Genomic DNA, 57,425 nt, shown 5'->3' on the forward strand with positions numbered 1-57,425 from the left:
CCGTCTGGTGGATTTCGATACCGCCAGCGGCAAAGTCGTCCCCAGCCTGGCCGACAGCTGGGAAGTGTCGGCCGATGGCCTGACTTACATCTTCAAGCTGCATCCACAGGTGAAGTTCCACCACACCGAGTACTTCACCCCTACCCGCGATCTGAACGCCGAAGACGTGAAATTCAGCTTCGAGCGCATGCTCGACCCCGCCCACCCTTGGCACAAAGTCGCCCAGAGTGGCTTCCCTCACGCTCAATCGATGCAATTGCCTGCGCTGATCAAGAAAATCGACGCGCTGGACCCGCTGACCGTGCGCTTTACCCTGGACCACCCCGACTCGACCTTCCTTGTCACCCTGAGCATGGGGTTTGCCTCGATCTACCCGGCTGAGTATGCCGACCAGTTGCTCAAGGCCGGCACGCCCGAGAAACTCAACAGCCAGCCAATCGGCAGCGGCCCGTTCATCTTCGGGCGCTTCCAGAAAGATGCGTCGATTCGCTACAAGGCCAACCGCGACTACTTTGCCGGCAAACCGGCCGTGGACAGCCTGGTGTTCGCCATCACCCCGGACGCCAACGTGCGCTTGCAAAAACTGCGGCGCAACGAGTGCCAGATCGCCCTGTCGCCCAAACCGCTGGACGTGCAGGCCGCAGCCCAGGACCCGACCCTGAAGATCGAGAGCACGCCGGCGTTCATGACCGCGTTCGTGGCCATCAACAGTCAGCATCCGCCGCTGGATAAACCCGAAGTCCGCCAGGCGATCAACCTCGCCTTCGACAAGGCCAACTACCTCAAGGCCGTTTTCGAGGACACCGCGCAAGCCGCCAACGGTCCGTACCCGCCCAACACCTGGAGCTACGCCAAGGACTTGCCGGGCTATCCGAAAGACATCGCCAAGGCACGCGCACTGCTGGCCAAGGTCGGGCTCAAGGAGGGTTTTCAAACCACGATCTGGACCCGCCCTTCCGGCAGCCTGCTCAACCCGAACCCAAGCCTTGGCGCCCAGCTGTTGCAGGCGGACCTGGCTGAAGTCGGGATCCAGGCGGAAATCCGGGTGATTGAATGGGGCGAGCTGATTCGCCGCGCCAAGGCCGGCGAACACGACCTGCTGTTCATGGGCTGGTCCGGCGACAACGGTGACCCGGATAACTTCCTCACGCCACAGTTCTCCTGCGCAGCGGTCCAGTCCGGGACCAACTTCGCCCGCTACTGCGACCCTGGCCTGGACAAAGTCATCAGCGCCGGCAAGACCACGACCGAACAGGGTGTGCGCAGCAAGCTTTACGAACAGGCCCAGACGCAGATCCAGCAACAGGCGCTGTGGCTGCCACTGGCGCACCCGACCGCCTACGCATTGACGCGCAAGGACGTTCAGGGCTACCAGGTCAGCCCGTTTGGCCGTCAGGACTATTCCAAAGTCAGCCTCAAGTAATAGCGTCACCGCAAAACCTGTGGGAGCGAGCTTGCTCCGGGCGGCGATCCGACGATGACGGACTTTCAGCCAACATCATTGTTGAATGTTAAACCGCTATCGCGAGCAAGCTCGCTCCCACATGGATTTACCTGGCTGCGCTACCCCGCTCACATCCACCCGTACTCGGCCATCGACAGCGGATCGCCGTCGCCGACGATGAAATGGTCGAGTACCCGCACATCGATCAGGTCCAGCGCCTCTTGCAGGCGCTTGGTCAGCGCTCGATCCGCCTGACTCGGCTCGGCACTCCCTGACGGATGGTTGTGGCACAGGATCAACGCCGCAGCGTTGTGCGCCAGTGCACGCTTGACCACCTGACGCGGGTAAACGCTGGCACTGTCGATCGAGCCGCGAAACAGTATCTCGAACGCCAGCACCCGATGCCGGGAGTCCAGAAACAGGCAGCCAAACACCTCATGCGGCTCATGGCGCAACATCGCCTTCAGGTAATTGCGCACTTCGATCGGGCTCTTGAGCACCGAGTCGCGACGCAAGCGTTCTGCCAAATGCCGCCGCGCCATCTCCAGTACTGCCTGCAATTGGGCAAACTTTGCCGGCCCCAGCCCAAGCTGACTGCCGAATGTCTGCTGATCGGCCTCCAGCAACGTGCGCAGGCTGCCGAATTGATGCAACAGGTGTCGCGCCAGATCGACCGCGCTTTTACCGGCCACTCCAGTTCGTAGAAAGATGGCCAGTAACTCGGCATCCGAAAGGCTCGCCGAACCCTGCTCCAAAAGCTTCTCCCGCGGGCGCTCTGCCGCCGGCCAATCGCGAATGCTCATAGCACCTCCATGTGTGTGGGCGCCGCTGTTCCGTTGCGGTCGCTGTGATATCGTAGTCCATCTTTTTTGCGGGCGATTTCACCCTGGGGAGGGGTTTCGCCACGTAGTCATCAATGAATTGAAAGGCAGGCCTATGCAGCGGCTGTATCGGAAACGCATCGTTCTCGGCGTCGGCGGCGGCATTGCCGCCTACAAGAGCGCTGAGCTGGTTCGCCGACTCATTGACCAGGGCGCCGAAGTGCGCGTGGTCATGACCCGTGGCGGCAGCGAGTTCATCACCCCGCTGACCATGCAGGCACTCTCCGGGCACCCGGTCCACCTGGACCTGCTGGACCCGGCGGCCGAAGCTGCGATGGGCCACATCGAGCTGGCCAAATGGGCTGATCTGGTGCTGATCGCGCCGGCCACCGCCGACCTGATCGCACGCCTGGCCCAAGGCATCGCCAATGACCTGCTGACCACCCTGGTACTGGCCACCGACGCCACCGTCGCGCTGGCGCCGGCGATGAACCAGGCCATGTGGCGCGACCCGGCCACCCAGGCCAACACCCAATTGCTCGAAAGCCGTGGCTTCAAGGTCTTCGGCCCGGCGTCCGGCAGCCAGGCCTGTGGCGACGTCGGCATGGGCCGCATGCTCGAAGCCGACGATCTGGCGCAGTGCGCCGCCGATTGCTTCCAGCGTCAGGCGCTGACCGGCAAACACGTGCTGATCACGGCCGGTCCGACCCAGGAAAACATCGACCCGGTGCGCTACATCACCAACCACAGCTCCGGGAAAATGGGCTTTGCCCTGGCCGAAGCCGCGGTTGAAGCCGGCGCACGGGTGACCTTGATCACCGGCCCCGTGCACCTGCCGACCCCGGATCGCGTCACACGGATCGACGTGGTCAGCGCCCGTGACATGCTCGCCGCCTGTGAAGCCGCGATCCCTTGCGACCTGTTCATCGCGTCTGCTGCGGTCGCGGACTATCGCCCGGAAGTGGTCGCCCCACAAAAACTCAAGAAAGACCCTACGAACGGCGACGGCTTGTTGCTACAAATGGTCCGCAACCCAGACATTCTGGCGACCATTGCCACACGCCCCGACCGTCCGTTCAGTGTCGGTTTCGCCGCCGAAACCGAACACCTGCTCGACTACGCTGCACGCAAGCTGAAAGACAAGAACCTCGACCTGATCGTCGCCAACGACGTGGCCAACCCGAGCATTGGCTTCAATAGCGAGGAAAACGCTTGCAGCGTGATCGACCGGGAGTTGCACGCAACACTCTTCGCCCAGACCAGCAAGGGCAAAATCGCCCGCCAGCTGATCACTTTTATCGCCGAACGTCTGAACCAGGTTTAATTCGCATGCACGCTTTACAAGCCAAGATCCTCGACCCACGCATTGGCCGCGAATTCCCGCTGCCGCAGTACGCCACGCCCGGCTCCGCCGGCCTCGACCTGCGGGCGATGCTGGAACAGGACACCGTCATCAAGCCGGGTGAAACCCTGCTGATCCCGACCGGCCTGTCGGTGTACATCGGCGATCCAGGCCTCGCCGCACTGATCCTGCCACGCTCGGGCCTTGGCCATAAGCACGGCATCGTGCTGGGCAACCTGGTCGGGCTGATCGACTCCGATTACCAGGGCCCGTTGATGGTCTCCTGCTGGAACCGCGGCCAGACCGACTTCAACATCGTGGTGGGTGAACGTCTTGCCCAACTGGTGCTGGTGCCGGTGGTTCAGGCGCATTTCGAGATGGTGGAAGAGTTCGTCGAGACCCAGCGCGGCACCGGTGGCTTCGGTCATTCCGGCAGCCACTGATACAACAAGGCCCCATGTGGCGAGGGAGCTCGCTCCCGCTGGGCTGCGCAGCAGACCCCAAAATTTCGTGGGCGCTACGCACCCAAGCGGGAGCTAGCTCCCTCGCCACAATGTTTATGCAGTCTCACTTGCAAGGTTCACCGCGAAAATCAAGGCATGAGCCGGCTTTCATGAGTGTCATGGCCCTTTCGCACCACGAACTCTCTGTGGAAAACGCCGTCATATCCTTCAGTTTGAGCCTGTCGACACGTTGTTCGCAGGCAGGTTCCGCCACTTTCGAAATGGAGCATTCCCACAGATGAGCAACGCAGCCCGAGTCGCACCCACGTTCCCCGACAGCATTTTTCGCGCCTATGACATTCGTGGCGTCGTCCCGGAAACCCTGACCGCTGAAACCGCTTATTGGATCGGTCGTGCCATTGGTTCCGAAACGCTGGCCAAGAACGAGCCGAACATCTCCGTGGGTCGTGACGGTCGCCTGTCTGGCCCGGAATTGGTCGAGCAATTGATTCAGGGCCTGTACGACAGCGGTTGCCACGTCAGCGACGTCGGCCTGGTGCCAACCCCGGCGCTCTATTACGCGGCCAACGTGCTGGCCGGCAAGTCCGGTGTGATGCTCACCGGCAGCCACAACCCGTCGAACTACAACGGCTTCAAAATCGTCATCGCCGGCGACACCCTGGCCAACGAACAGATCCAGGCCCTGCATGACCGCCTGAAAACCAACAACCTGAGCAGCGGCAAGGGCAGCATCACCAAAGTCGAGATCCTCGACCGCTACACCACCGAAATCGTCCAGGACATCAAACTGGCCCGGCGCCTGAAAGTGGTGGTCGACTGCGGCAACGGTGCCGCCGGCGTTATCGCGCCTCAGTTGATCGAAGCACTGAACTGCGAAGTGATCCCGCTATTCTGCGATGTCGACGGCAACTTCCCGAACCATCACCCGGACCCGGGTAAGCCTGAAAACCTGGTGGACCTGATCGCCAAGGTCAAGGAAACCAAGGCCGACCTGGGCCTGGCTTTCGACGGTGACGGCGACCGCGTCGGCGTGGTGACCAATACCGGCGACATCGTCTTCCCGGACCGCCTGCTGATGCTGTTCGCCAAGGATGTGGTTGCACGCAACCCGGGCGCCGAGATCATCTTCGACGTCAAATGCACCCGTCGCCTGACCCCGCTGATTAAGGAATACGGTGGCCGTCCGCTCATGTGGAAAACCGGTCATTCGCTGATCAAGAAGAAGATGAAACAAACCGGCGCCCTGCTCGCAGGCGAAATGAGCGGGCACATCTTCTTCAAAGAGCGCTGGTTCGGTTTCGACGACGGCATTTACAGCGCCGCGCGGCTGCTGGAGATCCTCAGCAAGGAAAAATCCAGCGCGCAGGCGCTGTTCGAGACCTTCCCGAACGATATTTCTACGCCAGAAATCAATATCCATGTGACCGAAGAGAGCAAATTCAGCATCATTGATGCACTGCACGATGCCCGTTGGGGCGAAGGCGCCGAACTGACCACCATCGACGGTGTGCGAGTCGACTACGCCAAAGGCTGGGGCCTGGTTCGCGCGTCCAACACCACACCGGTGCTGGTCCTGCGTTTCGAGGCCGATAACGACGCCGAACTGCAGCGCATCAAGGACGTGTTCCACACCCAACTGAAACGTGTTGCACCTGACCTCCAACTACCATTTTGATTTTTTGAAGCGCCTTTTATTGAAGTGCCGGAGCCCCGAATGACCATCGAACGCGAAGCCGCCGCCAACACCGCCAAGGTCCTGTCCGAAGCGCTGCCTTACATTCGCCGCTATGTCGGCAAGACCCTGGTGATCAAATACGGCGGCAACGCGATGGAAAGCGAGGAGCTGAAAACCGGCTTCGCCCGCGACATCGTGCTGATGAAAGCCGTGGGCATCAACCCGGTGGTGGTTCACGGTGGCGGCCCGCAAATCGGCGACCTGCTCAAGCGCCTGTCGATCGAGAGCCACTTCATCGATGGCATGCGCGTCACTGACGCACAGACCATGGACGTGGTGGAAATGGTCCTCGGCGGCCAGGTGAACAAGGACATCGTCAACCTGATCAACCGTCATGGCGGCAGCGCCATCGGCCTGACCGGCAAAGACGCCGAGCTGATTCGTGCGAAGAAGCTCACCGTGACCCGTCAGACGCCTGAGATGACCCAACCGGAAATCATCGACATCGGCCAGGTGGGCGAAGTGGTCGGGATCAACACCGACCTGCTGAACCTGCTGGTCAAAGGCGACTTCATCCCGGTGATCGCACCGATCGGTGTCGGCGCCAACGGCGAGTCGTACAACATCAACGCCGACCTGGTGGCCGGCAAGGTTGCTGAAGCACTGAAAGCTGAAAAGCTGATGCTGCTGACCAACATCGCTGGCCTGATGGACAAATCCGGCACGGTCCTCACCGGCCTGAGCACCCAGCAGGTTGACGAACTGATCGCCGACGGCACCATCTACGGCGGCATGCTGCCGAAGATCCGTTGCGCGCTGGAAGCCGTACAGGGCGGCGTCGGCAGCTCGCTGATCATCGATGGCCGGGTGCCGAATGCGATTCTGCTGGAAATCTTCACCGACACCGGTGTGGGCACCCTGATCAGCAATCGCAAGCGTCCATAAGCAACACACACAAAAAGACCCCGCTCAGCCTGACTGAGCGGGGTCTTTTTTTTTGCCTGAATTCCCTGTGGGAGCGAGCTTGCTCGCGATAGCGGTCTTTCAGTCACATCAATATTGAATTTGAAGGCCTCATCGCGAGCAAGCTCGCTCCCACAGGTGACGTGTGGTTATACGCCGAACTGTGCGCGGTAGGCTTCAACCGCAGGCAAATGCTGCTTGAGCTGTGGATCGTCAGCGAGGAATTCCAGCACCTGATTCAGCGAAACGATGCTGATCACCGGAATACCGAAGTCACGTTCCACTTCCTGGATTGCCGACAATTCACCGTTGCCACGCTCCTGACGGTTCAGCGCGATCAGCACGCCGGCCGCCTTGGCGCCGTCCTGGGAAGCGATGATCTGCATCACTTCACGGATGGCGGTACCGGCAGTGATCACGTCGTCGATGATCAGCACGTCGCCGGTCAATGGCGCGCCGACCAGGCTGCCGCCTTCGCCGTGAGCCTTGGCTTCCTTGCGGTTGAAGCACCATGGCAGATCGCGGTCATGGTGCTCAGCCAGTGCCACGGCGGTGGTCGCCGCCAAAGGAATGCCTTTGTACGCAGGGCCAAACAGTACGTCGAACGCGATGCCGCTCTCGACGATGGCTGCCGCGTAGAAACGACCCAGCTGCGCCAGCGCAGAACCCGAGTTGAAAAGGCCGGCATTGAAGAAGTAAGGACTGGTACGCCCGGACTTCAGGGTGAACTCACCGAAGCGCAAAACGCCGCGATCGATGGCAAAACGAATGAAGTCGCGCTGATACGCTTGCATGAAAAAAACCCCAAATACCACGGATTTAGCTAATTAGGTAGACGCCGTGTATCATACACGCACGCGATTTTTGGGGCCATTTATGCGGATCATCAGTGTGAACGTCAATGGTATTCAGGCTGCAGTCGAGCGTGGTTTGCTCAGTTGGCTGCAGGCACAGAATGCCGACGTCATCTGCCTGCAGGACACCCGCGCCTCCGCCTTTGAACTGGACGATCCAGCCTTCCAACTGGATGGCTACTTCCTTTATGCCTGCGATGCCGAAGTCCCCGCCCAAGGTGGCGTGGCTTTGTACTCGCGGTTGCAACCGAAGGCTGTCATCAGCGGTCTCGGTTTCGAGACGGCCGACCGCTACGGGCGCTACCTGCAAGCCGATTTCGACAAGGTCAGCATCGCGACCTTGCTGCTCCCTTCGGGGCAGAACGGCGATGAAGACTTGAACCAGAAGTTCAAGCTAATGGACGATTTCGCCCGTTATCTGGATAAACAGCGACGCAAACGTCGCGAGTACATTTATTGTGGCTCGCTGTACGTGGCGCAACAGAAGCTGGATATCAAGAACTGGCGCGATAGCCAACAATCCCCGGGCTTCCTGGCGCCAGAGCGTGCCTGGATGGACGAGATTGTCGGCAACATGGGGTATGTCGATGCCCTGCGCGAAGTCAGCCGTGAAGGCGATCAGTACAGCTGGTGGCCAGACAACGAACAGGCTGAGATGCTCAACCTGGGCTGGCGTTTCGACTACCAGCTGCTGACCCCGGGCCTGCGCCGCTTTGTCCGCAGCGCTCGCTTGCCACGTCAGCCGCGGTTCTCGCAGCACGCGCCGCTGATCGTGGACTACGACTGGACGCTGACGATCTAAGCGTCTTTTCGCAGCCGCAAAAAAGCCGACAGAGATGTCGGCTTTTTTGTGTCCACTGATTTTCTAGTGTGGGAGCGAGCTTGCTCGCGATGAGGCAATCACATTCAACACATGCGTTGCCTGTCAGACCGCTATCGCGAGCAAGCTCGCTTCCACAAAGGAATCCTCACCGACCATTACTTGATCGGCCGCCAGGTGAAGGGGTAACGGTAAGCCACGCCCTCATTGGCCTTGACGCCGCCAATGATGGTCAGCACCACCGCCGCGATCACCAGCAAGCCAAACAGCGGGATGCCGATCAATACGAACATCAGCGGGATACAGATCGTGGCCGCCACCGCCACGGTGATCTGGAAATTCAGCGCTTCCTTGCCCTGCGCGTCGATGAACGGGTCCTGCTCGCGCTTCATCTGCCACAGGATCAGCGGCCCGATCAGGCTGCCGAACGGAAACCAGTAGCCGAGAAACGCCGACAAATGACAGAACATCGCCCATTGCCTGACTTCCTGGCTCGGTGCGGGTGCGGGTAGCTGGTCGTCATTCATGGCGCTCTCCTTATCCTGGAATGAGTTCGAATAGTCAGTCGGCCAACGCAGCGTTCTGCAGATCGAAAATATCGTTCATGCCTTTCTTCGCCAGCTCCAGCATCGCGTTCAGCTCTTCAGGCTGGAACGGCGCGCCTTCAGCGGTGCCCTGCACTTCGATGAAACCACCGGTGCTGGTCATCACCACGTTCAGGTCGGTCTCGGCAGCCGAGTCTTCCAGGTAGTCCAGATCCAGCACTGGCTCGCCCTGGTACATGCCCACCGAAACGGCAGCAATCATCTGCTTGAGCGGGTCACCGCCTTTCAGGCCGCCGCGTTTCTTGATCACTTTCAAGGCGTCGACCAGCGCAACCATGGCGCCGGTGATCGAGGCAGTACGCGTACCGCCGTCGGCCTGGATTACGTCGCAGTCGACGTACAAGGTCACGTCGCCCAGCTTGGACATGTCCAGCGCAGCGCGCAGGGAACGACCGATCAGACGCTGGATCTCCAGCGTACGGCCGCCTTGCTTGCCTCGGCTCGCTTCACGCTGGTTACGCTCGCCAGTGGCGCGCGGCAGCATGCCGTATTCGGCGGTCAGCCAGCCTTGGCCCTGCCCCTTGAGGAAGCGCGGCACGCCGTTTTCGACGCTGACGGTGCAGATCACCTTGGTATCACCGAACTCGACCAGTACAGATCCCTCGGCGTGTTTGGTGTAGTTGCGGGTAATGCGGATCGAGCGGAGCTGATCGGCAGCGCGACCACTTGGACGTTTCATAGAGGAACACCTGTACGGAGGACGGAAATCTGCCGAGCATTATAGGGCGAGCGGGCGCGCCTGGGCACTTCTAAAAAACCCGGGCGACGAGCGAGGGCTCTGAACCGCGCCTTGCGACGACCTGCTGCGCTTTGTCACACGCGCCATTTGGGAGCATCCGCCGCACTGCGCTACAATCCTGCGCCTTTGCAGCCTGTGGGCTTTAATTCATCTAATCAGGTCCGTTGAGCCCGCAGGGTTCGGCGCCGGCCTGAATCGCGAGGTACCTCCATGGTGCACAGCATGACCGCCTTCGCCCGCGTCGAAAAAGCCGGCAGCCAGGGCACCCTGAGCTGGGAGCTGCGCTCGGTCAACAGCCGCTACCTGGAACCGCACCTGCGCTTGCCAGAGTCCTTTCGTGACCTCGAAGGCAACGTGCGCGAAGCACTGCGTCAGGGCCTGTCACGCGGCAAGCTCGAATGCACACTGCGCTTCACCGAAGAAACCGCTGGAAAACCGCTGCAAGTCGACCGCGAGCGCGCCGCGCAACTGGTCGCTGCCGCCGAGACCGTCGCCAGCCTGATCAAGAATCCTTCAGCCCTCAACCCGCTGGAAGTGCTGGCCTGGCCTGGCGTGCTGGTCGCTGACGCAAGCGACCCGCAAGCGCTCAACGCCGAGGCGCTGACCCTGTTCAATGAAGGCCTCAAGGAACTCAAGGCTGGCCGCGAGCGCGAAGGTGCGGAGCTGGCCCGACTGATCAACGAACGCCTGACGTCCATTGAAGAAGACGTGGTGATCCTGCGCGAACTGGTTCCGCAGATGCTCGCCACCCAGCGTCAGAAGGTGCTCGACCGCTTTGCCGACATGAAGGCCGAGCTCGACCCGCAGCGCCTGGAACAGGAAATGGTCATGCTCGCGCAAAAAAGCGACGTCGCCGAAGAACTGGACCGCCTGAGCACCCACATTATTGAAGTTCGCCGCGTGCTCAAGTCCGGCGGCGCTGCCGGCCGGCGCCTCGACTTCCTGATGCAGGAGCTCAACCGCGAAGCCAATACACTGGGCTCCAAAGCCTTCGACCCGCGCAGCACCCAGGCTGCGGTCAACCTCAAAGTGTTGATCGAGCAGATGCGCGAACAAGTGCAGAACATTGAGTAAGGCAACAGACATGACCCACAGCACCGGCACCCTGTACATCATTTCCGCCCCATCGGGTGCGGGCAAGAGCAGCCTGGTCAAGGCGTTGACTGACGCCAACCCGGAGATCCGCGTATCGATTTCCCACACCACTCGCGCCATGCGCCCGGGTGAAGTGGACGGCGTGAACTATCACTTCGTGACCCGCGAAGAGTTCGTGAAGATGGGCGAGCACGGCGACTTCCTCGAGCGCGCCGAAGTCTTCGGCAACTTCTATGGCACCTCACAAAGCCGCCTGCAGCAAACTCTGGATGAAGGTCACGACCTGATTCTGGAAATCGACTGGCAAGGCGCCGAGCAAGTGCGCAAGCTGATGCCGCAAGCCCGTTCGATCTTCATCCTGCCGCCGTCGCTGCAAGCATTGCATCAGCGCCTGACCAACCGCGGCCAGGACAGCGACGAGATCATTGCCGGCCGGATGCGCGAAGCCGTCAGTGAAATGAGCCACTACGTCGAGTACGACTACCTGATCATCAACGACGATTTCGCCCACGCGCTGGACGATCTGAAGGCGATTTTCCGCGCCAATCAGCTGCAACAGAAACGCCAACAGGTGCGTTTCGGCAAATTGCTGGCTGAACTGCTCGGTTAAACAGCTCTTCCCAAAACCGCCGCAAGGGCTTTACATTGGCACTTGCAGCGCGTTGAAGAGCTTGGTTAAAAAATCAGCGCTTCCCTAATCGCTGGTGATTTTTTAAACTGTTGAGTCCGCTCGCCCAACCGGGCAGCGCGCATATTGCATTCGCTCCGAGGAATACCATGGCCCGCGTAACCGTTGAAGACTGCCTAGAACACGTGGAAAACCGCTTTGAGCTGGTCATGCTCTCTACCAAGCGTGCCCGTCAACTGGCCACCGGCGGCAAAGAGCCTCTGGTCCAGTGGGAAAACGACAAACCTACCGTTGTGGCCCTGCGTGAAATCGCTGAAGGCCTGATGAGCTACGAGTTCATCGCCAATGCTGAAATCGTCGAAGACGAACCGCTGTTCGCAGCGTTCGAGGACGAGTCCAACGAGGCCGTCTAAGTCCATGCCTGGTCGACGTAGCACGGCGCGGGGTCACAGCCATCGGCAGGAGTCATCATGCCGAGCATAGACGCCCTCGCCGAACGCTTATCGACCTACCTCGGCAACGACCAGGTCAACCTGGTCCGCCGAGCGTACTTCTACGCCGAACAAGCCCACGACGGCCAGCGCCGCCGCAGCGGCGAGGCGTACGTCACGCACCCGTTAGCGGTCGCGAACATTCTTGCCGACATGCACATGGACCATCAGAGTTTGATGGCCGCGATGCTGCATGACGTGATCGAAGACACCGGCATTGCCAAGGAAGCGCTCTCTGCGCAGTTTGGCGAAACCGTGGCCGAACTGGTCGACGGGGTCAGCAAACTGACCCAGATGAACTTCGAGACCAAAGCCGAAGCCCAAGCCGAAAACTTCCAGAAAATGGCCATGGCCATGGCGCGCGACATTCGCGTGATCCTGGTGAAACTGGCCGACCGCCTGCACAACATGCGCACGCTGGAAGTCCTGTCCGGTGAAAAACGCCGGCGGATCGCCAAGGAAACCCTGGAAATCTATGCGCCCATCGCCAACCGGCTGGGCATGCACGCCATCCGCGTAGAATTCGAAGACCTCGGCTTCAAGGCCATGCACCCGATGCGTTCCGCGCGGATCTACCAGGCGGTCAAACGCGCCCGGGGCAACCGCAAGGAAATCGTCAACAAGATCGAAGAATCCCTCAGCCACTGCCTGGCCATCGACGGCATTCAGGGCGAGGTCAGCGGTCGCCAGAAACACCTCTACGGCATCTACACGAAAATGCGCGGCAAGCGCCGGGCCTTCAACGAGATCATGGACGTCTACGCGTTCCGGATCATCGTCGACAAGGTCGATACCTGCTACCGCGTGCTGGGTGCTGTGCATAATTTGTACAAACCGTTGCCGGGCCGCTTCAAGGATTACATCGCGATTCCCAAGGCCAACGGCTATCAGTCGCTGCACACCACGCTCTTCGGCATGCACGGCGTACCGATCGAGATCCAGATCCGCACCCGTGAAATGGAAGAGATGGCCAACAACGGCATCGCCGCCCATTGGCTGTACAAATCCAGCGGCGACGAGCAGCCAAAAGGCACTCACGCCCGCGCCCGCCAATGGGTCAAGGGCGTGCTGGAAATGCAGCAACGCGCCGGCAACTCGCTGGAATTCATTGAAAGCGTGAAGATCGACCTGTTCCCGGACGAGGTCTACGTGTTCACGCCAAAAGGCCGGATCATGGAGCTGCCAAAAGGCTCCACGGCGGTCGACTTCGCTTACGCGGTACACACCGACGTCGGCAACAGCTGCATCGCCTGTCGGATCAACCGTCGCCTGGCGCCGCTGTCCGAACCGCTGCAAAGCGGCTCGACGGTCGAGATCGTCAGCGCTCCGGGCGCACGGCCGAACCCGGCCTGGCTCAACTTCGTGGTCACCGGCAAGGCCCGCACGCATATTCGTCACGCGCTGAAACTACAGCGCCGCTCCGAGTCCATCAGCCTCGGCGAACGCCTGCTGAACAAGGTGCTCAATGGCTTCGACAGCTCGCTGGAAAAAGTCCCGGCCGAGCGCATCAAGGCGATGCTCAACGAATACCGCCTCGAACTGATCGAAGACCTGCTTGAAGACATCGGCCTGGGCAATCGCATGGCCTACGTCGTCGCCCGCCGCCTGCTCGGCGAAGGCGAACAGTTGCCAAGCCCGGAAGGTCCGCTGGCGATTCGCGGCACCGAAGGCCTGGTACTCAGTTACGCCAAGTGCTGCACGCCGATCCCGGGCGACCCGATTGTCGGCCACCTGTCCGCTGGCAAAGGCATGGTCGTGCACCTGGACAACTGCCGCAATATCAGCGAAATCCGCCACAACCCGGAAAAATGCATCCAGCTCTCGTGGGCCAAGGATGTCACCGGCGAATTCAATGTCGAACTGCGCGTCGAGCTGGAACACCAGCGCGGCCTGATTGCCCTGCTGGCCAGCAGCGTCAACGCCGCGGACGGCAACATCGAAAAAATCAGCATGGACGAACGCGACGGTCGTATCAGCGTGGTCCAACTGGTGGTCAGCGTGCACGACCGTGTACACCTGGCCCGCGTGATCAAGAAACTGCGCGCCTTGACCGGGGTGATTCGCATCACCCGCATGCGTGCCTAGCTCGTCCATACAGCCCCCCAATTACAAGGAGTCATACATGACCAAGACTGTTATCACCAGCGACAAGGCCCCGGCCGCCATCGGTACTTACTCCCAGGCGATCAAGGCTGGCAACACCGTCTACATGTCCGGCCAGATCCCGCTCGATCCAAAAACCATGGAACTGGTCGAAGGCTTCGAAGCCCAGACCGTCCAGGTGTTCGAGAACCTCAAAGCCGTGGCTGAAGCCGCTGGCGGTTCGTTCAAGGACATCGTCAAACTGAACATCTTCCTCACCGACCTGAGCCACTTCGCCAAGGTCAACGAGATCATGGGCAAATACTTCGACCAGCCTTACCCGGCGCGCGCCGCCATCGGCGTGGCGGCCCTGCCAAAGGGTTCGCAGGTTGAAATGGATGCCATCCTGGTCATCGAGTAATACGCACGGCGCAGCCTCTCGGGCTGCGCCGACTTCGTTCTGTAAGGATCTCCTCATGCGCAAAGCGCTAGCTCTCTCGTTGCTCGCGGTGTTTCTCGGTGGCTGTGCCAGCAACCCTGCCGACCGCGACATCAGTGGCACCTGGATCAACCAGTCGGCAATCGATGCGGCGGCCAAGGGCGGCCCGCTGCGCGAAGCACTGCAAGCCTATGGCCCGAACCTGGAGTGGGACGTCAACACCAAGGCCGGCCAGGCGCGATACACAAACGGCTTCGAGAACGTCGAAGGCAAAATGCTCGGCGGGAAATCCGATGCCTGGAAAGTCGAGTTTTATGGCAGCGCTGCCACCGAATTGAAGCGCGACGGCAAACACCTGCAGCAAGTGGCCAACGACAACGAGCCCGAGCAACTGTTTGACCGCGCCAAAGACATCGCCCCCGAAGGCGCGCCGATTGGTGCCAGCTTCGAGCGTGCGCTGTACTCAGCCTACCTGGGCGGTAGCTGGAAGATCGTCAACGGTCCTGGCGAAGGCAGCACCGTGCAGTTCCAGGCCGATGGTGCCGTTCAAGGCCTGCCCGGTGCTGACCGTTACGCGCTGTGCCTGGCGGGCGACTGCGCCTCCATGAGCGGCGGCCACGACACCGTCTGGCTGCAACTGAGCGGCCAAGGCAACCCGTGGATCTTCACCCGCAATGGCAAACAGATGGAGATCTTCCAGGCAGTCAATGGCGCCCAGGCGGACGAAGTCCCTTCGTTCACCCCTGGCAATCGCCAATGGACACTGGAAAAACAGTGATCCTGCTCTAGGGTCACCAAAGAACCAATGTGGGAGCGAGCTTGCTCGCGATAGCGGTGTAACAGCCAACATAGATGTTGGATGTTATGGCCTCATCGCGAGCAAGCTCGCTCCCACAGTTGTTTTGTGGTGTTTGAAAGTCAGCTGCGGCCTTCAAGAATCGCTGCATAGCCTTCGCGAAAACTCGGATAGCGCGGCGTCCAGCCCAGCGCTTTAGCGCGGGCGTTGCTGCAACGCTTGCTGCCCGTACGGCGCACGCTGGCATCCTCCGACCATTCGGTCACCCCAAGGTACTCGCGCAACCAACCCACCACATCGGCCAACGGCGCGGGCGCGTCGTCGACACCGATATAGCAATCATCCAGCGCCTCGTCGCGTTCGGCACGCAGCAACAGGAACGCCAACAACCCGGCCGCGTCATCCACATGAATCCGGTTGGCGTACAGCGGCGGATCAACCGCGACGCGATAGCCCTGCCGCACCTGACTCAACAGCCACTCACGGCCCGGGCCGTAAATGCCGGTCAGGCGCACCAGACTCGCAGGAATGCCGCTGTTTAACGCGATCTGCTCGGCCTCCAGCATCACTCGCCCGGAATAGCCGGCCGCTTGAGTAGGCGATGTTTCATCGATCCACTCACCATTCTGCTGCCCGTACACACTGCTGCTGGAGACAAACAGCAAGCGCTTCGGGGCCTGACCGTAGTCGTTCAGCCATTCCAGCACATGCTGCAAGCCCTGGACATAAGCGGCGCGGTAACCGGCTTCATCGTGATCGGTGGCGGCCGCGCAATACACCAGGTAATCCACCGCACCGATGGGCCAGGTCGCCGGGCAGTCTTCATTGAACAAGTTGCCGGCAACGCCAATAACGCCCTCGGGCAGGCGCGAGATGTCACGCCGCAAGCCATGAACCTCCCACCCCGAGGCCAACAGTTGAGTGGCCAGACGGCCGCCGACATCGCCACAACCGGCGATCAAAACAGAAGGCGCGGACATCAAAAATCTCCCATCAGAAAGGTACAGGCTAGCCTTGGTATCGGATACGTAGCTAGCAATCAAAGAAAAAAAGAGACTCTATTGCTTTTGTTAACAAGAATTACTTGCAATAATGCCCGCCACTTTTGTTCTCGGCCCACGAGGCCTGGAAGGACATTAAACCCTCTTTTCTCTCAGGTCCGGCCAGCATGACACGTAATCCACTCTCCGCTTCGCCAACCACACTTGCTCGTCCCACTCGCGCCCTGAGCGCGGTCGCCGCGCTGCTGTTCAGCCTGCTGCTGGCCCCGACCGCTGCGTTCGCCGATGAGCCGGCTACCGCCACCGCACCGGCTGCAACAGCCTCCGTGCCAGCCGTTCATGCAAACGCTGACCATGCTGCCCCGGTCGTGACACCCGTCGCCACCGAAGACGCTGCCGCTGACGCACCTGAAGTCCTCGAAGCCGACAATTCCCTGGGCATGGCTCACGACCTGTCGCCGTGGGGCATGTACCAGAACGCCGATATCATCGTGAAAATCGTGATGATCGGCCTGGCCATCGCCTCGATCATCACCTGGACTATCTGGATCGCCAAGGGCCTTGAGTTGCTGGGCGCCAAGCGTCGTCTGCGCGGTGAAATCGCCAGCCTGAAAAAAGCCACCACCCTTAAAGAAGCCAGCGCCAGCGCGGCCAAGGAAGGCACCCTCGCCAACCTGCTGGTCCACGATGCACTGGAAGAAATGCGCCTGTCGGCCAACAGCCGTGAAAAAGAAGGCATCAAGGAACGCGTCAGCTTCCGTCTCGAGCGTCTGGTGGCCGCCTGCGGCCGCAACATGAGCAGCGGCACCGGCGTGCTGGCCACCATCGGTTCCACCGCGCCGTTCGTGGGTCTGTTCGGCACTGTGTGGGGCATCATGAACAGCTTCATCGGTATCGCCAAAACCCAGACCACCAACCTCGCCGTCGTCGCCCCCGGCATCGCCGAAGCCCTGCTGGCTACTGCGCTGGGCCTGGTAGCCGCGATTCCTGCGGTGGTCATCTACAACGTCTTCGCCCGCTCCATCGCCGGTTACAAGGCCCAGGTGTCCGATGCTTCAGCGCAAGTCCTGCTGCTGGTCAGCCGCGACCTCGATCACCTGCCGCCCGAGCGCATCCCTTCGCAACCGCACATGGTCAAAGTAGGGTAATCCGCCATGGGCTTGCATTTAAAGGAAGGCGCGGACGACGATCTCGCCGAGAACCACGAAATCAACGTCACGCCGTTCATCGACGTGATGCTGGTGCTGCTGATCATCTTCATGGTCGCCGCCCCGCTGGCCACCGTGGACATCAAGGTTGACCTCCCCGCCTCGACCGCCAAACCGGCGCCGCGGCCAGAGAAGCCGGTGTTCCTCAGCGTCAAGGCTGACCAGCGCCTGTACCTGGGCGAAGACGAAGTCAAAGCCGAAACCCTCGGCGCGACCCTCGATGCGCGAACCCACGGCAAGAAGGACACGACCATCTTCTTCCAGGCCGATAAAGGCGTGGACTACGGCGACCTGATGCACGTGATGGACACCCTGCGGGCCGCCGGCTACCTGAAAGTCGGCCTGGTCGGACTTGAGACGGCAGCCAAGAAATGATCACGACGCGCCAAAAGCTGACGCGTTACGGCGGTAGCCTGGTCGTGGTGCTGGGCGTCCATGCGGTCGCGATTCTGCTCGCGCTCAACTGGAAGTCTTCACCGCCCGTCGAGCTGCCGCCGATGGCGATGATGGTCGAGTTGGCGCCGCTTCCGGCACCACCGCCACCGGCACCGCCCAAGGTCGTGACGCCGCCGCAGCCACCGACCCCGGTCGAAGAGCTGCCGTTGCCGAAACTTGCGGAAGCGCCAAAACCGACGATCTCGGTGCCCAAGCCGGTCAAACCCAAGCCCAAGCCTCAACCGCCCAAGCCGGTGGAGAAAAAGCCCGAGCCGCCTAAGGAAAAACCGGCCGAGGAAAAACCCAGCGACACACCGCCGACCAACACTCCGACGGAGAAATCCGCGCAACCTGCCCCAGGCCCATCGCCAGCGCAGACTGCGGCCAAGGAAAGTTGGCAAGGCACACTGCTGGCGCACCTGGCCAAGTACAAGAAGTACCCGCCAGCGGCCCAATCGCGTGGCAAGGAAGGCCTGAACCGTCTGCGCTTCGTGGTCGACGCTGAAGGCAACGTGCTGTCTTACGAGTTGGTCGGTCGCTCCGGCAACGCCGATCTGGACCGGGCCACCCTGGAAATGATCCGCCGCGCCCAGCCACTGCCCAAGCCACCGGCTGGCATGCTGAACAACGGCTCGATCGAAATCGTCGCACCGTTCGTGTACTCGCTGGAAAAACGCCGCCGCTAAGACACCACTGATCCCCTGTGGGAGCGAGCTTGCTCGCGATGAGTCCATAACATTCAACATCTTCGTTGACTGTTACACCGCTATCGCGAGCAAGCTCGCTCCCACAAGGTTATGCAGCAGCCAGAAAGGCACCGAAAGGTGCCTTTTGCATATCCGCCAGCGCCAAACATGCATTGCCCAGTGTCGCGCGCAGCCCTCAGTCTGATAACGTACGTCTATCGATTGCAGCCGTTATGCTTGGCCGCATCATCATGGACGCCCGCTATGACCCTCACAGAATTACGCTACATCGTTACCCTCGCCCAAGAGCAGCATTTCGGCCATGCGGCCGAGCGTTGCCACGTCAGCCAGCCGACCTTGTCGGTGGGCGTGAAAAAACTTGAAGACGAACTCGGTGTGCTGATTTTCGAGCGCAGCAAAAGCGCGGTGCGCCTGACCCCGGTTGGCGAAGGCATCGTCGCCCAGGCCCAGAAAGTCCTTGAACAGGCCCAAGGCATTCGCGAACTGGCCCAGGCCGGCAAAAACCAGCTGACCGCCCCGCTGAAAGTCGGCGCGATCTACACCGTCGGCCCGTACCTGTTCCCGCACCTGATTCCACAACTGCACCGGGTCGCCCCGCAGATGCCGTTGTACATCGAAGAAAACTTCACCCACGTGCTGCGCGACAAACTGCGCAACGGCGAGCTCGACGCGATCATCATCGCCCTGCCGTTCAACGAAGCCGACGTGCTGACCCTGCAACTCTACGACGAACCGTTCTACGTCCTGATGCCGGCCCAGCACCCGTGGACCGAAAAAGAATCCATCGACGCCAGCCTGCTCAACGACAAGAGCCTGCTGCTGCTCGGCGAAGGTCACTGCTTCCGCGACCAAGTGCTCGAAGCCTGCCCGACTTTGGCCAAGGGCAACGACGGCGCCAAGCACACCACCGTCGAATCCAGCTCGCTGGAAACCATTCGGCACATGGTCGCCTCCGGCCTGGGCATCTCGATCCTGCCGCTCTCGGCCGTCGACAGTCACCACTACTCGCCCGGCGTGCTCGAAGTGCGTCCACTGTCGCCGCCAGTGCCGTTCCGCACCGTGGCCATCGCTTGGCGCGCCAGCTTCCCGCGGCCGAAAGCAATTGAAATCCTCGCTGACTCGATCCGCCTGTGCTCGGTGGCCAAGCAGCCAGCGGTTGCGGGTTAAGCGTTAGCAATGGCTGAGCTGTCGCAAGTCTCGGTCACGGCACTCAAGGGTGTCGGCGAAGCCATGGCCGAAAAACTCGCCAAGGTCGGCCTGGAAAACCTTCAGGACGTACTGTTCCACCTGCCGCTGCGTTATCAGGATCGCACCCGCGTGGTGCCGATCGGCCACTTGCGACCGGGTCAGGACGCGGTGATCGAAGGCACCGTCAGCGGCGCCGACGTGGTCATGGGCCGGCGCCGCAGCCTGGTCGTGCGCCTGCAGGACGGCACCGGCGGGCTCAGCCTGCGCTTCTACCATTTCAGCAACGCGCAAAAGGAAGGCCTGAAACGCGGTACCCGCGTGCGTTGCTACGGCGAGGCCCGGCCCGGCGCATCGGGGCTGGAAATCTACCACCCGGAATACCGCGCCATCACCGGCGACGAACCGCCGCCGGTGGATGAAACCCTGACGCCGGTCTACCCGCTCACCGAAGGCCTGACCCAACAGCGTCTGCGCCAACTGTGCATGCAAACCCTGACCTTGCTCGGCCCCAGCAGCCTGCCCGACTGGCTGCCGCAAGAACTGGCGCGGGACTACCAACTGGCGCCGCTGGCCGACGCGATCCGCTATTTGCATCACCCGCCAGCGGACGCGGATGTCGACGAACTCGCCCTCGGCCATCACTGGGCGCAGCACCGTCTGGCCTTCGAAGAACTGCTGACCCATCAGCTGTCGCAGCAACGCCTGCGCGAAAGCATGCGCGCACTGCGGGCGCCGGCCATGCCCAAAGCCACCCGGCTGCCGGCCCAGTACCTCGCCAACCTCGGCTTCCCGCCGACCGGCGCGCAGCAACGGGTGGGCAATGAAATCGCCTACGACATGAGCCAGCACGAGCCGATGTTGCGGCTGATTCAGGGCGACGTCGGCGCCGGTAAAACCGTGGTCGCCGCCCTCGCGGCCTTGCAAGCACTGGAAGCCGGTTATCAAGTGGCGCTGATGGCGCCCACCGAAATCCTCGCCGAACAGCACTTCATCACCTTCAAGCGCTGGCTCGAACCGCTGGGCCTGGAAGTCGCCTGGCTGGCCGGCAAGCTCAAGGGCAAGAACCGCGTTGCCGCACTGGAACAAATCGCCAGCGGCACGCCGATGGTGGTCGGCACTCACGCCTTGTTCCAGGACGAAGTGCAGTTCAAGAACCTCGCGCTGGTGATCATCGACGAACAGCACCGCTTCGGCGTCCAGCAGCGCTTGGCGCTGCGGCAGAAAGGCGTTGGCGGGCGGATGTGTCCGCACCAGTTGATCATGACCGCCACGCCGATTCCGCGCACGTTGGCGATGAGCGCCTACGCCGACCTCGACACCTCGATCCTCGACGAACTGCCGCCCGGCCGAACTCCGGTGAACACCGTGCTGGTCACCGACACGCGCCGGGTTGAAGTCATCGAACGGGTGCGCGCCGCGTGCGCCGAAGGGCGTCAGGCGTATTGGGTGTGCACGCTGATCGAAGAATCGGAAGAGCTCACCTGCCAGGCCGCCGAAACCACCTATGAAGACCTCACCGCCGCCCTCGGCGAGCTGAAGGTCGGCCTGATCCACGGCCGCATGAAGCCTGCCGAAAAAGCCGAAGTCATGGCTCAATTCAAGGCCGGTGCATTGCAGTTGCTGGTGGCGACCACGGTGATCGAAGTTGGTGTCGACGTGCCCAACGCCAGCCTGATGATCATCGAAAACCCCGAACGCCTGGGCCTGGCGCAACTGCACCAGTTACGCGGTCGCGTGGGCCGGGGCAGCGCCGCCAGTCACTGCGTGCTGCTCTACCATCCGCCGCTGTCGCAGATCGGCCGTCAACGCCTCGGCATCATGCGTGAAACCAACGACGGCTTCGTGATCGCCGAGAAAGACCTCGAACTGCGCGGCCCCGGCGAGATGCTCGGCACCCGCCAGACCGGCCTGCTGCAATTCAAGGTCGCCGACCTGATGCGCGACGCCGACCTACTGCCGGCGGTGCGCGACGCGGCCCAGGCATTGCTGGAGCGTTGGCCGCATCACGTCAGCCCGTTGCTCGACCGCTGGCTACGCCATGGGCAGCAATACGGCCAAGTGTGAGCAGTGTCTCAGTTTCTGAGCGATGGTTTTAAACAAGCTGGTTATACTCCTGCAATTGTTTGAAAACGGACACACACCATGACCGAAGTTGCCCTCGCACCCGAAGCCCCGCACGCCCCGTCTGTTATCCGGATGCTGCTCGGCAAGCTGGGCATCAGCTACGCCGAAGTGCTCGATCGCCCGGGCCTCAACCCCGCCCGCAAGGTGCAAGCGGTGTTGGTTGATGACGCTGTCGGCGCGCTCATGGTGCTGTTCCCGCAGAGCCAGTTGCTGGACCTCAACCGCCTCGCCGAACTTACCGGTCGCCGGCTCACTGCCGTGCCGACCGAACGCCTGGAGCGCATGCTCGGCAAACACAACCTGAGCTTTTTGCCCGGCCTGCCGGCGCTCACCAGTTCGCCGTGCCTGTACGACGAAAGCCTGCTGCGCGAACCGCAGTTGCTGATCAACTCGGGCGAGCCGGGCGTGCTGCTGGAAATCACCAGCGAAGACTTCAAGAGCATGCTGACCAAGGCCAGCGCCGCGAACTTCGGCGAAGCCCTGAGCCGCATCCGCCCGAACCTCGACCGCCCTGATGATGACCGCGAGGAAATCACCCAAGCGGTGCAGGCCTTCACGGCGCGACGCATCCAGCAACGCCTGGAAGCGACCATCGAGATTCCGCCGCTGGCCGAAACTGCACAAAAAATCATCAAGCTGCGGGTCGACCCCAACGCCACCATCGACGACATCACCGGCGTCGTCGAAACCGACCCGGCGCTGGCCGCGCAAGTGGTGAGCTGGGCCGCGTCGCCGTACTACGCGTCGCCGGGCAAGATTCGTTCAGTGGAAGACGCGATCGTCCGCGTGCTGGGCTTTGATCTGGTGATCAACCTGGCGCTGGGCCTGGCCCTGGGCAAAACCCTAAGCCTGCCCAAGGACCACCCGCAACACACCACGCCGTACTGGCAGCAATCGATCTACACCGCTGCGGTGATTGAAGGCCTGACCCGCGCCATGCCGCGCGCCCAGCGCCCGGAAGCCGGCCTGACCTACCTCGCCGGCCTGCTGCACAACTTTGGCTACCTGCTGCTGGCCCACGTCTTCCCGCCGCACTTCTCGCTGATCTGCCGCCACCTGGAGGTCAACCCGCACCTGTGCCACAGCTTTGTCGAGCAGCACCTGCTGGGCATCAGCCGCGAACAGATCGGCGCGTGGCTGATGCGCTACTGGGACATGCCGGATGAACTGGCCACCGCGCTGCGCTTCCAGCACGACCCGAGCTACGACGGCGACTACGCCGAGTACCCGAACCTCGTCTGCCTGGCCGTGCGCCTGCTGCGCAGCCGTGGCATCGGCTCCGGCCCCGACGAAGAAATCCCCGACGCCCTGCTCGACCGCGTCGGCCTGACCCGCGACAAAGCCAACGACGTCGTCAGCAAAGTCCTCGAAGCCGAAGTCCTGCTCCGCGAACTCGCCTCGCAGTTCACCCAACCCTAAAAGCATTCGCAAGCAAGCCCGCCCCCACAGGATTGAGATGATCCCTGTGGGAGCGAGCTTGCTCGCGATGAATCCACCTCGGTCCACCTGACCGTACGCCGCCCAGCCCCTGATCGTTCCCACGCTCTGCGTGGGAATGCATCCCGTGACGCTCCGCGTCACAGCACCCACCCCAAACCGCCAACCTCACGCCTTAGGCTTAGCCTTCCTAGGCTTCAAATACTTGGTCAACCCCTGGAACCACATCACCAGCGCCGGGTTGCCCTTGATCTGAATCGACTTGTCCTGAATCCCGGTCATGAACGCCAACTGCTTGTTCTTCGCCTGCATCGTGGCAAAGCCATAAGCCGCATCTTTAAAGGCAATCGCAAACGCCGGCTCGGCATACACCCCGGACTTGCTGCTAATGCGCTGATCCTTCACCACAAAGTGCCGCGCCACCTTGCCGTCCAGCGTCTGCAACTGAAACACCAACTCTTTATCACCCAACTGCTGCTGAAACGCCGGATTGGTCCGACTGGCCTTGCGCATCAGCAAGCCCATCATCCACAGAAGAAAACGAAATTTCATGCTCAAGCCCCACAGGAAAAAATGAACGCTGGCGCAGTGTAGCGGCTTAAACCCAGAACGCCACCGTTGCGCAGCGTTAGAAGAAGATGAAGCGCTTTTTCAGCACGATGACCACCAAGTCACGTTTCTCAAAGACCACCACTTCCCCCTGTAGCAGCTGCCGAAGGCGGCGTTCGGCCGCGCAGCGGTCGTAAAACCAGACAACTCAATCTCGGCTCTATCCCAGCCCCATTGGCCTCGGACATTTCCTTCAAGTTGTAGCGGTGTTCGGTAACTATCCCGGCCTGCGAGTCAGGGCTAGTCTCACCCTGTCACCAAAAAACGGTGACACGGACGTGCAAGTCCGAGTAAAAAACAACCTTTCAAAACCACTAGCCATGCAACGAACAATTTGTGTTCGCTGTTTATGCTTTATGGCAGCTGTGTGCGGGAGACCTTAGGGTCTGCCGAGGTTTTCTGGGATTGGGTTACTCGGTCTTGCACCCCGCACATGGCTGCCACCCTCTATTCGCGTGCAAGCGAACCGGGTCAGCCTCCATAAATAAAGAGGAACCCGATCATGTTCAAGCCAACACCAAATCCACCAGAAGACCCAGCAACTTCCCCCTACGAATCCCTCGATTCCAAAAAACTCCACGAAGCCGCCGAACGCGCCCTCGACCACCACCTGGGCACACCCCCACCCAAAATCCACCTGGCCGACGCCCGCAAAGGCCAACTCTTCATCGTCGCCCCAGACGTCGACACCGACAGCCTCCTGGCCAACGCCTCCGAAGACATCGCCTCCATCAAAGCCATCGCCGGCGACCTCGCCTTCGAAATCGAAGGCTCCCGCCGCAACGTCGCCCTCGCCATCTACCGCATGGCCGAAGGCGCCCAACTGCTGATCGACCGCGCCATGGACAACCTCGATTCACCGAATCCGGTGGAGTATCGGGTTAAGGTGTAATCCAACCAAAGAGCGCGCCGATATCGGCGCGCTTCTTGACGATGGCTTACGTTCGCTCAGGTGTCCCCGAATGGGTATCACGCAGACCCTACGCTCCGTTGCTGCGCTCACCCACTCGCGTGGGAATCTTCGACGCTTTGCCCGCGCCAGACATCAGCGAGACATACTGCTTGTAAGCCTCCGCCGCCAACTCTTTATCGTTCGCCCCCCAATAGCTGTCCGCGAGATTCAAATAGGCAACGACTCTGCCGGGGTTATTCGCAACAACCGCTTTTAGCAGCTCAATGGACTCTGCGTAGTAACCCGCTTCACCCAGCAGAAAACCCAGATCATTAGACCAACCGGGCATTTGAGCGAAGTAGTACTTTCTCACGATGTAGCTTTGCGGATCACAGCGGTCACTCTCTCCCCCCATAAGGAAATACCCCATCACCTCGTTGAATGCGCGAGTATCCCCTTTGCGATACAGCGCCAACGCCTGATCGAGTTGTGTCGCTGTATCAATCATCATCAGCTTTTTGTACCCATCACTGGGCGTCCCGGCGTGGACTCCATGTAATTGCTCAAAAACCTTAAGCCCATCGAAAGACTCCAAAGAGACTTCGCCGACCATTTCTTTGGGTAATTCTTCAACACTGAGAATCGAGCGGTCACAGGAAGCGCTATTTGTCACCTGCAACACATTTTTCAACTCAAACTTTTTTGAGCTTTTGCTGTAGCGAAACAGCAGATTGAAATTATAAATACCATTATCTTCTTCGTTAGTCACCAGAGCAATGTAGTCTCCTGCTTCGCCGGAAGACTGCTTAACCGATACTGGCTCCGCTTGTTGATCTATAACCTTAAGCGTTCCCGACTGGCAATTAATAACACTGACGCTGAAGCCATCATTAACGGCTGACGAATACTGAGTCTTTATCGACGGTAACGCCTTGGACGTATCCAAAATAATTTGATCGCCAGTCTGTTGCTCAGGAGCGATCAGCAATCGGTGATAAGCCGCATCAGATTCCGTTGTCAGCACAAACACATTTTGACGCGATGCGTCGCCCAACAAATTGGCCGATATCTTTTTGATGAGCGTTGGCTCACTGGACCTGGACCTGTTCTCCGATGTCTTTTCCAGATTAAGCACGGGTTGATTCTTCGAGAGCTGCCTACAATTGGAGTAACAAACCATCTTGGCCAAATCAGGCTCGTCACTTTCCATAAACAAATACGTGGCGCCCCCCCTTCGTTGCCTGTCAACGTAAACGGGCACACTGACCGCCAACGTGTCAGCGGCCAAAGGAGTGGGTATGTCGTTCGCAACCGTTACCACGTTAGCTTCGACGTCGCCGCAAAGGGACTCAATCGCTGCCTCACCAAAGGCAAGATTCGCTCGGGCAGTCAGCTCAGCGGAATCCGGATGACACTCATAGCCATGCCAACGAGGCCCAGACGGCATAAAAATGTCTAATGAAAAGATATAAATTCGATTCAAAACTATTCTTTTATCGTCATAACTAAACGCTACCCAGCGACGCGTTTTGGATGAAGAATAGTTTTGATTTTCAAGAATGTACTGACTGCCGTACCGATAGAGCTCATTTGAACTCAGCACCCCCATGGGCTCCGGCTTATCGAAAAGCTTCTTCCCTGAATGGGCATCTACAATATAGCCATCTTTATCCAAGATAACTGAGCAACTGCTGATGGCCTTGCTGTCGTCTCCGCATGACTTTACTTGTGGGAAAACCAATTCAGCGGCAACGACCCCTGAAAAATGAAACACCAACAATAAAATCAAATATCTCAACTTATAAAACCTGAATAATTTCACCACTGGCAACCCGTTTCAGGAGAGGACTCAACGTACAGGGCATGATCAAAAGAGTAGCGTTTTTTGCTTTTATAGTTTGTATATGACATTACATTAACAAGCGCGCCTTGAGTCGCCATTACATATTCACCGGTCACCGCACCCTCAGAGACCTCGACCCACGTTGTTGTGAATTCAGAAGGCCCACCTTCGGCCATGTCTTTCGCCTGAATGTCTTTGCGCACCAGCGCGATTGACTCCTTGGATGCCCCATACTTGACACCGGCAGCAACCCAATTGGCTGCCGGATCATAGTAGGTTCTAAATTCGAATTTGATGCTTTTCCCTTCCGTGGAGCGGAAACAGTAAATCTGTGACTCCACTTCACTGTGAGCAATCGATGGGCACATCAACACCATTAGCAAAAACAACTTCTTCAAAACAGCTCCCTTGTTTCTTCAGTTAAAGATCAGGCGCAATCTTGCCCAGATAGTCCGTGCGTTCCAGACTCATTCTTGCAATGCAATTGTTCACCGTCGTCACATAGGCGGGCAGGCCCGTCTCAATCTCAAAAGCTTCGAGCGGACAATCCGTATCGCGTAACTTGATCCAGATGCGCTGTGATTCCTTGACCTTCGTCTTGAATACCTTCCCCGCATCGGGCTGGGCTCGATACTGGGAGTCGAGCCGCGCCATCAGCTTCTGGTAACTGGTATTGAGCCGGGAATCGGCAGCCTTCTTCGCGATGTCTGCACACGTCTCAATCTGCTGACTTGCAGCCATTTCGTTGCAATCCACCCCAGCAAACGCGAGTGATATCGGCAGAAATACATCGCCCGCCAGAGTGTAAACAAGTACCACCATAAAACGCTTCAAGGCTTTCATGCGCTCACCTGCTTCTGCAAAGGCAGCCGAATGAACAGGCCACACAGCAATCCCGCCAACAGCATCGTGAGATTACGGCTGCCCATAGGTGATCCTTTTCTCAGCAGGACTCTGCTCCCGTAGCGCCTGTGCAGTAACGCCGTAAGCCTTGATCAGTTCGCGGCGAGAGCCCTTCGAACCGAACGAGCGAACAGTATTGCTGTAGGAGTAACTGACCAGCTCTCCCGACATCGAGTAATAACCAAACCATTCAGGACAAGCACCGCACCCACCGTATCCACCGATGAATACCAGGCTGCCCTTTGTCCCTTTCATACAGGCCATGGCCACCACAACGTTTGCCAACATCTGCGTGCTTTTCCCGTCAGTGGTCAGTTGTGACACCCGGCCCACATCACGTCGCAGCACTTTGCCGTTGATGTTGATCGTCTGGTCGGAGCAGACCGGCAGGGGTTGAGCTTCGCCCTCTTCAACCGCAACAGATCGACAAGAAGACACCAACTCCACATCGACGCCGCCACACTGCAGAACATCATGCTGGGTATAGGCATCACTGGCAGCCAAGGCCCAGAACGAGACCATCGCCAATACACCGCCCACGAGAAAGCGCTTCACCATCAACCGCCGCCTCTTGGAATCCACGCGTCCACAGAAATCATTGCTCATCTGCATCACTAACCTTGGCCAAGCACTGCGCATACCCCTTCGCGAATCCAGTATCAAAGGTCAACGCTACTGGCTCCTCAAGCTCCGCAGAGGTATTGCGCAGTACATGCTTGGAGACGTCGTACTCAACCCAACCAATGATTCCCGTGCCATCCGTCTCATAGAAAAGCTGAGCCCGGACCTTTTCACCGTCATCTTCATCGATCAGCAGATTGACCTTATTCTTGGTGACGTAGCGAAATGGGAAATTACTGCTGCGGACCATCTCGGTGAGATAGCCGTAACAACCATCGTCAGTCGCAGACGCTACGGGCACAAACAACAGAATCCCTGCCATCGTTGCCATGAAAAGCCTGATGAAGCTGCCCATCCATATCATCCTTGTTCAACGTCCGAATACCTTGAATCCCTAAGTCGCCAACGATCAGGAATCCTCGACCTTCAACAAACGAAAGTCGTTGTTCGTAAACTCGTAATAGCGGACTCGATCACCGCTGAGTAGCGGTTCCCCGCTCAAATCCACTTCAGCGTCAGCGGTAACCCCAGAAACCTTAATCAGGTTGCTGTCGGGCTTGAAGGTCATATGGAAATAGCCGCCCTCTTCTCCAGCCATGTAGTAGGCATTCGGCAAGCTCGCGACCACCGCGCCTGTGCGAGCATCCAGCACCTCACCGCAGACAGTCCCGCCGCCACAACCCATGGTGTGCACGATGTAGTGCCCGGCAAAATTGACCTTGCGCGTGATGGCCTGCGCCCGATACTCATCCCAAAGCGGGCTGCTGTTTTCAACCGGCAACAACGCATGGTTCTGCCCGGTAAACACCTCGGCAACCTTGAAGTCCTCAAACTTAAAGTCGGCGGCGAAACACATTGATGTTGAGATGGCGAGGAAGCTGCCAAATAACGCTGAGAGTCCTTTCACTCTGATACTCCTGGGTTTCAACAGCCTTAAAAAAAAAAGCAGAATGACCACGGCCTCATTGAAAACCTATGGCTGATACGGTTTTCTTGATCCCTTCAAACACCTCCGCGCTAAGCCGTAACGGCGCGGAATCGTTCTCTGCTGTCCCGATCAGAACCTGGTCGTCATGCACAAGACAGAAGTTGATGCGCTTAAAGTTGTGCCTGGACGTGTCGGCGTAACCAATGATGAAGCCACGCCAGTTCGCACCGTTTATTGCCTCAAACACGTAGTCCTCTGACCTTCCGGCGCTCGGCGCCGCCACCCAGCCGTTATCGGTCAAGGTCCCGGGGCATTTGAGGTCGTTACTCTCTCGGATTAACTGCAGCTGCGGGCTGACCTCTACTTGCTGAACAGTGGCCTCAGGCGTGAGCCGCGAAAAGTTCGCGGTGCTTTCACAGATCAAGCCAAACCATTTATCTGCCAAACTGCCGCGTTTGCGAAAACCCCACTCATAACCTGCCGACATTTCGGCCTGCCAGAGGTAAGGCAGGGTCTTTTCCGTCGGTGCGGTAATCGACTCGATAAACAGCACATCCGGGCTGTTGAACTGAAGATACTGGTGCTTCAACAAGCCGAATGAAAAATGACAGTTGTCCAAGGACACCTGGGTATGAACCGGGCCTTGGACAAACTGCGCGTTACCCAACGCATTACCCACAACGACGGTGTTATTGAAGGTTGGGGCCACTGAAGATGCCCATGCCAACGAAGGCAACATCACGATCCCTGTCAGTACGCGTCTCACGTAACACCTCCTTGTGCCCATTGCCATTGAGGATGGAAATCAGGGACAGACTGCGATTCTTCAGCCAATATCGTGGTCTGCCCCAAATACTTCCAACTCTAGACTCTCAAAATTTAACATCGTTAAGCGCATTACTGCGTATCGCAGATCGGCCCACTGAGCGCTTCACCTTCAACCTTAAATTTACATACCTCTGTAATGTCTGCACCCTGCGTTAGAGGTATAAGCGTTAGAGTGAGCAAAAGTTCGTTATTAGAAAACTCTCCCTTTTCCAGAACAACCTCGGAGAAATCAGCATTGAAGCTTTTTCCAGAAATACCGCAAAGCTCCGTTGAATTACTGGCAGTACCTTTGCCGCCTGATTTCAGGACCTCAACCTTTATGCATGGACTGCCAAGCAACTGGTAATAGCGAATCAACTTACCAGAAATAACAGCCGTATCAGCTTTATATACATTTACGACTGAATTCTTTTCATCCATGGCCAAGGCACAGCAGGAAAAAACCATACCTACCAACAACATTAAGCTTTTCATTTCTCACCCTAAAAAAATCAAGGGACAGACCACAATTCCTCTTAAGCCAATATCGTGATCTGCCCCTGACACACTTACTCACGCCCGCTCAGCAATCATTTCTTTTGACCATCTATTGAACTAAGCAACCCTTTCAACGCGAATATATCACCTTCAAAAAAACTATTACACTGAGAAACAACCACATAACCTTCGTTTATTTCCCTCTCGAGGGTACTACACACTACTCCCGCGCCCTCGTTACCACCTTGCCCTTCGTATGCAACATCTTTCATACTGATCAACTTCCAATTATCCTGCGTCATCTTTAACTTCGCCACAGTTGGCGCATCGGAATAACTCAAAATCGCATTAGGATATGGTAATTTAATTAAATTATTATAAGGCAGCGAGGCACCATTCCCCACCACTTTCAAAATAGCGTCTAAATCCTTCCCCGCAACAATAAATGTTGGAAGACCCTCAAGATCTGTCTCATAAGAAGGCTGATCACGAGGGGCTAACTTCAGTATATTTACATTTCCTTCCCGGCTACAATCAGCAACTTTAAGCTTTGATTGCGACATATCAAATGTGCATTGCCTTTCTTCAGCAGGTACCAACACTGAAAAAGAAACAGAGCAAATAAAACTCAATACAGAAAAAGCAAATTTATACTTTATCACTCAACACATCCCATTTTCGCCGACCTATTCCAGATCGAGACCAGGTGCAATCTTGTCCAGACAATCCGAGCGCTCGGACAAAGCGGATAGATCTTTTTATCAAGGCAACCCGACACACCTTTCAAATAAATCCGTCCTTTTTAGCCACTTAACATCACATGCAATATCTAATGTCAACACCCACCCACATTTTCGCAAAGGACCCAACCGCGTATTTCTTTTTTCTTCGTTGTTGTATAAAGAATAGAGATCCACCCGGCTGAAACAGCCTCCTGCTTTACCTTGTCACCCTTTACCAAATACATCTTTGTATCAGTTGCCATGGACTTCAACGAATATATTGACGTCTTTTTATTAACATTTAGATCAGGTAGCTTACCGCTCGCCCAGCCACGGTAATTTTTGGACGCCAGTTGAGAAACAACAGCATCGCGGATTTTGAAAGGATAGGTATAAATCGGCTGATCGTCATTGTCATTTGAAGAGAGGACGTCAGCACCACTTCCGAAGTAGTCCGTTAACTTTTCATCAGGGGTGAATTCCCCCTCGATTTTGTGAAATGCCATTACGCTGAAATAGTCGCTTCCGTAGCTTATCCCGGTATAGGAACGAATAGGTGCGTTATGAATGACAAATAGCTCCTTATCACTATTCACTACATTTGCTGTGAAAACGTCTCGTACTTCGCCGGGATCTGCAACATAAGGTAACCGTGAAATGAATTTTGTGATACCAGTAGAGCAATCAAGAAAGCTGACGCCAAGCCCCATTTCCGGGTTTGGCTTGCCCTCATCCTCAAGTACGGCGATTGAGCTGAAAACAATCATCCCCCCCTCCACCGCTAACGGTGGATAAGGTGCGTCCTTAGGTGCTTCACATGCAAAAGTATAGGAAGCACCAAAAAAGATCACCAAAACCAATAAACGCATAAATCCCTGGAAAAAAACCATCCCGCCCTCAAAAAATTAGATACAAGGGACAGAGCACGATTCTTTTTCAACCAATATCGTGATCTGTCACTGATATAAAACACTAAGTTAACGTTTATATTTTTTAATGTACGCCTTTATTGAGGCAGCATCCTTATATGCAAATGTTTGTCTTTCGCCCTCTTGACATCCATCAATGCCGCTCAAATACTTGTCAAAGCGAATCAATTTATTGGCAACCAAGTTGCTATTTGCACCTTGCTCGTAACCATAGACTTGATAAAGAGCCCCATAAGTACCAACACCTCTACTCGTGAGCTCCCAAGAAACCAATACAAGTACATTCTTCTTCCCCCTGACAGGATAAAAAAATATCGACTCTATCTTCGGAGCTGATCCAGCAACATCATACTTATCTACCAGCGTTCTTACAGAACTGCCACCACTTCTCATCACATCCAACACTAGCGATACAGGAAACTCCACTTCACCTGTTTCTAAAAATGATAGTTCGCCACCCTCTACAACTGTAGTTTTGTATGGCCCTTGAACTACTTTGCCCTGTAAATACTTCCCATCGTCTTGAGCGACGGCTACCCCCGTCAACACAAACAAGAAAACGAACGCGAAAAACCTGAGCATTACAGATAGCCTCTTAATCAGAGATTCACTAACGTCGCTAGAGCTTGGTATCTGCTATTCCTATCTGTGATAGCCCATGGGGGCAGGCCGCGATTTCTCTTCTATCGAAATCGCGGCCTGCCCTTGATGTACTTTCCTCTCAATTAAAAATAGAGAATAATTCCGCCAAAATATCTGCTAACATCCGTCCGTATCGACACATTGGACCCATCCCCGAATCTCTTTTCCTTTTGATGTTTTAAACATAACTTCGATCCACCCTGCCTCCACCGACTCCTGCAAGACCGAATCTCCCTTTATTAAATACATTTTCGTCACATCAAACAAATTTGCAGAGCTATAAATCGATGTCTTCTTACTAATAGTAAGCTTGACCGCTTCCTTATCAGCCCATTTTTTATATGCTGCAGAGTTAATTTTCGCGACAACTTCATCAGCAGTCTTATATGGATACCTGTATGCCAAAACTGACTCATCGGCATCGGATGCGATATCCCCACCCACCCCAAAATAATTTGATAGCCGCTCATCCCTTACATAGCCAGATGGCGTATTAGAATAGACATGAACAGTGTAATAGCCCCCTAGATACTTTACACCCGTATCTGCTCTAATCTCGACACTATGAATGACAAACAGTTTAGGTTTAGCATCGACTTTGTCATCTGCCAAGAAGGCGGCCTTAACATTTCCCGTCGCCGCTAGAAATGGAAGCCCCCCTATACGCTTTTTTACACCGTCAGCACAGTTTACAAAGTCAATCTCGATAGCAATATCGTCGGAGTCTTGACCCTCTTCACCCGCCAAAGGCGCATTATTAAAAACTACAAACCCTTCGTCTGTTTTAACAGCTGGAAACGCATCACTTTTTGGTGACTCACAAGCCAGAGAATTTATTGCGTAAAAGGCAAACAGAAACACAAAGAACTTAAACAGCTTAATAGTTTTCATGCCGAACAGGCTCCGTACAGCTCTTCAAAAATATTAGCAATATCTTTCGTAAACTCAAACCTTTCAACGAGCCCCTTTAGGCCTGAGTTAATCACTCTAGTTACCGCCTTGATTTTTTGATCCATTGGCAAACCGCTGTCATCTGCAATAGGACCGATGCTATTCGACTTCCAGAACCAAAGTCCGGTTTCAATAATAACTTCGTATCGCTTTCCACCAACCCTGGGTTTGCATCAATCGCTACACCAATAGCTTGAGCACAAATCAAAGGGGACAGATTTATTTATGAGTACCCCCCAGAGAAGCCATCAAATAAATCTGTCCCCTTTTCTCTCCCATCATCCTAAACCAACAACAAACCCACTCACTTTTCTTGCTTGTTCATTCAGTGCTTATTCTTATCTGGCGCCTTAGCCAATTGACGTGCTCGCTCAATAGTCGTCCGTATTAAACAGTCATTGGAATACTCTCCGAAAAACGTTTTATACGATTTAGCATCTGATTGGCATTCCGCATCTCGAAACTTCATCCAAGCCCGTTGCCCTTCTCTCAAGCCCTTCTGCGCGTTATCGTCGAGACGAGTCAATCGATCCCGATACACGGCGTTGAGCAATGCATCTGCATCGACAAGCGCTACATCAAGCGCAGCGTTGGAAGAGGCCGGCCATTCTACGTCAGCCAATGCCTGCTTTGCCTCATTATTCCAATTGTAGAAACCGTTTTCTTCGACCTTAAGTAAAGCAGATCGTCCGTAATGATTCGTCGGATCGCTCTTACTAATTTCCGAGCGATAAGCAATTTCCAGATATATAGGATCGGTTGCGCGCTGAGGTTCATTCAAGAGGGTTTGCCGGACAATAGCCCTCTGCTTTTTATTTTCGGTAATCTCTATCGAAAAACAAGGGTCTGGGCCAGGGCGTTCAGGTGCCTTGACTCTTTCCTGGCAGAGAGTACGGGATGCCATAGGTATTGAGTCAGACCCACCCCCTATATCTGTAACCCTTACAAGCAACCGAATTTCCGGATCTTGAGAAAAATCGGCCTGTAGCACAGTCGCCACCATCGTGCCTTCTGCTTTAACAACAGTCGACAGTAACGCTAGAAAAATAGCGACGCAAAATCTTGAAACCTGCATTCCTTGCACCTTAACAATATGACGATAGCAATAAATTAGTAACGGGGAAAATCAAGGGTAGATCACGATTTTTGTTCAACCAATATCATGATCTGCCCCTGATATACTTCGCCTGAATACTTAGCTTGAGATCTTCCTGAAGGACTAAGCAGCTATTACTTATGAGCTTCCGAACACTTCAACTCTTTGATAGCAGTCCCTTCGACAGGTATAGTACATGCCCTTCGTTCTTCACCCGTCATCCGAAGAGGCGTAATACTAAGTATCAAATGAACACCATCATCCTTTACGGATATTTCTTCGAAGCCAGCGTCGGTAAAATCCGAGTCAAATGACTTTCCTTCGAAAGTGCAAAAATTTGAGGTGGACAATACTTTCCAATTACTGTCCGGGCTAATAACCTGAACCTCAAGACAGCTATTGCTAAACGTTTTTACGTATCGAACCACATTAGCTCCGACACGACCAAATCCAACTTCAGAAACGGCGCCAATATCTGCTGTTGCCGCTGTAGCACTGCCTAGAAAAAAAACACAAAAAACAGGAAATAGTTTCGAAAACTTCATAAATCACCTCAGATAATCAACACGACTATTAAATCGTTGTTCAGGAACATTCCCCCATTTCGACTGATCACTTATCACACTTGAGAATGCAGACAAATTATTGTCTGTCATGTGCCTTTGGATAAGAGCCCTCGCGTCCCCTGTATAATCCCCTCTATAGATCAAGTCTATAGCCATATCCTGAATCTTAGGGTCAGTCGCATCCCAGTTCAAATGACCATATAAGCCAACAACCGTAGGCTTATCCGAAATCCGTATGACCTCACTCTTCATATAGTCATAAATCGGCACAAATAACTGATGCTGTTGCTTCCTTGTTATAAATATCTTTCTAATCTCCGGGCTCGCACTATTGAGATAGTCCCTAGCAGCAGTGCCACTTAAGCCTTTTGAGCCTATAAGCCAACTAAGCAAAGGTTCAGCGATACCCACTGCGGCAAGATCACTTTCAGGGTTTGGCCTTTGACCCAAGTCATATCCTCTCCCAATTGTTACCCCAGAAGCTCCTCCAGGCCAATGCACTTTCCGACTGAAGTACATATGCAATGGATTCGCCGCATCTTCCAGATCATTCCCTTCTACATCGAAGGTTAGCTGCCCTCTTTCAACTTTCAGCCATTTCAAATCATTATCACCATCCAAAGCAAGAAAATTATCAATAAAGCCAACTGGATGAAAATGATAAATCAAGCTTGAGTTAATAGCTGCCGCCCCAGACAGCTCCTCCCAAAAAACATATTTATCTATTCTTTCTTTTTCATGTTTAAGCGTCTTCGGAGTCGACTCAAGCAACTGGTTCAACTTACTCCACTTCGCCGAATCCGCTTTATCTTTCCACTCAGTCGGATGACGAGCAATAAGCTTAGCCCACTGGTCTCGCGTATCAGCATTCTTCAATGCGTCGGCGAGTTCGCCCGGATCAACGTCACCATCGTGATTTGTATCAATTTTTGCAAAGAGGTCTTTGAAGAACTGCGGCATGTCTTCAGGGTCGAGGAATCCATCCGCTGTCGCGTTGCTCTCTTCAACGATATGGAAACCCAATTTCTCCCAGTCGTGTTGCGTGATGATTTCCGCACCGGCTTTTTTCATCAGTCCAACAACCGGCTGACCATCATCGACAACACTAACTTCATACCAATCTTCGGTACCTACTTTAATAATCGGAGCCTTGCTCAAGTCAACCGCATGCTCCGTCTTGAGCGGGGGGGTGCTGCCAGTGGCAGGCGCTTTTTTCTTGAGTTCGGCTCCGACTGGTAGATGCAGATACTGCTTGCCTATCTTCAAACCGGCGAGGTTTTTGAGGAAATCTATGACGTCGGCTTCAGCAGTAAATATCTCGATGTGAACCTGGAGCTTACTGTCTGTCCCGCCCTGTTCACTGGTGAGGTTTTCAGTTTGACCCATATAACCAATCGGATCACCGGCCTTGATGCCGATGCTAGTCGACACCACCTCAAATTCTGTAGGCGTGAGCGACTCCCACTGCACGTACTGACTATCCGGTTCGCTTTCGATAATGGCCCAGAAATTTGCTGGTACGCTTCCCGTGCCCGTCCAAATGCTAGCGTCCACCGGTGTACATGGGGCCATTCGCCGCAATCTGTTGTCGAGCACCAGGTTCACAACATCCTTGCTGTTGAACTCAATGGTGCTATTGACCGTTAGCTCTAGATTCCCACCTACACGTGCACCTGCAGGTTGCCCATTCGTTGGGTTCGCTGGTGCAGCATACATCGCCAAGCGTTGGCACGTTTTAGCCTTTACCTTCCCTTGCCAATACCTGGGTTTGGCACGCTCCGGTATGTCGTCCGCCAACCAAATGCGTTTCGGTACGGAGTTTTGATAAGGTGCGCCATCCTTCAAATAGGCGAACCAGACCTCACTTCCAGCTTCACGAACTTTTTGTGCCCCATGCTTCACACTGCCGGAAAGGATTTTACCTTTGGCATAGGTGACGTTACCGACGTTTCTTTCCTCCAGCACCTCAAGCTTGGTGCCTGTGGCCAGTTTCCCCGGGTACGGTCCACCGCTTGTTTCGGGAAGGTCGTCGTACGCCTTAAAGTCGTTTACCTGCATGGTCACTTTGGGTTTCGGTGTCTCATCCGGGGATAACGGATAACGCTTATAGGGCAGCAAATGCATGTACAGACTGTAGAAATTCAGCTTGTTTTGCTTACCTTTGTTTGGCCCTTCTTCCGGGTTGGGCGCTGATTTGTACTCGTGCCGCACCAAGCAGAAAGAGCTGGAGTAATTCAGTTTTTTCGCCGCGTCCCCCTCACCAAATGTTGACTGCAGATAATCCTCATTAAGGCGATATGCGACGACTTCACCATCGGCCATGCAGCGTATCGGCTCATTCAGTATGCATTGCGGAGAACTTGCATCACTGATATGAATGCCGCCATGCCAGAACTTATTGCTGCCCAGCAGGTAATGCCCTGACCGTTCATTTTCGAGTACTTGGTAAACCTCTTCTGCATCGATGAACTGTTTACCGTCAGCCTTTCGGAACGGATATTGGAAGTTCATCAACGGCGTAGGGCCTGCCGGCGTAGGGGCCGGAGCAGCTGCAGGCGCTGGCGCTGGTTGCGCCCCGGTTCTGTATTGGGGCTTCGGACGCAAAAACTTTTCTGGCATAGGCCAGAAGCCACTACCTTCGCCATAAAGTGTGGATTTCGGGCCGGTCGAAGATTGCGAGCCGAAAAAGTGCCCTTTGGTCCGGTCTGGGTTAATAGTCTCGATTACCCCTGTATGCCCGTGGAAAACGATCCACAGTGCGATATCACCGGGTTCGACGCTCGCAAGCGGAATTACGTCGAAATGGGTCAAGTCCGTATTTAGCTGTGACGTTGTCAGGTACGGGATTGTATATCCCGCATCCTTTAGCATTCGGTACAAAAGACCCGAGCAGTCGATTTCTTTCTTACCGTTGTTATCATGGTCGGTGTAGCCCTTGTAGGGGCCGTATTCATATTGGCTGCGATATTGATCCCGCTGCTCAAGTAGTCCGGTACTCATCAGAAGCTTCCTGCTTTAAGACATTGAATTGAGCTATCAGCAACGACACCTTGTACCGCCAAGCGGTCAACAGCGCGCGTACCGGACTCAAGACCAGATTTTTTAGCCTCTTGGTAACACGCCATTGCCCGAGGTAGATCGACAGGTACGACATTGCCGACTTCGTACACTTCGCCCAGTAGAAGAAGTGCGTTGGTTGAGCCTCGGCGCGCAGCGTTTTCCAATGTAGCTATCGACTTTTGTGGATTGATACAGACGCGTCTATCGTCGTACTCACCCTCATCGCAGTAAAAATCTGCGAGCGTCAAACCTGCATCTGGAATGCTGTTAAATGCCGTGATCAAAAGATCCAGAATCTTGGCATTCTCCAGCCGCGGTGCTTGTCCAGAAAGACTGATTCCAGCCGCAGCGTATGCGGCTTGTGCCGACCCCTGTTGCGCACCAGCTAAATAACTATCCAGAGCGGCGGCATACAAATAAACACCGGATTCGGGGGAGGCCAGATTAACCAACCTGTCGAACATCGCGCCTTTTTTCAGCTCTCGTTCACCGGGTGATAGCTTCTCCGTTCGAGCTACTGCATCCATTACCGCCTCAAGCGACCAATCCTCCACACGGTGAAGGCTCCAGCAATCACCATGCTTGAAGATGAAAATTTTCAAAAATTCGCCCGCCTGATCACGGACAATCAGCTTGTTCGGCAACTTTATCTGAATGGTGAGTTTCGACTCAGCAGCATTTTCTGGAACGAGTACCTTCAACCCAGCGGGGTCCAATGTCTTGAGACTGCGCTCGACAACCTTCGGTTTTTCCCCATCAGCCGTTACTTGAAGTTCTTGCACGGGTGACGTGGTAAAGGACTTCTGTACCTCTGGCTCAGATGAGAAAACTTTGACGAACCCTGCAAAGTTGTCGCTTGGGCATTGAAGGTCACTAGACGAAGAGGCAAAGGCACCAGAACACACGCCCAACGTCAGCAATGCGATGGAGACCCACTTCAATTGCCTAATGTGTTTATTTTTTGTCATCACAAAACTCATCACTCAGAAAACACAAAAAAAGCCTTCGGTTTAACCTTCTCAGGCGGCGCATTCCCCAACGCCTGATCCATCAAACTCCCCGCCTTATCCTTATCCGCCGCCCCCGGCAGCACCGGTGGCTTAATCCCAATCCCCGTCCCACTCCCCGCCGAACCTCCAGCATTAATCTTCACCACCGGCCCAACCACCGTCACGCCACCCGCATCCAGCTTGATAAAGCTGCCACCGCCCTTGATTGTCAGTTCCGATCCCGCCTCGATGACCATTTTGTCGCCGGCCTTGAGGTGGATTTCTCTTCCGGCGCTGGTGAGTTGGGCGGTGCCGAGTTTGATGTGTTGGTTCTGGCCGATGGTCAGGTGGTCGTCCATCCGCGTTTCGACTTTTCGGTCGGCAATGGTGGTGCGGTGTTCTTCAGCCTTGAGTTCGGTGTAGGTGTTCTTGATCACCGTGTCGTGGCGTTCGTTGCCGACGCGGATTTTCTGGTCGTGTTCGATGTTTTCATCCCAGTCGCGCTGGGCGTGGATGAAGATTTGTTCGGCGCCTTTTTTGTCTTCGATGCGCAGTTCGTTGAAGCCGCCGCCACCGGGGGAGCTGAGGGTTTTGAAGACGCTGCGGGTTTTGTTCGCCGGCAAGGCGTACGGCACCTGGTTTTCCTTGTGGTACAGGCAGCCGGTCACCAGCGGTTGGTCGGGGTCGCCTTCAAGGAAGGTGACGAGCACTTCCATGCCGATGCGCGGGATGGCGATGGCGCCGTAGCGGTCGCCGGCCCAACTGCTGGAGACGCGCAGCCAGCAGCTGGTTTTGTCGTCGGCCAGGCCTTCGCGGTCCCAGTGGAATTGCACTTTCACGCGGCCGTATTGGTCGCAGTGGATTTCTTCACCTTTGGGGCCGGTGACTTGCGCGGTCTGGCTGCCGAGCACGCGGGGTTTGGGGTGCAGCAACGCCGGGCGGTAGAACACGTCCCACGGGGTGGCGAGGAAGCGGTTGCGGTAACCCTGGTGGAAGTCGTCCTTGTTGGCGGTGGTGTCGCTGGTCACCGACTCTTCGAGGACTTGCGGTTGTTTGCCTTCGTGGATGACTTCGGTCAGCAACCAGAGGTCGTTCCACTCGGTGCGCGGGTGGTCGGAGATCTCCAGGAAGTGGCCGCTGACCAGGGTGGTCTGGTCGCCACGGCCTTCGGCTTGCTGGTAGTCGGCGCGGTGGCGTTCCAGCGCCCGCTGGCTGAGGAACTTGCCGCGTGCGCGCTCGGTAAAACTACCCGGGTAGTCGTAGTCTTCCAGGTCCGGCTCGTCACTTTTGCCGTCGGGTTTGTAGGCCGCCTCCAGTTGCAGGCGCGGCTTCTCGAAATCGTAGTCGCGGCGCGTGGTGCGGTTGGTGCGGGTTTCCAGGCGCAGCGTGAAGCCTTTGATCACCGGCTCGTCGGCGACCATGCCGCTGCCCTGCACGTAGGCCGTGGGCTGGCCGAGTTTCGGGAACACGGTCTGGTCGTCGCCGAACACCAGTTTGTGGCCCTTGGCGTCGTGCTGGAAGTGGTAGTGAATGCCCTCTTCCTCACACAACCGCTGGACGAAATGCAGGTCGGTTTCGTCGTACTGCACGCAGTAGTCGCGATCCGGGCACGGCTGGCTCAACTGGAAGCTGTAGGCGTTGCCCTTGATGCCGTGTTCTTCGAGGATCAGCGCAATGATTTTCGGCGCCGACATCTGCTGGTAGATGCGCTGGTTGGTGCGGTGGCGCAGGTATTCGAGTTGCGGCACCAACGACACTTTGTAGCGGGTCAGGCGTTTGCCGGCATCGCCTTGGGCGACGCGGTAGATCTGGCCGTGAATGCCACTGCCTTTCGGGTCGAACGCCAGAAACGCCTGTTTGTGCAGCAGCGTTTCCAGGTCCAGATCGGGGTTTTCGCTGACCAGTTCCAGGTCGAAACGATAGGGCTGGCTGATGCCTTCGGTGCCAGTGAACGACAGCACTTGCAGGTCACCCTGGAAGTCAGCTACGGTCAGGCTGAAATGGGTTTCGTTAGAAGGGTTGAACATTGCTTGCTCCCTGTTCGGTAGTCATCCGTTGCGCCGATGCAGCCAGCGTTGCAGCCAGGAGGAAGTGGCGCCCAGGGCGTCACGCAGTTGTGCGGCAGTGATCGTGCGATCTGCCGCATCGAAAGCCAGCGCCGTGCGCAGCGCTGGCCAGCAGTGTTTCGGTAGATTTTTCGGTGCATGCAGCTCGCGTTCGAGATCCCCGTCGCGGGCCTCGGTCGACGGCAAGCGGCGGAACGGGTGTTTGCCGCCCGCCAGTTCATAGATCACGCAGGCCACCGCGAAGAGGTCGGCGCTGGCGGTCAGCGCTGCGCCTTCCAGCAGTTCCGGCGCGGCGTAGCCCGGGGTCCAGGCGTTGAAACGACTGCGGCTCAAATGCGGCAGGCCGGGCAATACGCCCTCCTCGGCCTGGCCGAGGCCGAAGTCGAACAAGCGCACGCCCTCCTCGCTGAGCATCACGTTGCTCGGTTTCAAATCACCGTGCAGCACGCCGCGACCGTGGGCATAGGCCAACGCGTCGAGCAGCGGCAGCGCAATGTCACGCAATTCTTGCCACGGCAGGCCCAGGGGCCGTTCGCAGAGCAGTTTGTCCAGCGTCAGCCCACGCATCAGTTCCATGGTGATGAAGGCGCGCTGGCACTCGGTGTCCACTTCAAAGCTGTGCAAACGCACCACGTTCAAGTGGCGCAGGCGCCGGGTCAGGGCGAACTCGCTGTAGAGCAAGGCACTGGCGTCCGGCGATTCGGCAAATTCTTCGCTGAGGATTTTCAGCGCTATGTACGGGTCGGGGTCACCGAACTGTTCGTGCAGCAGGTCCCGTGCGCGATACACCGCGCCCATGCCACCGGCACCGAGCAAACGCTCGATGCGGTAACGCCCCGCCAACACGTCCGGCAACGCGCCAACGCTGGCCCGGGTCGTCGCCACGGCACGCGGCGCTGCATGGGATTTAGCGAAGGCAAAGTAGGTCAGGTTGGCCGCTTCTTCGTCGCTGACCAGTAGCTCGTCGAGCACAGGATTGAGTTCACTCATTGGCGGATCACCACGGCAGTCAGGTTGTCCCGCGCCGAACCGCGCAAGGCGCCGTCGAACAACCGTTCCAGCGCCACGTGCGGCGCGGTCAGGCTCAAGGCGTTGCCCAGCGCGTCGCTGCTCAAGCCCTGGTACAAACCGTCGCTGCACAGCAGAAACGCATCGCCGGGATAGACCTCGAGTTCGAGCACGTCCAGGGTCAATTGCTCGCTGGCCCCGACCGCACGGGTCAAGGCGCTGGCGGCCGGATGAGCCCGGGCTTGCTCGACGCTCATCTGTTGTTCGTCGATCAGTTGCTGCATCAGCGAATGGTCCTTGGACAGCTGATACAAACGCTGCCCACGCCACAGGTAACAACGGCTGTCGCCGGCCCAGATGCAGGCCGCGCGATTACCGTCCACCAACAACGCCACCACCGTGCTGCCCATGATGCTGTCATGGCGCCCGGCGGTGACGGTCAATTCCTGGCCCAAGCGACGGTTGAGCCAGTGCAGGCACTGGCGCACGCCTTTGAGCCGCTCGTCGAAGCTGTCTTCGACGGGCAATTCCGCCAGGCTGGCGACGATCAACTGGCTGGCGATGTCGCCACCCTGATGACCGCCCATGCCGTCCGCGACCACCCACAGGCCATGCTCCGGGCTGTCGAGGAAAGCATCTTCGTTGCGCGCCCGAACCTTGCCCGGATCGGTACGCGCCGCGCTACGCCAGGGGCTGGCAACCAGCATCAGAGCTGCACCGGCATACGGAAGGTGCGCAACACGCCCATGTCGAACGGGTTCGGCGTGCGCTGGCTCATCAGCAGGTAGTTGGCGCGCAGGCCACCCACATCAGCCTTGAGCACCAGTACGTCGCGACCGGTCAGGTATTCGGTCTGCATCAAATCGAACAGACGGAACAGCGACCATGGGCCGGTGTTTTTCTCGATGCCGATCGGGCGGCCGGCCATTTTTTCGAGGACCAGGCTGGTGCGACCGTCTTCCGCGTCGGTTGGCCATTTGAAGGCCACCGGCACGATCGGGCCATGGCGGTATTCCATGGTCTTGTCGCCAAAGCGGAACTCGGAACGGCTGACAGCCGGGTCGAGGGTGTACGGCTCCAGTTTGAACTGCACCTGCGGCTCGGCCGGGTTTTCGGCAAAGAAGCTTTGGCGGATCACTTGTGCCGCAGCCATCTGGTCGAGGTAGACCTTGGACATCGGCAGGCTGTGACCGTCAATGCTGCGCAGGCGGTAGTTGCCCGGATCGCCGCTGACGAAAGGCCGCATGTAGGTGTCGAAGAAGCGATCGGCAATACCCTGCGCCTTGAAGAACTCGCGGAAGTCGCTGATCGCAACGTCGCTAGTGCTGTGGGCGTTGAACGGGTAACGCTTGTTGATCGCCTTGCCATAGAAGCTGTACAGCTCGCTCTGGTAGCGCTGGTTGAGGTACTGGTAGGAATCGTTGAGCACCAGACGCCAGGTGTCTTCGGCCAGTACGTTGAACCACACGCTGATCGGGCGCGGCAGGCGACCCGAAGCGTTGCGCAAGTTGCTCAGCGCATCGCGCTGGCCGCTCATGCGGGTCTTGGCCATTTCGAACGCGGCCTGATCCGGGGCACTGGCACGCGCCAGGCTGGACAGTTGCAGTTGCAGGTCGTTCAGCGCTTGCAGCGCCGGGGTCAGGTCGGCGGCCGGGCCGTTGTTGTCATCCAGCAAACGGTGCAGCGGTTCGAAGCGCCGTTGCAGGGATTTCTTCGCGGTGTCCGGAAGGTTCTTGGTCAGGGCTTCCGACGCCTTGCCCGCAGCAGCTGCGGCGAGCTTGCCGAGTTTTCCGCCCTTGGCACCCAGTTTGTCAGCGACGTCGGCGGCTTCATCAGCGCTCTCGGCGATCACCGGGAAACGGGTGTTCTCGCGCACTTCAACCAGCATCTGCAGGATCGGCGAGTTGGCGGACGTCAGCCCGGCCAGTTGCTCAGCGCCTTCACCGGCGTCGTTGATTGGCCGCAACGCCACCTGGCCAACCGCTTCACTCCAGAAGTTGGCATAGTCGCGGAAGTACAGTTGCTCCAGTTCGACCATCAGGCGGCGCAAGTCCATGCCGCTCATGCCCGAGCCTTCGCCCAGCACCCAGTTGTCACGCAGGATGTCGGTGACCAGTGCCGAGCCCTGGACCGAGAAGTACTGCTGATAACCCTGTTGGGTGTAGAACCCCGGGATCACGTAGTCGGTGCCGACGAACAGTGCACCCTGTGGACCGAGGTGTTGGCTGAAGCGGTAATCCGGCAGGTTGCGGGCCTGCTCGCGCAGCATCCGGTAGACCACGGTGGCCAGCGATTCGCTGCGCAGAACCTGACGCGCCTGGGCGACCAATGCATCGTTGAGCGGGTAGATAAACGGCTGCTTGAGCAGACGCTCGAAGTGCCCGTTCAGACCGTTCTGCACCGCGGTGTTGCCGGTGTAACGGACCGACCAGTCCTGAGCCACCCAATCTTTCAGCCACGCCGGATCGCGGCGATCCTTCATGTTCAGCATCAGGTAGGCGCGCAGGCTGTTGAGCAGGCGATCGCGGTCGCCCATGTTGCTGCGAATCTGCCCTTCGAGCAGTTGCGCCACTCGCGGCAGCAGCTGGGCTTCAAGTTCACGCTGGTACGCGTTCTTGACCACCGGGTTGCTCTCGTTGCCCTGATACAGACCACCGCGCTCGAACATCGACACGTCGCCTTTAGGCGGGAAAACCTTGGTCGCTTCATAGCTGGTGTCGAGGGTTTTCAGCACGCCCATCGCATCATCCCGAGCGGTCAGCGCCGAGCGTTGCTGGGTCCAGGTTTGCGCCAGCGAACGCAGGTGTTCCAGGCGTTCGTAGTTGGCCGAGAAACCCGTTGCCCAAAGCAGGCCGAACAGGCCCAGCGCCGCCAATGCACCGACGTACAACGCGCGCTGGCCCCAATGGATGCGGTTGCGTTCGCGCTTGTCCAGACCGGCCAGATCGGCCTCGGGGAAAATCACCCGGCTGAGCACGTGGTGGATGAACCGCGAGCGACCGCTGCGCAAGGTTGGCAACACGCCGCTGTCGATGCCCAGGCTGGCGCCAATACCCGCGGTGCTCTGGTCCATCTGTTGCTTCAAGTGCGGTGCGCTGGTCAGGTAGAAACCGCGTAACTGGCTGACACGCTGGTAGCGGTTGCCGGTGAACGCCATGTCGACGAACAGGCACAGGCGTTCGCCGATCTGCCCCAGTTGATGCGGGAAGTCGAGAATGCGACCACGGCGCTGGGTGTCGCGCTCCTGGTGCATGCGCATGATCACCTGGCTGTTGAGGCGACGCAGCAGCTCTTCGAACTCAGCGCGCAGCACGGCCACGTCGGTGCCGCTTTGCTCTTTGCGGAAGCTGGTACCGAGCACCTGATCGCTTTCTTCGCGGGTCAGCTGATCGAAGAACTCGTCGAAGCCCAGCAACTGGTCGGCCTTGCTCAGCACCAGATAGATCGGCAGGTCGACGTGCAGTTTTTGATGCACGTCTTGCAGCCGCGCACGCACCTGACGCGCCAGGGTGTCGAGGTCTTGTTCGGTGCCACTCAGCAGCAGTTCCACTGGAATGGTCACCAGCACGCCGTTCAACGGGCGGTTGCGACGACGCTTGCGCAGCAGGTCGAGCAAGGTGGTCCAGGCGCTGCCGTCGACGTCCACGTCCGGCTGGGTCAGGTAACGCCCGGCGGTGTCGATCAACACGCCGTGGTCGGCGAAGTACCAGTCGCAATGGCGGGTGCCGATGGTGTCGCGGGTGAGTTTGCGGTCGATTTTGTTGATCGGAAACTCAAGGCCCGAGAAGTCCAGCAGGCTGGTTTTGCCGCTGCCCTGCGGACCGATCAGCAGGTACCACGGCAGATCGTTGCGCCAGCGTTCGCTGCGGCCACGATACAGGCTGGAGGTTTTCAAGGTGCGCAGCGCGTCTTTGAAACGTGCACGCAGCTCCTTTTGCTCCTCGTCGATCAGCTCTTCGCGGCGAATGCGATCCTGGCCGTCTTCGGTTTCTTCGACGGCTTTTTTACGCACACCGGCGCGCCAGCTGACGAAGACCATGGTCAGGCCCCAGATCAGGAACAGCACGCTGATGGTCAGCAGGCGCGAGGTCGAGCCTTCCCAGAATTTGTAATCGTTGACGGCCAGCAGCGGTCCGACGAACCACACCAGCAGCGCGACGAACAGCACCAGCAGCAGAGTCCAGACCCAGGTCTTGCGCAGGAACGCGCCGACTTTTTTGAAAAACTTTTTCATCACACGTCCCTGTTTTACGGCTTCGACAGCTGCTGAACCGCGGCTGGATCAAGCGGCTGATAAGGTTGCAGAACGGTGTCGCGCTGCTCGCCGAGCACCCAGGCAAAACCCGAATACATCACCACCAGGCACACCAGCGTAAACAGCGCCACCATCCACCACGGCACGATACGCACCAGGCTGCGACGCCTGTCATTGAGGCCTTCCCAGTGCGGCGACAGTTCACGCGGCACGTCACCGCGCAGCTGGCGAATCTGCCGATAGAGCGCATCGCGAATGCCGTCGAGCTCCAGCATGCCGCGCGCCTGCACCCGGTACTTGCCCTCGAAACCGAGCGACAGGCACAGGTACATCAGTTCCAGCATCGGCAGGTGTTTGACCGGGTTCTTCGACAGACGATCGAGCAGCTGGAAGAATTTCTCGCCGCCAAAGGTCTCGTTGTGGAAGCTGCTGAGCAGGCTCATCTGCGACCACTCGCTTTCGTTGCCCCACGGGGTGGTGACCACTGCTTCGTCGACCACGGTGCAGAGTACGTAACGCGCGGCCATCACCTGGCTGCTCTCGGCGCCGTTGTGCAGCGCCCGGACTTCGAAGAGTTTCAGCGCAGCCGTCAGCCGCTCGTTGAGCGCGTGCATGTCTTCGCGGGTGTCGCTGTGCTTGAGCCGCACCACTTCCGACAACAGGTCGGAGGACGCCGCCACCAGCGAGTTGAGGCTGATGTTGAACGCTTCCGCCGGACGCAGGCGCGCGGCGTAGATCATGCGTTCTTCCAGTTGCTCGAAACGCGGCGGTGCGGCGAAATCGGTCAGCGGACTCTGTGCCGGGCCATGGCCCTGGCGATCGAGCAGGACGGTTTTGTCATCCTGATGGTGATCCATTTCCTTGATCATATCGGTCAGTTCCTGATGGCCCAGAATTTCAGTTCAAGCTCGGCAAATTCGCCGGACACGTGGAACGCGAAGCCGCCGGAGCGCTCCAGTTGTGCCAGGTCTTCGGAACTGAGTTCGAGGATGAAATAGGTTTTGTTCGAGTGGAACGGGATCTGCCGCGGCGCCACGGGCAAGGGTTTGACCTTGATGCCCGGCAGGTGCAGGTTGACCAGCTGACGGATGCGCTCCACCGGGCCGACCTTGAGGTGAGCCGGCAGGCGATGACGCAGCTCTTCGGAGTCGCAGTTGGCACTGGCCGCCAGCACGAACGACGCCGTGCCCAGCAGTTTGTGGTCGTGCAGCGGCGACACGGTGATGCCGTATTGACGGGCTTGCAGCACCAGTTCGATGGCGTGCTGTTCGAGCACCATCGACAGCACCTGACGAATCGCTTCCATCAATTTGCGGAAGCTCGCGCCCTGGTCGCTGTGCTGATAGCGGCTGTCCAGACGCGGGCGTTTGCTGTCGCTGGCAAAGGTCGACAGATCGCCGAGCATCGACAGCAGCGTGCGGTACAACTCTTCCGGGTGAACCTGTTCCAGGCCGAGGTAATGGCGCAGGACCAGTTCGGTGCGGTTGATCAGTTGCAGCATCATGAAATCGCCGACTTCCGCGCCACCGACCTTGCCGTTGGAGCGAATCCGGTCGGCAATGGTGTCGCCACGGTGGCCGAGCATGCTGATGACTTCTTTGAGGCACGACAGCAGGTAGCCCGACGCGTGAGCGTGGATGAAGGTCGGGACGAAGTCCGGGTCGAGGCTGATCACGCCGTCAGGCGTGGTGTCGAGGACTTCGCAGATCTTCAGTTTGACGTAGGCCTGGTCGCTCTGCTGCTCGCCGAGCAACAAGCGGAAGTCCGGGCGCGCGCAGCTGACCTGGCTGCTGGAATCATCGCCGGCGTTGGAGTCGGCGACTTCCGCTTCGTACGCGGTGTAACGCGCCAGCACGTCGGATTGCTCCGGGCGACGCGACTCGATGTGGTTACCGGTGACCAGCGGCAACGCCAGGTAGATCGGCGTGTTGCCGGTGTTCGGCGGGACGTCGAGGGCCAGCGGTTCGGTGTTGCCGCCGAGTTCGAACAGGCTGCCGTCCGGGAGAATCCCCGAGGCCTGGCTGATCACCAGTTTGCCCATGTTGAGGAACTGCAAGTCGATCTCGAGCCCCAGAAAACCCCAGGTGTAACTGCCCAGCAACTGGGTACGGGTTTTCATCTGGTTGTCGTAGTAGCGATCGTTGTGCTGGAAGTGCTGCGGGCGCAGCAACATGCCTTCCTGCCAAATGACTTTATGCACGTTCATGTTCAGTCATCCGCCTTGGCGAGCTTTTGGTTTTTGTCATGGATGCCGTTCTTATCAAGGATCAGCTCGGCCACGGTCAGATCGGCCGGGGTGACTTGAACCACGTAGCGCCATTGGGTTTCACGCAGGTCGCGATACGCCGCGAGCACGCCGACGTAGCGGCTGCCGCTTTCGACGCTGAGCTTGAACTCGGCGGTTTCGCCCGGGCGCAATTCCAGCTCTTCGCTGGCCACGAGGTCGGGCGACAGGGATTCCTTGGCGCGCTCGTACAGGCTGAAGAAGTCAGCGTTTTCGAAGGCCACCGGGTGCTTGAGTTCAATCAGCCGCACGACAATCGGCGATGGTCGGCCATTGAGGTCCGGGTTGACCTGATCGCTGGCGGTCAGCTTGAGGTTGAGCTTGGTGACGGTGGAATACGGTGAAATCGACGAGCAGCCGGCCAGCAGCACCAGGGCGGTGAACGCTGTCAGCATGTTGATTATTACGGCCTTGCAGCGAGACATGCGCATCATCCTTGGTGGTCGGTGTGTAGGGTGGAAATCAGGCGGATCTGTTCTTCGTAGGCCTGGGCGAAATCCCGCGCCAGCAGGCGTTCGCTCCAGTCATCGTCCTGACGCAGCGCCTGGTGATAACGGCCGTAGGCTCTCCAGCGGCTGCCCGAGGTGGCGAGCAGCGGCTTGTTGCCGTCGCGCTCGAAACGCAGGGTCAGTTGCTGTGGCGAGAAGTGCTCGAGGGTGCCGCGTACCGCCGCGCGGCTGGCGGTGAGCAAGGCCACCTGATGCGCCTGCAAATCACGGAACGCCCGCGAGATCGCCTGCCCGGCCGGCAACTGGCCGGGTTTGTCGCCCTGCAACAGAATGCCCAGCGCTTCGCTGGCATCGACGGCAAATTTCAGCGGGTTTTTACCGGTGCCTTGAACGGTGGTCTGCGCCAGGCGCAGTTCGTTTTTCAGCTCCGAACGGGTGCGCAGGCTCTGCTGCAAACCGCCCACGCTTTGCTTGAGCAAACGCGCGGCGTTGATCGCCAGGGCTTCGCGGCTGTCGTGATCGAGGCCTTTGAGGTCGACGCCCAGCGCATCACCGAAATGCTCCCAGAAGCCTTCGCTTTGACGCTCGATCGCCTTGGGTGCCGGCGCAGGTTCCGGCGCGGCGGGTGCGGCCACCAGTTCCGGCACCAGCAGGCTTTCCATGTCGATGCGCGCGTAGTCGGCACGCTGGCGCGGCTCCTGACGCGGCGCATTGAGGGCGCTCAGTTCGTCGATTTCCGAGTAGACCCGTTCCTGCTGATCGAGCGCCATGAGCGGATCAAGGTCGAGAAATGCATCGTCCGGAATGATGCTGCCGGCGGCTTGCGGGCGGCCGACTTCGGTATCGAAGGTGGCCGGGTCGCGTACCAGCCGCGCACGGATTTCGAAATCCCCCAGCACGTAGACGCTGCCGTGTTCGATGCGCTGCGCTTCACCCTTGCGCAGACGCGCGCCGCTTTCGCTGGCCTGAATACCGTTGCTGCTGGTATCGGTCAGGAAAAACGTGCCGTCGCGGTAGCTGATCAGCGCGTGATGGTTGGACAGGTGACGCTTGCGGTCCGGAATGATCCAGTCGCAATCCTCGCCCCGCCCGATCACGCCGCCAGCCTGCTTGAAGGTCTTTTGGCACAAATCCGTGGGCACGAACTGCTTGGTGTTCAGCATTTCGAAAACCAGTTCCATGATGTCGCTCCTTGCGGTCACTTGCCGCGATTGACCGCCTGCGGATCACCCAGAGGGCGATAGGTGTTGTCGTTGAATTTGTAATTGCCGCTACAGCCCCCGAGGCCGCATAGAACGACGAGGGTCAGCAGGACGGCTTGCCAGTGACGAACAGGCATCAGAGGGTCTCCAGGGCTAAACAATGCACAAAGCGCCGACCCTTGAGGGCGGCGCTGAAAGAAGCAAAAGGGATGAGATGACGCGTCATGGGCCTATCCATCGAAATCGCCGAGATTGATGTTCAGGCGCCCGAGGCGGTACAGCAGCGTGCGCCGTGGCAGGCCGAGTTCGCGGGCTGCGAGGGTCTGGTTGCCGTCGTTCTTGCGCAGGCAATCGAGCAACAGACTGCGCTCGACCTGCTCCAGGCGTTCACGCAGGTTCAGGCTGCACTCCTGCGGCGCGACCTCGATGCGCAGCGAGAAATGCTCGGCCAGCAACTCGCCGCCTTCGCAGAGCAATACGGCGCGTTCAACCAGGCCTTTGAGTTCGCGAACATTGCCGGGAAAGGCGTAGCTCGACAGGTGATCAAGCGCCGCATCGGACCAGCGCACCGCATCACGTTGCAGAAAGGTGCAGGCCTTGTCGGCGAAGTGTCGGGCCAGGTCGAGGATGTCGCCTTCACGCTGACGCAAGGCCGGCAACTCAATCGGGAACTGCGCGAGGCGGTAATACAGGTCTTCGCGGAACTTGCCTTCGCTGACCAGCACCGCCAGGTCGCGGTGAGTCGCAGCGATGATGCGCACGTCGATCTTGTGGGTGTCGTTGGAGCCCAGCGGACGGATCTCGCCTTCCTGCAAGACCCGCAACAGCTTGGCTTGCAGGGACAGCGGCATGTCGCCGATTTCGTCCAGTAGCAAGGTCCCGCCGTTGGCCGCATCGAACAGCCCGGCGCGGTCACGGTCGGCGCCGGTGAAGGCGCCTTTACGGTAGCCGAACAGCTCACTTTCCAGCAGGTTCTCGGGGAACGCCGCGCAGTTTTGCACGATGAACGCCTGGGAACGGCGCGGTCCGCAATCGTGGATGGCCCGCGCCACCACTTCCTTGCCGGTGCCGGTTTCGCCGCGCAGCAGCACGGTGTACGGGCTGTGCAAAACCTTGCTGATCAGTTGGTAGGTCTGGCGCATCGCCGAGCTTTTGCCGATCAAGCCATAACCGCTGGCACTCGGCACGCTGCTGGGCATCGGCGACACATCGCCCACCGGCCGGCGCAGGCGTTGTAGTAGGTGCAATTGCCCAAGCACGAACGAACCCAGTTGCCCGAGCGAATCGGCGAAGCCCTGCAACTCGACCTGTTCACGGCTGGCGCACAGCAGCAGGCCGACCACCGCTTTTTGCGGATTGAGCAGCGGCACGCACAGCAGCGACTGCCACGGCACGGCCTGCTCCGGCAGGAAGCTGGTTTCGTGCAGGCTGCCACTGAGCCCGGTGAAGCTGAGCACACGGTTCTGGCACAGGGAAAACTGCAGCAGTTGCTCGCCGTTGTAGTCGGCCGGCAGGCTCGCGGTTTCCCGTGGCTGCAGGATGCCCTGCAAACACTCGGCGTTCAGCCCGAGGCTGGTGTGGGTGGCGTCGAGCAGGTACAGCTGACTCAACTCACAGCCACTGAGCTCGGCCACCGCGCGCACGAAGTCACCCAGCAGCGCAGCGCCGTCAGCCGCGCACGACAAGCTGGCGAACTTCGCCAGCAAGGCTTCGGCATAGACCAGCGGCTGCGGCACTCGAGTGAACATCACACTCACCTCAGGCGAACTCGCAGGTCACGCTAGCGTCACCATCGAGCGTTGCGTGAACGCGCTTGAGGCTTTCGCCAGTGGCCATCGCGTCGAGCAGACGATCCGCCACCAACGGCAGCACGTGCAGGTCGAGCAAGTGATCGATCAGCCGCGCGCCGCTGTCGCTTTGGGTGCAACGCTCGGCCAGGTGATCGACGAGGTTCTGGCAGTAAGTGAACTCCAACTGACGACGGTTCAGGCGCTCGCCCAGACGACCCAGTTTGATTTCGATCAGCTCGCGCAGCACCGGGCCACCGACCGGGTAGTACGGCACCACGCGCATCCGCGCCAGCAACGCCGGTTTGAAGTGTTTGCTGAGCACCGGGCGGATGGTTTCTTCGAGGACTTCAGCAGTCGGCCGCGCACCGTTCTCACAGAGTTCGCTGATGCGGTCGCTGCCCAGGTTCGAGGTCATCAGGATCAGCGTGTTGCGGAAGTCGATTTCACGCCCTTCCCCATCGTTGGCCACGCCTTTGTCGAAGATTTGGTAGAACAGGTTGAGCACATCCGGGTCGGCCTTTTCGACCTCGTCGAGCAACACGACGGAGTACGGTTTCTGCCGCACGGCTTCGGTGAGCATGCCGCCTTCGCCGTAACCGACGTAGCCCGGCGGTGCACCGATCAGGCGCGAGACGGTGTGTTTCTCCTGGAACTCGGACATGTTGATGGTGGTGATGAAACGATCACCGCCGTACAGCAAGTCAGCCAGCGCCAGCGCGGTTTCGGTCTTGCCGACGCCGCTCGGGCCGACCAGCAGGAACACGCCCACCGGCGCATCGGGTTTGTTCAGGCCGGCCGCAGTGGCGCGCATCGAGCGGTCCAGCGCGTGGACGGCTTGTTCCTGACCACGAATGCGGGTGCGCAGGTCGGTGGCGAAGCTCGCGACCTTGGCGTTGTGCTCACGGGCCAGTTGCGCCAACGGCACGCCGGTCCAGGCGCTGATCACTTCAGCCACCAGACGCGGGCATACCTCGAAACTCACCAAGCGTTCCTTGACCTGGGCATCGGTCAGGGCGCGGTGGGTTTCGTTCAACGCGGCTTCCAGGGCTTCGACGCTTTGCGCTTCGTCCACGCTCGCTTCGAGGGTCTCGATCACCGTGCCTTCGGCGTCTTCTTCAACCGTAACGGTCGGCTCGACGGCAACGGCTTCACGGGCCTTGGCCAGTTGCTGACGCAGTTCCAGCAAACGTTCGGCCAGTTCTTTTTGCTCGGTCCAGAGCGTTTCTAAAGCAACCATCTCGTCTTCGGCGGCGTCCAGGCGATCTTCCAGCGCATCGAGCGCTTCATGGTCGATGAGCAAACCGGCTTCGGCATCGCGGCGCAGGGCCTGACGCTGACGCCCGCCTTCGGCCAGTTCACCACGCAGGCGCTCAAGGCTTTCCGGCGCGGCAGCGAGGCTGATACGCACGCGGGCGCAGGCAGTGTCGAGCACGTCGACGGCTTTGTCCGGCAGCTGCCGACCGGCCAGGTAACGCGCCGACAATTCCGCCGCCGCGACCACCGCGTCATCACGCAGGTAGATGCCGTGGCTCTTCTCATAAACCTGTGCCAGACCGCGGAGGATGGTCACCGCTTCGCTGACGGTCGGTTCGTGCAACTGCACCGGCTGGAAGCGACGGGCCAGGGCCGGGTCTTTCTCGAAGTATTTTTTGTACTCGGCCCAGGTGGTGGCGGCGATGGTGCGCAATTCGCCACGGGCCAGGGCTGGCTTGAGCAGGTTGGCCGCGTCCGAACCGCCGGCATTGCCGCCCGCGCCGATCAGGGTGTGGGCTTCGTCGATGAACAGGATGATCGGTTTTGGCGAGGCTTTGACTTCGTCGATCACGCCTTTGAGGCGGCGTTCGAACTCACCTTTGACGCTGGCGCCGGCTTGCAGCAGGCCCATGTCCAGCGACAGCAGTTCAACGCCCTTGAGCACTTGCGGCACTTCACCGGCCGCAATGCGCGAGGCCAGGCCTTCGACGATCGCGGTTTTACCGACGCCGGCTTCACCAACCACAATCGGGTTGTTCTTGCGGCGGCGCGCGAGGATGTCGACCATCTGCCGAATCGCGCCATCGCGGCACAGCACCGGGTCGAGTTTGCCGTCGCGGGCTTGCTGGGTCAGGTTGTGGGTAAAGCGTTGCAGCAGGGATTCACCGGGTACAGCCGGTTTGCCGGTGGCCGGTTGTTCCTTCTGCGACAGGGCAAAATCCTTCAGGCGATCGATGTTCAATTTCGCCAGCAATGGCTGGTAGCGGCTGCCGGCATAGCGCATCGGATTGCGCAGCAACGCGAGGATCAACGCGGCCTGCTCGACCTGGCTCTGACCCAGTTCGAGGTTGGCCACCAGCAACGCATCTTGCAGCCACTGCACCAGCTCCGGGGCGAACACCGGATTGCGCGAGGCGCTGTGCTCGACCCGCGATTGCAGCGCAGCGCTGAGTTCACCAGCGTCGACTTCGGCGTCTTGCAGCGCGCGTGCGAGCAAGCCTTGCGGGCGCTCCAGCAGGCCCAGCAACAGGTCTTCGACGAGGATCTTGCTGCCGCCACGGGCAACACAGCGTTCGGCCGAACTTTCCAGGTCACGACGGGTTTCGGCGTCCAGCGCCTGGATCAGTTGTTGCAGGTCTACGTTGATCATTGGTCTCACGTCCTTAATGAATTTTGCTGCCCAGGGTCACCACGCCGTCCGCGTGTTCGCGGCCCAGCCAACTGGTCCACCCCAGGCGACAGGCGTTCTGCTCACCGATGCGCAGTTCGCGGATTTCTTCCTGGCGCAGGACCAGGCGAATGTCGTAATCGAGCGGGTCACGCAGGGTGAACCGCACCAGCGCGCACAGCGGCTGGTAGCCGAAACCGATCGGCAGGAATTCGTGAAAGCGTTGCCAGTCGAGTTCGCGGATGTGAATCCGGAACTTGCCGCTGCGATCGCGCACGCTCTCGCCCAGCACCAGGTCTTCACCGAGCGCGCTGTTGGCACGGCCCAGGCGGTTACGCTGTTCGTCGAGGATTTCGACGCGGCGCTCGATGCACTGCTCGATGGTCAGTTCGGCGTGCTTGAAGTAGTACCGCAGCACCGCTTCGATCAGCGCCGCCGAGTGCGCCCGCAAACTCAACAGGCCGAGGTACGGCAGCAGGCGTTTCCAGTTCAGTTCCTGGGCCTTGCGAATGTCCTCGCCACCCAGGCCGATCAGCGCAAACAGCTGCGAGGAAAACGGATCGAGGGCGCCGCTCTGGAAGCTGGCGCGGTAGCGGTACTTGCGCCAGATCGGCAGCATCAGCCGTTGCAGGCGATGGTGGAACAGGTCGAGGAAATGCCGCGTCGGGTTGCCGTCTTCGCTGTCGCCCAGCGCTTGCTCACCGTAGAACGCCGGCAGCGGCGAACCGGAACCGACCAGGCCGATCAGGTTGAAACGCAGGCGCGCGCGCATCTGCCCGTGCTCGTGGAAAAACTCCACGCGATCGACGTCGCTGCCAGGGAAACCCAGGCTCGGGTTGGCCTGGAATTCCAGCTGGTCATAGAGGTCCTCTTCGCTCAGGTACGGGTGGGCCTCGCGCAGCCGATCGACGACCAGCAGCACGGCCTGAAACAGCGAGTACTCGCGTATTCCTCGGGTCAGCCCGCTTAAAGCAGAGGCTGAAGGCCCATACGTGGTGTCCATTGGTACACCTCTCCCTGTGTGCTTTTTACCCGCAGCTCGTGGTACGAATTGAGACTGGCGTAAAGCGCGAAAAACTCGTTAAGAACCGAAGCGAACACGAACAGGTCGCCTTCGCCGATATAGCCTTCCGGGTCGATGGTCAGCTCGGTGCGCAATCCGCGCAGCGGCAACCCTCGGTGCAACCGGTCGACGTGCTGATGCTTGATCGACTTGAGCCCGCCCAGCAGGCGTTTGCTGACCTTCTCCGCGTGCTGGTCGTAGTAGCGCGGCAGGTCGTAGGTTTCGAGAATCACCTTGAGCGCGTCGACGTTGGCCAGCGACAGGTAGTTGAGCGACATGTTGCTGATCAGCTTCCACAGGAAGTCACGGCTCAGCGGCGGCGCGAAGCTTGACGTGGCCGGGGTGATGTTGCGGAAGCTGAGGAACTCCGGGGTCTCTTCGCAGGCCATGCAAATGTCGCCGAGCTTGAGCCGGCGCGGCAGGTTCTGGTTGGTGCAGATCAGCTCGATCGACAGGGTTTCATGGGCTTCGGTGTGGCGAATGCCAAAGCTCAGGTAGGTGTCGAGGCCGTCGTGCAGCAACGAGGTGCGCTGGCGAATGCTGTAATGCGGACGGCTTTGCGGCACGTCGAAACTCGGGTCGTGCTCGAACGATTCGAACGGCACGTACTCCTGATAACCGAGGCCGCCGGGCTTCCAGCCGGTAACGCCTTCAACCGAAAACACCCCGCAGTTTTCCAGGTCGTATTCAGCCGGCAGCAACAGGTATTCGTCCTGTTTACCGTCGAGGCGAATCGGCAAGGCGTCATGCTTGAACAGATTGACGATGGGCGTGCAGTAGAGCTTCACGTTGTCCAGGGTCGGGCGCAGACGCTGGATGCCGCTCTTGCGAATATCGAAGCGCAGCTCCAGGCCGCGCATCTGCTTGAGCGTGTCTTCGGGCAGCGACTTGAGCAGGTCCAGACCGTTCAGATCAACGAACAGGAACTTGTCCTGGAAGGCGAAATATTCCTGCAAATAGCGATAGCCACGGAAGGTGTTCAGCGGATACGGGATCAACGCTTCTTCTTCGGCAAAACCCACCGGCTGCACACGGTCGCCGGGCATCTTGAATGCCATCGGCGTGCCGTTGGCGCCATTGAGCGGCTTGCCGGCCGCGTCCAGCGGAATCAGCTCGATGCCTTCCAGATTGCGCAACAAGCTCAGGTAAAGCATCTGGCTGATATAACGCTCGCCGGCCAGGTGCAGGCGCAGACGACTCAGGTCCAGCTCACCGATATGCCCGTCGCAACTCATCTCCAGGCGCAGGCTCAA

At 58.3% G+C, this 57,425-nt stretch carries 53 protein-coding genes and 1 pseudogene (2 of these 54 cut by a window edge); 19 read left to right on the forward strand and 35 right to left on the reverse strand.

All coding sequences use genetic code 11. The features are described 5' to 3' along the window. Positions 1-1,423: the 3' portion of an ABC transporter substrate-binding protein gene (locus AC1DIG_RS23260; RefSeq protein ID WP_477769193.1), read on the forward strand. The gene continues 164 nt to the left of window position 1, outside the view; 1,423 of the gene's 1,587 nt are visible here — the last part of the coding sequence; the start codon falls outside the window, past its left edge; the stop codon is at positions 1,421-1,423. Positions 1,424-1,572: 149 nt separating this feature from the next. Here AC1DIG_RS23260 and radC read toward each other — a convergent pair whose 3' ends face one another. Beyond that, entirely contained in the window at positions 1,573-2,247 is a 675-nt protein-coding gene (gene radC, locus AC1DIG_RS23265; RefSeq protein WP_477769194.1) for a RadC family protein, read from the reverse strand. A 133-nt stretch (positions 2,248-2,380) separates the two neighbouring features. On the opposite strand from radC, the gene coaBC reads away from it, so the two are divergent. From coaBC to argB, 4 genes and pseudogenes are all read left to right on the forward strand, one after another. Further along, on the forward strand, positions 2,381-3,589 hold the full coding sequence (gene coaBC, locus AC1DIG_RS23270; RefSeq protein WP_103314725.1) for a bifunctional phosphopantothenoylcysteine decarboxylase/phosphopantothenate--cysteine ligase CoaBC: 1,209 nt from the start codon (positions 2,381-2,383) through the stop codon (positions 3,587-3,589). Between the two features lie 5 nt (positions 3,590-3,594). Further along, on the forward strand, positions 3,595-4,050 hold the full coding sequence (dut, locus tag AC1DIG_RS23275) for a dUTP diphosphatase (RefSeq protein ID WP_216744360.1): 456 nt from the start codon (positions 3,595-3,597) through the stop codon (positions 4,048-4,050). 292 nt (positions 4,051-4,342) lie between these two features. Continuing rightward, positions 4,343-5,746, forward strand: a pseudogene (locus AC1DIG_RS23280) (phosphomannomutase/phosphoglucomutase); the annotation flags it as partial. Between the two features lie 39 nt (positions 5,747-5,785). Continuing rightward, positions 5,786-6,691 (forward strand): acetylglutamate kinase, encoded by a 906-nt coding sequence (gene argB, locus AC1DIG_RS23285; protein ID WP_054594649.1) that lies wholly within the window; start codon positions 5,786-5,788, stop codon positions 6,689-6,691. A gap of 167 nt (positions 6,692-6,858) precedes the next feature. On the opposite strand, the gene pyrE is transcribed toward argB, so the two are convergent. Next, entirely contained in the window at positions 6,859-7,503 is a 645-nt protein-coding gene (gene pyrE, locus AC1DIG_RS23290) for an orotate phosphoribosyltransferase (protein WP_008030591.1), read from the reverse strand. An 82-nt stretch (positions 7,504-7,585) separates the two neighbouring features. On the opposite strand from pyrE, the gene AC1DIG_RS23295 reads away from it, so the two are divergent. After that, a complete protein-coding gene (locus AC1DIG_RS23295; protein WP_003176915.1) occupies positions 7,586-8,365 on the forward strand; it encodes an exodeoxyribonuclease III in 780 nt (259 codons plus the stop codon). A gap of 176 nt (positions 8,366-8,541) precedes the next feature. Here AC1DIG_RS23295 and AC1DIG_RS23300 read toward each other — a convergent pair whose 3' ends face one another. Both AC1DIG_RS23300 and rph read right to left on the reverse strand, forming a co-directional pair. Further along, complete coding sequence (locus AC1DIG_RS23300) at positions 8,542-8,910, reverse strand: DUF4870 domain-containing protein (protein ID WP_123581097.1); 369 nt, start codon at positions 8,908-8,910, stop codon at positions 8,542-8,544. A 34-nt stretch (positions 8,911-8,944) separates the two neighbouring features. Further along, positions 8,945-9,667 carry a ribonuclease PH gene (gene rph, locus AC1DIG_RS23305; RefSeq protein ID WP_054594651.1) on the reverse strand — a complete coding sequence of 241 codons (723 nt, stop codon included), beginning with the start codon at positions 9,665-9,667 and terminating at the stop codon, positions 8,945-8,947. Positions 9,668-9,937: 270 nt separating this feature from the next. On the opposite strand from rph, the gene AC1DIG_RS23310 reads away from it, so the two are divergent. The 6 genes from AC1DIG_RS23310 to AC1DIG_RS23335 all read left to right on the forward strand — a co-directional run bounded on the left by AC1DIG_RS23310 (position 9,938) and on the right by AC1DIG_RS23335 (position 15,240). Beyond that, the gene (locus AC1DIG_RS23310) at positions 9,938-10,801 is read left to right on the forward strand and encodes a YicC/YloC family endoribonuclease (protein WP_477769195.1); all 864 of its coding nucleotides are present in this window, start codon (positions 9,938-9,940) and stop codon (positions 10,799-10,801) included. Between the two features lie 10 nt (positions 10,802-10,811). Further along, positions 10,812-11,432 carry a guanylate kinase gene (gene gmk, locus AC1DIG_RS23315; protein WP_065258181.1) on the forward strand — a complete coding sequence of 207 codons (621 nt, stop codon included), beginning with the start codon at positions 10,812-10,814 and terminating at the stop codon, positions 11,430-11,432. A 167-nt stretch (positions 11,433-11,599) separates the two neighbouring features. Continuing rightward, positions 11,600-11,863, forward strand: a complete 264-nt coding sequence (gene rpoZ, locus AC1DIG_RS23320; RefSeq protein ID WP_003177259.1) for a DNA-directed RNA polymerase subunit omega — start codon at positions 11,600-11,602, stop codon at positions 11,861-11,863. Between the two features lie 57 nt (positions 11,864-11,920). Further along, complete coding sequence (spoT, locus tag AC1DIG_RS23325; protein ID WP_477769196.1) at positions 11,921-14,026, forward strand: bifunctional GTP diphosphokinase/guanosine-3',5'-bis pyrophosphate 3'-pyrophosphohydrolase; 2,106 nt, start codon at positions 11,921-11,923, stop codon at positions 14,024-14,026. 37 nt (positions 14,027-14,063) lie between these two features. Further along, positions 14,064-14,444 carry a RidA family protein gene (locus AC1DIG_RS23330; protein ID WP_003229509.1) on the forward strand — a complete coding sequence of 127 codons (381 nt, stop codon included), beginning with the start codon at positions 14,064-14,066 and terminating at the stop codon, positions 14,442-14,444. 55 nt (positions 14,445-14,499) lie between these two features. Further along, a complete protein-coding gene (locus tag AC1DIG_RS23335; RefSeq protein ID WP_477769197.1) occupies positions 14,500-15,240 on the forward strand; it encodes a hypothetical protein in 741 nt (246 codons plus the stop codon). Positions 15,241-15,380: 140 nt separating this feature from the next. On the opposite strand, the gene AC1DIG_RS23340 is transcribed toward AC1DIG_RS23335, so the two are convergent. Beyond that, on the reverse strand, positions 15,381-16,238 hold the full coding sequence (locus AC1DIG_RS23340) for an NAD-dependent epimerase/dehydratase family protein (protein WP_477769198.1): 858 nt from the start codon (positions 16,236-16,238) through the stop codon (positions 15,381-15,383). Positions 16,239-16,426: 188 nt separating this feature from the next. On the opposite strand from AC1DIG_RS23340, the gene exbB reads away from it, so the two are divergent. From exbB to AC1DIG_RS23370, 6 genes are all read left to right on the forward strand, one after another. Next, the gene (gene exbB / locus AC1DIG_RS23345; RefSeq protein ID WP_477769199.1) at positions 16,427-17,407 is read left to right on the forward strand and encodes a tonB-system energizer ExbB; all 981 of its coding nucleotides are present in this window, start codon (positions 16,427-16,429) and stop codon (positions 17,405-17,407) included. Between the two features lie 6 nt (positions 17,408-17,413). After that, on the forward strand, positions 17,414-17,842 hold the full coding sequence (gene exbD / locus AC1DIG_RS23350; RefSeq protein ID WP_477769200.1) for a TonB system transport protein ExbD: 429 nt from the start codon (positions 17,414-17,416) through the stop codon (positions 17,840-17,842). Continuing rightward, on the forward strand, positions 17,839-18,588 hold the full coding sequence (locus tag AC1DIG_RS23355) for an energy transducer TonB family protein (protein ID WP_477769201.1): 750 nt from the start codon (positions 17,839-17,841) through the stop codon (positions 18,586-18,588). The genes exbD and AC1DIG_RS23355 overlap by 4 nt, the downstream gene beginning before the upstream one ends. 264 nt (positions 18,589-18,852) lie before the next feature. Next, the gene (locus AC1DIG_RS23360; protein WP_429538814.1) at positions 18,853-19,776 is read left to right on the forward strand and encodes a hydrogen peroxide-inducible genes activator; all 924 of its coding nucleotides are present in this window, start codon (positions 18,853-18,855) and stop codon (positions 19,774-19,776) included. 9 nt (positions 19,777-19,785) lie between these two features. Continuing rightward, positions 19,786-21,861, forward strand: a complete 2,076-nt coding sequence (gene recG, locus AC1DIG_RS23365; protein WP_477769202.1) for an ATP-dependent DNA helicase RecG — start codon at positions 19,786-19,788, stop codon at positions 21,859-21,861. A 78-nt stretch (positions 21,862-21,939) separates the two neighbouring features. Next, complete coding sequence (locus AC1DIG_RS23370) at positions 21,940-23,340, forward strand: HDOD domain-containing protein (protein ID WP_477769203.1); 1,401 nt, start codon at positions 21,940-21,942, stop codon at positions 23,338-23,340. A gap of 186 nt (positions 23,341-23,526) precedes the next feature. Here AC1DIG_RS23370 and AC1DIG_RS23375 read toward each other — a convergent pair whose 3' ends face one another. Further along, positions 23,527-23,910 carry an SCP2 sterol-binding domain-containing protein gene (locus AC1DIG_RS23375; RefSeq protein WP_477769204.1) on the reverse strand — a complete coding sequence of 128 codons (384 nt, stop codon included), beginning with the start codon at positions 23,908-23,910 and terminating at the stop codon, positions 23,527-23,529. A 559-nt stretch (positions 23,911-24,469) separates the two neighbouring features. Here AC1DIG_RS23375 and AC1DIG_RS23380 point away from each other — a divergent pair. Next, on the forward strand, positions 24,470-24,859 hold the full coding sequence (locus tag AC1DIG_RS23380) for a DUF6124 family protein (RefSeq protein ID WP_477769205.1): 390 nt from the start codon (positions 24,470-24,472) through the stop codon (positions 24,857-24,859). A gap of 88 nt (positions 24,860-24,947) precedes the next feature. Here the strand turns inward: AC1DIG_RS23380 and AC1DIG_RS23385 are convergent, their stop codons facing one another. The 29 genes from AC1DIG_RS23385 to tssF all read right to left on the reverse strand — a co-directional run. Then, positions 24,948-26,657 (reverse strand): tetratricopeptide repeat protein, encoded by a 1,710-nt coding sequence (locus tag AC1DIG_RS23385; RefSeq protein ID WP_477769206.1) that lies wholly within the window; start codon positions 26,655-26,657, stop codon positions 24,948-24,950. 20 nt (positions 26,658-26,677) lie between these two features. Continuing rightward, the gene (locus AC1DIG_RS23390; RefSeq protein ID WP_477769207.1) at positions 26,678-27,100 is read right to left on the reverse strand and encodes a hypothetical protein; all 423 of its coding nucleotides are present in this window, start codon (positions 27,098-27,100) and stop codon (positions 26,678-26,680) included. Between the two features lie 22 nt (positions 27,101-27,122). Next, positions 27,123-27,545 (reverse strand): lysozyme inhibitor LprI family protein, encoded by a 423-nt coding sequence (locus tag AC1DIG_RS23395; protein WP_477769208.1) that lies wholly within the window; start codon positions 27,543-27,545, stop codon positions 27,123-27,125. Between the two features lie 72 nt (positions 27,546-27,617). Beyond that, the gene (locus tag AC1DIG_RS23400; protein ID WP_477769209.1) at positions 27,618-28,211 is read right to left on the reverse strand and encodes a hypothetical protein; all 594 of its coding nucleotides are present in this window, start codon (positions 28,209-28,211) and stop codon (positions 27,618-27,620) included. Then, positions 28,201-28,581: a hypothetical protein gene (locus tag AC1DIG_RS23405; protein ID WP_477769210.1), complete on the reverse strand. Its 381-nt coding sequence runs from the start codon at positions 28,579-28,581 to the stop codon at positions 28,201-28,203. The genes AC1DIG_RS23400 and AC1DIG_RS23405 overlap by 11 nt, the downstream gene beginning before the upstream one ends. 54 nt (positions 28,582-28,635) lie before the next feature. Next, positions 28,636-29,133 (reverse strand): hypothetical protein, encoded by a 498-nt coding sequence (locus AC1DIG_RS23410; protein WP_477769211.1) that lies wholly within the window; start codon positions 29,131-29,133, stop codon positions 28,636-28,638. A 55-nt stretch (positions 29,134-29,188) separates the two neighbouring features. After that, positions 29,189-29,920 (reverse strand): hypothetical protein, encoded by a 732-nt coding sequence (locus AC1DIG_RS23415; RefSeq protein WP_477769212.1) that lies wholly within the window; start codon positions 29,918-29,920, stop codon positions 29,189-29,191. Between the two features lie 131 nt (positions 29,921-30,051). Beyond that, complete coding sequence (locus AC1DIG_RS23420; RefSeq protein ID WP_477769213.1) at positions 30,052-30,456, reverse strand: hypothetical protein; 405 nt, start codon at positions 30,454-30,456, stop codon at positions 30,052-30,054. Positions 30,457-30,551: 95 nt separating this feature from the next. After that, a complete protein-coding gene (locus tag AC1DIG_RS23425) occupies positions 30,552-31,121 on the reverse strand; it encodes a hypothetical protein (RefSeq protein ID WP_477769214.1) in 570 nt (189 codons plus the stop codon). 173 nt (positions 31,122-31,294) lie between these two features. Next, positions 31,295-32,071, reverse strand: a complete 777-nt coding sequence (locus AC1DIG_RS23430) for a hypothetical protein (protein WP_477769215.1) — start codon at positions 32,069-32,071, stop codon at positions 31,295-31,297. A gap of 87 nt (positions 32,072-32,158) precedes the next feature. Continuing rightward, complete coding sequence (locus AC1DIG_RS23435) at positions 32,159-32,692, reverse strand: hypothetical protein (protein WP_477769216.1); 534 nt, start codon at positions 32,690-32,692, stop codon at positions 32,159-32,161. A 177-nt stretch (positions 32,693-32,869) separates the two neighbouring features. Continuing rightward, positions 32,870-33,643: a hypothetical protein gene (locus AC1DIG_RS23440; RefSeq protein ID WP_477769217.1), complete on the reverse strand. Its 774-nt coding sequence runs from the start codon at positions 33,641-33,643 to the stop codon at positions 32,870-32,872. Positions 33,644-34,028: 385 nt separating this feature from the next. Next, positions 34,029-34,778 (reverse strand): lysozyme inhibitor LprI family protein, encoded by a 750-nt coding sequence (locus AC1DIG_RS23445; RefSeq protein ID WP_477769218.1) that lies wholly within the window; start codon positions 34,776-34,778, stop codon positions 34,029-34,031. 155 nt (positions 34,779-34,933) lie between these two features. Beyond that, positions 34,934-35,344, reverse strand: a complete 411-nt coding sequence (locus AC1DIG_RS23450; protein ID WP_477769219.1) for a hypothetical protein — start codon at positions 35,342-35,344, stop codon at positions 34,934-34,936. 3 nt (positions 35,345-35,347) lie between these two features. Next, complete coding sequence (locus tag AC1DIG_RS23455) at positions 35,348-38,365, reverse strand: hypothetical protein (RefSeq protein ID WP_477769220.1); 3,018 nt, start codon at positions 38,363-38,365, stop codon at positions 35,348-35,350. Beyond that, positions 38,365-39,393, reverse strand: coding sequence for an SEL1-like repeat protein (locus tag AC1DIG_RS23460; RefSeq protein ID WP_477769221.1), 1,029 nt, complete (start codon positions 39,391-39,393; stop codon positions 38,365-38,367). The genes AC1DIG_RS23455 and AC1DIG_RS23460 overlap by 1 nt, the downstream gene beginning before the upstream one ends. An 11-nt stretch (positions 39,394-39,404) precedes the next feature. Next, on the reverse strand, positions 39,405-41,441 hold the full coding sequence (locus AC1DIG_RS23465; RefSeq protein ID WP_477769222.1) for a type VI secretion system Vgr family protein: 2,037 nt from the start codon (positions 41,439-41,441) through the stop codon (positions 39,405-39,407). A gap of 21 nt (positions 41,442-41,462) precedes the next feature. Continuing rightward, positions 41,463-42,470, reverse strand: coding sequence for a serine/threonine-protein kinase (locus tag AC1DIG_RS23470; RefSeq protein ID WP_477769223.1), 1,008 nt, complete (start codon positions 42,468-42,470; stop codon positions 41,463-41,465). After that, on the reverse strand, positions 42,467-43,195 hold the full coding sequence (locus tag AC1DIG_RS23475; RefSeq protein ID WP_123581112.1) for a PP2C family protein-serine/threonine phosphatase: 729 nt from the start codon (positions 43,193-43,195) through the stop codon (positions 42,467-42,469). The genes AC1DIG_RS23470 and AC1DIG_RS23475 overlap by 4 nt, the downstream gene beginning before the upstream one ends. Beyond that, positions 43,195-46,722: a type VI secretion system membrane subunit TssM gene (gene tssM, locus AC1DIG_RS23480; protein ID WP_477769224.1), complete on the reverse strand. Its 3,528-nt coding sequence runs from the start codon at positions 46,720-46,722 to the stop codon at positions 43,195-43,197. The genes AC1DIG_RS23475 and tssM overlap by 1 nt, the downstream gene beginning before the upstream one ends. A gap of 14 nt (positions 46,723-46,736) precedes the next feature. Further along, the gene (gene icmH / locus AC1DIG_RS23485) at positions 46,737-47,612 is read right to left on the reverse strand and encodes a type IVB secretion system protein IcmH/DotU (RefSeq protein WP_477769225.1); all 876 of its coding nucleotides are present in this window, start codon (positions 47,610-47,612) and stop codon (positions 46,737-46,739) included. A gap of 5 nt (positions 47,613-47,617) precedes the next feature. After that, a complete protein-coding gene (tssK, locus tag AC1DIG_RS23490) occupies positions 47,618-48,949 on the reverse strand; it encodes a type VI secretion system baseplate subunit TssK (protein ID WP_071552761.1) in 1,332 nt (443 codons plus the stop codon). 2 nt (positions 48,950-48,951) lie between these two features. Continuing rightward, positions 48,952-49,452: a type VI secretion system lipoprotein TssJ gene (tssJ, locus tag AC1DIG_RS23495; protein ID WP_477769226.1), complete on the reverse strand. Its 501-nt coding sequence runs from the start codon at positions 49,450-49,452 to the stop codon at positions 48,952-48,954. A 5-nt stretch (positions 49,453-49,457) separates the two neighbouring features. Next, entirely contained in the window at positions 49,458-50,657 is a 1,200-nt protein-coding gene (tagH, locus tag AC1DIG_RS23500; protein WP_477769227.1) for a type VI secretion system-associated FHA domain protein TagH, read from the reverse strand. Between the two features lie 17 nt (positions 50,658-50,674). Next, positions 50,675-50,815: a type VI secretion protein gene (locus tag AC1DIG_RS23505; RefSeq protein ID WP_092276060.1), complete on the reverse strand. Its 141-nt coding sequence runs from the start codon at positions 50,813-50,815 to the stop codon at positions 50,675-50,677. A gap of 93 nt (positions 50,816-50,908) precedes the next feature. Then, a complete protein-coding gene (locus AC1DIG_RS23510) occupies positions 50,909-52,426 on the reverse strand; it encodes a sigma-54 interaction domain-containing protein (RefSeq protein WP_477769228.1) in 1,518 nt (505 codons plus the stop codon). Between the two features lie 10 nt (positions 52,427-52,436). Further along, positions 52,437-55,091: a type VI secretion system ATPase TssH gene (tssH, locus tag AC1DIG_RS23515; RefSeq protein ID WP_477769229.1), complete on the reverse strand. Its 2,655-nt coding sequence runs from the start codon at positions 55,089-55,091 to the stop codon at positions 52,437-52,439. Positions 55,092-55,104: 13 nt separating this feature from the next. Continuing rightward, a complete protein-coding gene (tssG, locus tag AC1DIG_RS23520; protein WP_477769230.1) occupies positions 55,105-56,112 on the reverse strand; it encodes a type VI secretion system baseplate subunit TssG in 1,008 nt (335 codons plus the stop codon). After that, on the reverse strand, positions 56,076-57,425 hold the 3' portion of the coding sequence (tssF, locus tag AC1DIG_RS23525; RefSeq protein ID WP_429538795.1) for a type VI secretion system baseplate subunit TssF. 438 nt of this gene lie beyond the right edge of the window; 1,350 of the gene's 1,788 nt are visible here — the last part of the coding sequence; its start codon lies beyond the right edge, outside the window; its stop codon occupies positions 56,076-56,078. Before tssF ends, tssG begins: the two co-directional genes overlap by 37 nt.

Source organism: Pseudomonas sp. 05N431 (genome assembly GCF_056397005.1).

Excerpts from the sequence above, each read along its gene's own strand:
- radC (WP_477769194.1), bottom strand. The coding sequence starts at position 2,247 with ATGAGCATTCGCGATTGGCCGGCGGCAGAGCGCCCGCGGGAGAAGCTT.
- coaBC (WP_103314725.1), top strand. The coding sequence starts at position 2,381 with ATGCAGCGGCTGTATCGGAAACGCATCGTTCTCGGCGTCGGCGGCGGC.
- dut (WP_216744360.1), top strand. The coding sequence starts at position 3,595 with ATGCACGCTTTACAAGCCAAGATCCTCGACCCACGCATTGGCCGCGAA.
- argB (WP_054594649.1), top strand. The coding sequence starts at position 5,786 with ATGACCATCGAACGCGAAGCCGCCGCCAACACCGCCAAGGTCCTGTCC.
- pyrE (WP_008030591.1), bottom strand. The coding sequence starts at position 7,503 with ATGCAAGCGTATCAGCGCGACTTCATTCGTTTTGCCATCGATCGCGGC.
- AC1DIG_RS23295 (WP_003176915.1), top strand. The coding sequence starts at position 7,586 with ATGCGGATCATCAGTGTGAACGTCAATGGTATTCAGGCTGCAGTCGAG.
- AC1DIG_RS23300 (WP_123581097.1), bottom strand. The coding sequence starts at position 8,910 with ATGAATGACGACCAGCTACCCGCACCCGCACCGAGCCAGGAAGTCAGG.
- rph (WP_054594651.1), bottom strand. The coding sequence starts at position 9,667 with ATGAAACGTCCAAGTGGTCGCGCTGCCGATCAGCTCCGCTCGATCCGC.
- AC1DIG_RS23310 (WP_477769195.1), top strand. The coding sequence starts at position 9,938 with ATGGTGCACAGCATGACCGCCTTCGCCCGCGTCGAAAAAGCCGGCAGC.
- gmk (WP_065258181.1), top strand. The coding sequence starts at position 10,812 with ATGACCCACAGCACCGGCACCCTGTACATCATTTCCGCCCCATCGGGT.
- rpoZ (WP_003177259.1), top strand. The coding sequence starts at position 11,600 with ATGGCCCGCGTAACCGTTGAAGACTGCCTAGAACACGTGGAAAACCGC.
- spoT (WP_477769196.1), top strand. The coding sequence starts at position 11,921 with ATGCCGAGCATAGACGCCCTCGCCGAACGCTTATCGACCTACCTCGGC.
- AC1DIG_RS23330 (WP_003229509.1), top strand. The coding sequence starts at position 14,064 with ATGACCAAGACTGTTATCACCAGCGACAAGGCCCCGGCCGCCATCGGT.
- AC1DIG_RS23335 (WP_477769197.1), top strand. The coding sequence starts at position 14,500 with ATGCGCAAAGCGCTAGCTCTCTCGTTGCTCGCGGTGTTTCTCGGTGGC.
- AC1DIG_RS23340 (WP_477769198.1), bottom strand. The coding sequence starts at position 16,238 with ATGTCCGCGCCTTCTGTTTTGATCGCCGGTTGTGGCGATGTCGGCGGC.
- exbB (WP_477769199.1), top strand. The coding sequence starts at position 16,427 with ATGACACGTAATCCACTCTCCGCTTCGCCAACCACACTTGCTCGTCCC.
- exbD (WP_477769200.1), top strand. The coding sequence starts at position 17,414 with ATGGGCTTGCATTTAAAGGAAGGCGCGGACGACGATCTCGCCGAGAAC.
- AC1DIG_RS23355 (WP_477769201.1), top strand. The coding sequence starts at position 17,839 with ATGATCACGACGCGCCAAAAGCTGACGCGTTACGGCGGTAGCCTGGTC.
- AC1DIG_RS23360 (WP_429538814.1), top strand. The coding sequence starts at position 18,853 with ATGACCCTCACAGAATTACGCTACATCGTTACCCTCGCCCAAGAGCAG.
- recG (WP_477769202.1), top strand. The coding sequence starts at position 19,786 with ATGGCTGAGCTGTCGCAAGTCTCGGTCACGGCACTCAAGGGTGTCGGC.
- AC1DIG_RS23370 (WP_477769203.1), top strand. The coding sequence starts at position 21,940 with ATGACCGAAGTTGCCCTCGCACCCGAAGCCCCGCACGCCCCGTCTGTT.
- AC1DIG_RS23375 (WP_477769204.1), bottom strand. The coding sequence starts at position 23,910 with ATGAAATTTCGTTTTCTTCTGTGGATGATGGGCTTGCTGATGCGCAAG.
- AC1DIG_RS23380 (WP_477769205.1), top strand. The coding sequence starts at position 24,470 with ATGTTCAAGCCAACACCAAATCCACCAGAAGACCCAGCAACTTCCCCC.
- AC1DIG_RS23395 (WP_477769208.1), bottom strand. The coding sequence starts at position 27,545 with ATGAAAGCCTTGAAGCGTTTTATGGTGGTACTTGTTTACACTCTGGCG.
- AC1DIG_RS23400 (WP_477769209.1), bottom strand. The coding sequence starts at position 28,211 with ATGAGCAATGATTTCTGTGGACGCGTGGATTCCAAGAGGCGGCGGTTG.
- AC1DIG_RS23405 (WP_477769210.1), bottom strand. The coding sequence starts at position 28,581 with ATGGGCAGCTTCATCAGGCTTTTCATGGCAACGATGGCAGGGATTCTG.
- AC1DIG_RS23420 (WP_477769213.1), bottom strand. The coding sequence starts at position 30,456 with ATGAAAAGCTTAATGTTGTTGGTAGGTATGGTTTTTTCCTGCTGTGCC.
- AC1DIG_RS23430 (WP_477769215.1), bottom strand. The coding sequence starts at position 32,071 with ATGGTTTTTTTCCAGGGATTTATGCGTTTATTGGTTTTGGTGATCTTT.
- AC1DIG_RS23435 (WP_477769216.1), bottom strand. The coding sequence starts at position 32,692 with ATGCTCAGGTTTTTCGCGTTCGTTTTCTTGTTTGTGTTGACGGGGGTA.
- AC1DIG_RS23440 (WP_477769217.1), bottom strand. The coding sequence starts at position 33,643 with ATGAAAACTATTAAGCTGTTTAAGTTCTTTGTGTTTCTGTTTGCCTTT.
- AC1DIG_RS23445 (WP_477769218.1), bottom strand. The coding sequence starts at position 34,778 with ATGCAGGTTTCAAGATTTTGCGTCGCTATTTTTCTAGCGTTACTGTCG.
- AC1DIG_RS23450 (WP_477769219.1), bottom strand. The coding sequence starts at position 35,344 with ATGAAGTTTTCGAAACTATTTCCTGTTTTTTGTGTTTTTTTTCTAGGC.
- AC1DIG_RS23455 (WP_477769220.1), bottom strand. The coding sequence starts at position 38,365 with ATGAGTACCGGACTACTTGAGCAGCGGGATCAATATCGCAGCCAATAT.
- AC1DIG_RS23460 (WP_477769221.1), bottom strand. The coding sequence starts at position 39,393 with ATGACAAAAAATAAACACATTAGGCAATTGAAGTGGGTCTCCATCGCA.
- AC1DIG_RS23465 (WP_477769222.1), bottom strand. The coding sequence starts at position 41,441 with ATGTTCAACCCTTCTAACGAAACCCATTTCAGCCTGACCGTAGCTGAC.
- AC1DIG_RS23470 (WP_477769223.1), bottom strand. The coding sequence starts at position 42,470 with ATGAGTGAACTCAATCCTGTGCTCGACGAGCTACTGGTCAGCGACGAA.
- AC1DIG_RS23475 (WP_123581112.1), bottom strand. The coding sequence starts at position 43,195 with ATGCTGGTTGCCAGCCCCTGGCGTAGCGCGGCGCGTACCGATCCGGGC.
- tssM (WP_477769224.1), bottom strand. The coding sequence starts at position 46,722 with ATGAAAAAGTTTTTCAAAAAAGTCGGCGCGTTCCTGCGCAAGACCTGG.
- icmH (WP_477769225.1), bottom strand. The coding sequence starts at position 47,612 with ATGATCAAGGAAATGGATCACCATCAGGATGACAAAACCGTCCTGCTC.
- tssK (WP_071552761.1), bottom strand. The coding sequence starts at position 48,949 with ATGAACGTGCATAAAGTCATTTGGCAGGAAGGCATGTTGCTGCGCCCG.
- tssJ (WP_477769226.1), bottom strand. The coding sequence starts at position 49,452 with ATGTCTCGCTGCAAGGCCGTAATAATCAACATGCTGACAGCGTTCACC.
- tagH (WP_477769227.1), bottom strand. The coding sequence starts at position 50,657 with ATGGAACTGGTTTTCGAAATGCTGAACACCAAGCAGTTCGTGCCCACG.
- AC1DIG_RS23505 (WP_092276060.1), bottom strand. The coding sequence starts at position 50,815 with ATGCCTGTTCGTCACTGGCAAGCCGTCCTGCTGACCCTCGTCGTTCTA.
- AC1DIG_RS23510 (WP_477769228.1), bottom strand. The coding sequence starts at position 52,426 with ATGTTCACTCGAGTGCCGCAGCCGCTGGTCTATGCCGAAGCCTTGCTG.
- tssH (WP_477769229.1), bottom strand. The coding sequence starts at position 55,091 with ATGATCAACGTAGACCTGCAACAACTGATCCAGGCGCTGGACGCCGAA.
- tssG (WP_477769230.1), bottom strand. The coding sequence starts at position 56,112 with ATGGACACCACGTATGGGCCTTCAGCCTCTGCTTTAAGCGGGCTGACC.